Here is a 55,955-nt window from a genome sequence, read left to right on the forward strand (position 1 = left end):
CCTTCTCAGGAAGCGGTATAAGGGCCATAAGGTATCTGGTTGAGGTTGAAGGAGTCTCTGAGGCCTTTGCAAATGACATAAACCCGCTTGCAGTTGAATGCATAAAAAATAACTCAGTGATAAACTCGGTGTCCCCTGAGGTCAGCAGAGAGGACGCCAGCATCTTCCTCAGGAGTAACCATGGCCGCTTTGATGTTATAGACATCGACCCCTTCGGGACCCCTGCACCCTTCATGGACTCTGCGGCGGCTTCTGCAAGGAACAATTCACTCCTTGCTGTTACAGCCACCGACACCTCAAGCCTCTGCGGCACCTACATAAAGCCCTGTCTGAGGAAGTACTCCTCAAGGCCCCTTAAAACAGAGTACTGCCATGAGACGGGACTGAGGATACTCGCAGGCTTCACAGCCATGAACCTTGCAAGGTACAGGAAGGCGGCCTCGGTACTCCTCTCCCACAGCAGCCAGCACTACATGAGGCTATACATCCGCGTGAGGAGGGGTGCAAGAAGGGCCGATGAATCCATCAGGAATATCGGATTCATGCTTCACTGCTTCAGATGCCTTCACCATGAACACGTGAATGGATTTGCGCCCCTGAAACGTGAGTGCCCCCACTGCGGTGCCGAAATGGATGTGGCCGGCCCCCTCTGGGTCGGTGATATCCAGGACAGTAAATTCATCGGTGAGATGATAGGGGAGGTTGAGAACAAGGAACTCAACACGGCCGGAGATGTCCTTAAACTTCTGAAGGGATGTCTTGATGAAGCAGGGATGCCCCCTGGATTCTATGATATCCATGAGGTCTGCAGTAAGCTTGGAAGGAGTGCACCACCTCTGAGGGATGTTATGGATGGTCTTGAGGCGGCCGGTTTCAGGGTTTCAAGGACCCATATAAGGCCGACGGGTATAAGGACCGACGCCGGTATAGGGGAGATTGAGGAGGTCCTGGCAGGACTCATGCCGGAATAGAAGTTGGGGGAGTTGAAGCAGTACTCACCCCCGGCTCTCGATCATTCATAGTTGAGCATGTTATGGGTGTAGTAATACTGCAGTGACCTTGCATTCCTGATCTCAAAGTTCCTGTAGGGGTTGTTGAGGTAGGGAAAGATCATTCCCTTCAAGCAGTAGAGGTATGCTCCAATGGGGCCATACTCATTCCTGGCAATTTTATAGTAGAGGGGGAATCCACAGCCCTGGTTTATGAATATCTCACCCTGCCTGACCGTGCCGTGGTATACGAGGGGTATGGGCCCCTCCTGACCGTGCTCAGCCGCCCTCTCCTTTATGTATGCAAGGGCCTCGTCCAGTGTTCCGAATTCCCTTCCATCTGAACGGTAGGTCCACTTATCGTCAGGTATGCCGTATATTCCCTCCTGCCATACCTCTGTCCAGTTTATGCCCGGCGTGTACTGCTTCTTTTCAACGTAGGCGAGTTCAAGGATGTAAACGTCGCCCTCCATGTAGCAGCGGTAATTGGAGCTTCCGCCGTAATGGACCACCAGAATGCACTTCGATCCCCTTTCACGGGCATAGTCTGCCAGTAGTTTTGAGTGTATATGACCTGGGTACATATCTGGATTTGCAATTTTAACAAATGCAAGCCTTCCCAGGGGCTCAAAGTCCCCCTGTGTCCCTGTAAAGTAAAGGTAACCCCCTCCGATTACCAGTAAAGCTATGATGAGTATCCCCTTCTTCATCAGTTCACCTGCTCGAGATATTATTAACTTTGTAGCGATTTATATCTTTCTCTAAACAGATTAGGCAGTTTTATATGTGACTATTTATATAGTTTTACCTGCGGGAATCCGCGGAGGTGTGAAAGATATGGATATAGGTGAAATTGTAAATGATGCCATAAGGTACCCCTCCAGTGACTGGAAGAAGGTCATAATACTGGGTGTCCTTATAATAGCCAGTATTCTAATTCTACCCGTCTTCCTGGTCATGGGGTACGGTTTCAGGGCGCTGAAGGCCTCAATAGCTGGCTTCGATGAACTGCCTGAATTCGATGAATGGGGAGAAATGTTCGTCGATGGGCTCAAGGTATTCGTTGTTCAGATAGCATACATGATAGTTCCACTGATAATTATATTCGCAGGTGTTCTTGGTTCCTTTACTATGGTTTCACCAGACACAGGTGTTATCACAAACCCCACAGCATTCACAGGCCTCGTAGGAGGTACAACGATAATAGGCATAATACTCGCAATTATCCTTGGACTCATAGAGACAATAGCCATCGCACACATGGCCTACAATGACAGCGAACTCGGTGCAGCCTTCAGGTTCAGTGAGATACTTGACGTGATATCCCAGATCGGATGGCTGGACTACATAATCTGGTACATCGTTGTGGGTCTGATCTCAGCGGTGATGGCATTCATTGCAAGTTTCCTGAATGTGATACCGGTTCTGGGTACCCTGATCGCGGTCCTCATAATATACCCCTACATCCAGCTCTTCTGGAACAGGGCCCTTGCACTCAGATACGCCTACGAATAATAATTACCCTCCTTTTTTATTTTCCCATCTTCAGATAAACATTTATAAGGGAACATCCCCTATCTTATAAAAGTTGATGACTTCTTCTAAACTTATATTCACTTAAAAAACTTTATAATATAACTTTCATAGGCATACATTGTTTAGTGGTGATTTGTATGGATGATGATCTGGTCAAAATCGATGATATTGACAGAAAGATAATAGACCTCCTGAATGAGGACGGACGCATGTCCTACAGGAACATATCAAGGATACTCGACGTTTCAGTGGGTACCGTCCACAACCGTGTTGAAAAACTTGTTAAAAAGGGGGTTATAAAGAAATTTGTGCCCATAATCGACCACTCCAAGCTCGGATACAAGCTGACAGCCATCATAGGTGTGAAGGTCAAGGGAGGGGTCCTGAGGAACTGGGAGACAAGGACCGCCTACCATAAGAACGTCCTGGCAGTGTATGACGTTACAGGAGAATTCGACGCCATACTCATAGGTAAGTTCCGGGACACCGGTGAACTTGACAGCTTCATAAAGGGCCTCCTCAGTGAGGGGGATGTGCAGAGGACATACACACAGACCGTCCTAAACATCGTCAAGGAGGATATGACCTCCACCAAGATGATCGGAGATTAAATTATTTATCCCCTGAATCAGAAAATGATAACCATATGGTTATCATCCACTCCCCATCCTATGACCTGCACAATCATGAGGGTCACGTTGAAAATAGTGGCAGGACCAGGGCCATCCTTAGGGCCATAGAATCCTCAGATCTCTCCCCAAGGTTCGTGGAACCCGGGATGGCTGGAATCGATGATATCCTCATGGTACACAGCAGTACTCATGTGGAGTACCTTGAGGTCTTCGCAGGGAGGGGTGGCGGATGGCTTGACTATGACACCTACATGACCCCCGAGAGCTTCAGTGTCGCGAGGCTCTCAGCAGGTGGAGCCATGCTGGCTGCCGAGGAGGCCCTCAGGGATGGCTGGTCCTACTCACTTGGAAGGCCCCCGGGCCACCATGCCACCTATGACCGCTCCATGGGTTTCTGCATATTCAACAACATAGCCATAGCCATTGAGCATGCCCGCAGGAACCTCGGGGTCTCAAGGCCTCTGGTACTTGATTTCGACGTCCACCACGGGAACGGTACATCCAGCATATTCTACAGGGACAGGGATGTGATGTACATATCCATACACCAGGACCCACGGACCCTCTTCCCTGGAACCGGGTTCATTGATGAGACCGGCTCCGGTGAGGGGGAGGGCTTCAACCTCAACATCCCCATGCCCAGGGGCTCGGGTAACCGTGAGTACCTCTGGATACTCGGGATGATACTCCCGGCGGTCCTGGAAGGATTCCGACCGGATATGATCTTTGTATCGGCAGGCTTTGATGCCCACAGAAGGGATCCCCTTGCAGAGATCATGGTTGATGAGGAGTTCTTCTCATGGATCGGGTGGTTCATCCATCAGACAGGACTCCCCTGCACCGCGGTTCTGGAGGGTGGCTATGACCCTGAGGCCCTTGGGAGATCAAACATCGCATTCATGAGGGGTCTTGATGGTGAGGAATACGAACCTGAAACAGCGGCGCCCGGGGGTGTCTCTGAAATATTCAGTCAGCTGAGTGACAGGTTTTCAGCATACTTCAACTTCTGAGAGGGTATTGAAATGGATAGGATCAGATTCGAACAGGCAGAGAAGCTTATAAGAAAGTCATGCATTAACCTCAAGAGGGAACAGGGATTCAGGGATGCCAGTGATGGTGTCATCGACACCGGGAAGCTTCAGGAGGCCATGATGGAACTCATCGATGCCGAGGAGTACCTTTACACAAGCCTCCCAACCCATGAACTTGGAGGTGAGGATGCTTCAGAGTTCTGCAGGAAGCTGATAGCCGCCAGGGAGGCCATTGACCATATACTCGCAGACTTCGGTGTCCTTGAAAGGCAGGACCCATCCGAGAGGATAAGGGAGGCTGCAAGGGGTAAACTCATAATTGTGAACAATTCCTCAGTCAAAAAACTCCTTGTGAAGGCGGGGGTAGAAGCTCAGAATATCCTGGTTGCAGGAGCACCCCTCTCAGTTGATGATATGAGGGAGATAAACCCAAAAATCCCTGAAAGTGCCCTCAGGGGTATAGAGAAGAAGATAGAGCACCTCCGGAACGACATTGAGAGGAAGCTTGATGCCCTGGAGGATGTTCTGGTTGTGGGAGAACCCGATAAGAGTACAGTTCTACTCGCAGCAAGGGCGGAAGAACTCTATGGTGCCGATTCAAGGTTAATGGAGAACATAAAGGATCTGAACTCTGAGGATATTCTGGAGTTACTCTCCTGATTCCTGATTTTCCATCTGCTCTGAGGTGGTCTGAACTATCAACTGAATTTTCTGCATCCAACCACTAATGAACTGTTATGAGATATCCCTCATCACTGATTTTCCCTGCACTAACCTGAAGGACAGCCAACTGATCAAATCAGTAATACTTCACCGGACAAGTATATAAGCAAAGTTCTCATACTATAGTTAAAACCTAGGTAACCATTACTCATGGGGTGTAAAATTTGGGTTTAGTTTGTTTTCCAGATACACAGGACAAGATTCCTAGCATCCCCGTCCACCTCACAAGGGTGGGTGTTACAGGTGTTAAGAAGCTTCTGAAGATAGAGCGGGAGGGCAGAAGGCCCATAATCCTGCTTCCAACATTTGATGCCTTCGTGGATCTTCCGAGCAAACAGAGGGGGATCCACATGTCAAGGAACCCCGAGGCCATAAGTGACGTCCTCGAGGAGGTTGTTGAGAACAACGCACTTGAACTCGAATCCCTCTGCGCAGAGATAGTTAATGAACTCCTCAAGAAGCACAGGTACGCCCGGAGGGCCGAGGTAAGTATGAACAGCGACTTCATGTTCATGAAAAGGTCGCCGGTGACCCGGAGGAAGAGTCAGGAGATGACAAAGATAATGGCAGACGCCATCGGTTACCGGGACGATGATGGGATAGTCATACGGAAGATGATAGGGGCAGAGGTTGTGGGTATGACCGTGTGTCCCTGTGCACAGGAATCTGTCAGGGAAGCCTCACGCCAGAAGCTCCTTGAATTTCTTGACGATGAGACCGTCGAGAGAGTCCTTGACTGTGTATCCTTCGCCTCCCACAACCAGAGTGGGCGTGGCATGATAATGATAGAGGTCCCTGAGGACCAGACCATAAGGGCTGAGAAGCTCATAGACATCATAGAGAGCTCCATGAGTTCACCTGTCTATGAACTCCTCAAGAGACCCGACGAGAACGCGGTGGTGATGAGTGCCCATGAAAATCCCATGTTCGTTGAGGACTGTGTCCGTAACATGGTCCACAGGATAGTCAGTGAGTACCCCCACCTGCCGGATGACACCATCGTTACCGTAAGGCAGATAAACGAGGAGAGCATACACAGACACAACGCCTTCGCAGAGAAGGTTGCGACCATGGGAGAACTCAGATACGAGATAGAAGAACTTAACGGTGCCGGGAGTTGATATGATTGATGAAACTGCACAGGATAGCCGGAGAAATCATGGGTTTCTTTGAAGCATTTGAGGGTTCCAGACCCGCACTTGACTCCCGGGAAATTCTCATAGTGAGGGGGATGTCCAGGAAGAGGATGAATGCGGATGACATGTCCCGGGAACTTGATAGTTTGATTGAACACCTTGGAGCCGCGGAACTGGATTTACTCTCAGAGGAGGGCGCTGCCCTCATAGGTGTGATGGATGAACAGATAAGGTCATGTGTGGAGGTTGGAACCGAAACCGATATAGGAGGAATACACCGTCTGAAGGAATCCCTTGAGGATATGAACTTCAGTGTTGAGTACCGCCTCTGCATGGCCGACGAGACAGGCCTCTTTGTTGTTCTCTACAGGGACCGGAGCGGAGTCGGACCCTGCTTTGTTGAGGCTGTTGTCTCTGACCTATCTGAATAATCTAATTTTAACGGTGCTCCCATGCTCCACTCAAAGGACGAAGTACTCGAAGTCCTCCTCATGAAGGGGCCGGATATACTGGACCTCATGAAGAGGGCCTGTGAAACTGGAAGCGTGACCTACTCAAGGAACATATTCATACCCCTCACAAGGGCCTGCCGGAACCGCTGCGGATACTGCACCTTCAGGTCAGACACCCCCGAGCCCCCCCTACTCGAACCTGAAGACGTTATGGGTGAGGTGAGGAGAGCCCTCTCCCTCGGCTGTACCGAGGCCCTCTTCACCTTCGGTGAGGATGCCCATGAGTTCCCAGGGGTTCGGGACAAGCTTGAATCCCTTGGCTTTGGAGATATGACTGATTACACATATCACCTCTGTGAGCTGACACTTGATGCTGGACTCCTGCCACACACCAACATGGGTGTGATAGGCTACCGCGAACTGAGGATGCTGAAGGAGGTAAACGCATCCATGGGGCTCATGCTCGAATCAGCGAGTCCCAGGCTCATGGAAACAGAGGCCCACCGTGAAAGCCCTGGTAAGAACCCCAGATTGAGGATAAAAATGATAGAGGACGCTGGGAGACTCAGGATACCATTCACCACTGGCTTGCTCATAGGTATAGGTGAAACCATCGAGGAGAGGGCCGAGTCCCTCCTTGAGCTTAGGAGAATACAGGACAGGTACGGGCATATACAGGAGATAATAATCCAGAACTTCCGCTCAAAACCTGGAATCCCCATGGAGAACCAGCGGGAACCCTCCCTCCTTGAAATGGTGAAGATGGTTGCGGCTGCAAAGATAATGTTCCCTGATGTGAGCATACAGGTCCCTCCGAACCTGAACAGGGAAACCGGTGAGATATTCCTCCTGGCCGGTGCAGATGACTGGGGTGGTGTATCACCCATCAGCCGGGACTATGTGAATCCCGAGGCGCCATGGCCAGAGATAGATGAACTTAAAAGGATCACCGAATCTGCTGGATTTGCTCTTGAGGAGAGGCTCCCTGTATACAGAAAATTCATCTCCAGGGAGTTTCTGAGCCCCCGTGTGATGGAACGGATAGAAGAGCTTTATCCCCGGTTCATCGAGACTCTGTGAGTCCCGGACACCTGCTCCCATGACACTGAATCCTACAATTCCACGCCAGGGGATGGTAGAATTATTGTGCCCTCCACCGGATCTCCCAGTTCGATGAAGTCTCCCCTGCAGTAGAGGATGGCGACTGCTCCGGCTATGAGGGCGTCCCTCTGGTGTACACTCATCTCCAGATCTTCAATTCCCAGTTTTCTGCTCATCCATCCCGAGAGACCTGCCACTGAATCTGCAGTTCTCGGGTGGGTTTCAATTACCTTCACCCCCATGGATCCCAGTATCTCGGCTATCTTCATGCCCCTCATGGTGAGCTCCCTCATACCCCTCCATGTGAGGGGAAGGACGGAACCATACCGCCTCAGCTCCAGGTCGGCCCTTCTGAAGTGGCCATATCTGCTGCAGCTGCAGTCATGTTCAAGGCAGCAGCGCCCGGCCGGGAGGGATAGGGGTGCGTCGACTGCCACCACATCTGCAGACTTAACTGCATCTATTATCTCCCGGAGGGAGAAGGCACTCAATAGTTCATAGGTGTCGCCCTCCAGGATAAAAATACCGCTTTCCCTTCCATCTGCTGCCGCCGGATCCACACCCGCAACCTTAGGTACCAGAATATCACCTTCTAAATCTATGAATAGCCCCAGCGGTTACATACCATGGAGTTATTTCTATGAATGCTTCAAACCCATATTCATATACGATGAATTCCATTTACTCCACCTGTATCATGGCACCCCCAGTTCCTGCCTGCAGCTAGTGTATCCTGACATCCAGCACGACATGCCAGACCCCGGGGGAGTACTTCTTTATAACGCGCTTATCAAGCAGTGAGACCCTCCTTGGATGCGCCGCCCTCTCAATCCGCCTGAGGGGTCTTGAGAATCTTATGGCCTCCGGTGCGGTTTCATGGTAATGTATAACGCCTCCATCCCTGACACACTCCATTGCGGCGTCAAGGAAGTGGTGTGTCCTTCCAACGTAACCCATTATAACCCTATCAGCATCAAGTTCCGGGGCTACCTCACGGCAGTCCCCCAGGATGGGTTCTATTATCCCTTCAACCCTGTTGAGGGTTATGTTGGATTTGAGGAGTTCAAATGAGTCCGGGTTTAACTCCACTGAGTAAACCCTGCCTGGATCTGAATGGACAGCCACCGGTATGGAGAAGTACCCTATACCCGCGAACATGTCGACAACGGTCTCACCCTCCTCCACAAGTGACGGTATCCGGGCCCTCTCGTTTATGTTACCCCGTGACCACATGACCCTTGAGAGGTCTATCCTGAAGAGGCAGCCGTTCTCTTTGTGAACCGTTTCTGTGCCGCTGCCTGCAAGTACCCTGACCCTCGGCCTTCTGAGGGGACCATGTATACCCTCCACCCGGATTACACTCCTGACCCCCTCCATCTCAAGTAAAGCCTCTGGATCATCCGCTTCCCTGTTGAGGACTATAATATCTCCTATCCTTGCCCATTTCATGGTTTTCACTGTTTAGGGGAGTGTTTAAAAAAATAAATCCATAAGTGTTCTTTTTTCCTCCAAGTATTTAATGGCTTTTACGGAAGACAAAAAAGATAATTATCATGAAATTAAACCACTTATATATAAATCCAAGGGGTTTTTTTATGAGTAAGGTAAACCGTGATGAGATACTCGACATCCTTGAAGGATACAGCAGGGAAGATATAACAGTAGCAACCCTGGGCAGCCACACATCACTGCACATACTGAACGGTGCAAAGCAGGAGGGCTTCAAGACCGCAGTTGTCTGTGAGAAGGGTCGTGAAGTTCCATATCAGCGGTTCAGAGTTGCAGATGAATTCATAATGGTTGATAAATTCAGTGATATAGTGAATGATGATGTTCAGGACGAACTGAGGTCAATGAACAGCATAATAGTCCCTCACGGCTCCTTTGTGGCCTATGCAGGTCTTGATCACATTGAAAACGACTTCTATGTCCCCATGTTCGGTAACAGGGATATACTGAGATGGGAATCCGAACGTGACCTTGAGAGGAAGCTCATGGAGGAGGCAGGTATAAGGATACCCTTCAAGTACACTGACCCTGAGGAAATAGACAGGACAGTCATGGTCAAGTTCCCTGGTGCCAGGGGTGGTCGTGGATACTTCGTGGCTTCAAGTACAGAGGAGTTCAATGAAAAGATCGACTCCATGCTGGAGAGGGGCTGGATAACTGAGGATGATGTCAAAGATGCCCACATCGAGGAATACATAGCAGGTACCAACTTCTGCATCCACTACTTCTACTCAATCATGAACGATGAGGTCGAACTCATGGGTATGGACAGCAGATTCGAGTCAAACATCGACGGCCTCGTAAGGATACCCGCAAGGGACCAGCTTGATATAAACCTTGACCCCTCCTACGTGATAACCGGTAACCACCCGGTTGCCATGAGGGAATCCCTTCTCCCACAGGCCTTTGATATGGGAGACCGGATGGTGGAAGCAGCGAGCAAGATTGTTCCCCCTGGCATGAACGGTCCCTTCTGTCTCCAGACCATGTGCACAGATAACCTTGAGATTGTGACATTTGAGATGAGCGCACGCACAGATGGGGGTACAAACACCTTCATGCACGGTTCAACCTACAGTTACCTCCTCCATGGTGAGGGCATGAGCATGGGCCGTCGCGTTGCAAGGGAGATCAGGGTGGCCGCAGAGCAGGACCGCCTCCCAGAAATCATAACCTGATACTCCCACCTCATTCCTTTTAATGACCGGATAACCGTTCTTCAACCCCTCAGGAAGCCCCATCTATTATAAAAAAATCGCAAAGTTTAATAAGGACCTCCTGTTATATATTGGTACAGAACTTTTATGTCCATGGGGACAGCCCTTTGCAGGGTTAAATGAAAACCCTTTATATACCATAAAAACACAATGGGATCCAGGACTGGTTTTTTATTATTTTTATTAGAGGTGTATCTATGAACGATAAAAACACGCTGAAAGGCACCACAACTGTTGGCATAACATGCAAGGATGGAGTTGTTTTTGCCACAGAGAGAAGGGCCAGTATGGGCAACCTCATAGCCCATAAGGCTACAGACAAGATTTTTAAAATAGATGAACACATAGCCGCGACCATTGCAGGTTCAGTGGCGGATGCCCAGAGCCTCATGAAGTACCTCAAGGCTGAGGCTGCACTTTACCGCATGAGAAACTCAGAAAAGATAAGCATAGAGGCCGCTGCTGCACTCGCAGCTAATATACTACACTCATCACGTTTCTATCCATTCATAGTACAGACACTCCTTGGAGGCGTCGACGAGAACGGTGCAAAGATCTACTCCCTTGACCCGTCAGGGGGGATGATACCAGACAAGTTCGTCTCAACGGGTTCCGGTTCACCGGTTGCCTACGGGGTCCTTGAGGACAGATACAGTGATGAACTGTACGTGGACGAGGCAGTGGATGTGGCCATAAGGGCCATAAAATCCGCCATGGAGAGGGACACCTACTCAGGTAACGGAATCCTTGTGGCGACCGTCACAGAGGAGGAAGGTTTCAGGATGCTTAGTGAAGAGGAAATCCAGAAAAGGATTGAAAACCTCAACTGATTTTTCTCCTATTTTTAATTGCAGTAAACACCTGTTTACTGATATTCCCTGTTTTTTAGAAGTGATCTTATGGTTTCAGAGATGCTTGAAGAAATCAAAAGGACAATAATGCAGAGACTTCCCGAGAGGGTCCAGGTTGCGAAGGTGGAATTCGAGGGGCCCGAGGTGGTAATATACACCAAGAATCCGGAGATAATAACCGAGAACGGCAACCTCATAAGGGACATTGCAAAGGATATCCGGAAGAGGATAATTATAAGATCCGACAGGTCCGTCCTCATGGACCCTGAGAAGGCCATAAGGAAGATACATGAGATAGTGCCCGAGGAGGCCAAGATAACCAACATATCCTTTGATGATGTCACCTGTGAGGTGATAATTGAGGCCCGGAAACCAGGACTTGTGATAGGCAAGTACGGATCCACGTCAAGGGAAATAGTCAAGAACACTGGCTGGGCGCCCAAGATACTGAGAACACCACCAATATCCTCTGAGATAATAGAAAGAATACGCAGAACACTGAGGAAGAACAGCAAGGAAAGAAAGAAGATTCTGCAGCAACTTGGGAACCGGATACATCAGAAGCCAAAGTATGACAATGACTGGGCAAGGCTCACCGCTATGGGTGGTTTCAGGGAGGTTGGAAGGTCCTGCCTCTACCTTCAGACCCCCAACAGCAGGGTCCTCCTGGACTGTGGTGTCAACGTTGCGGGTGGAGATGATAAGAACTCCTATCCCTACCTCAATGTCCCTGAATTCACCCTTGACAGCCTTGACGCAGTCATAATCACCCATGCACACCTTGACCACTCAGGTTTCCTCCCATACCTCTACCACTACGGCTACGATGGGCCCGTCTACTGCACGGCACCAACAAGGGACCTCATGACGCTCCTGCAGCTGGACCACATCGACATTGCCCACAGGGAGGATGAACCCCTCCCATTCAATGTGAAGCACGTTAAGAAGAGCGTGAAGCACACGATAACCCTCGACTATGGTGAGGTGACAGACATAGCCCCTGATATAAGGCTGACACTCCACAACGCGGGTCACATCCTGGGGTCTGCCATGGCACACCTCCACATAGGGGACGGGCAGCACAACATGGTCTACACAGGGGACTTCAAGTATGAGCAGAGCAGACTCCTGGAGGCTGCAGCAAACAGGTTCCCCCGGATTGAAACCCTTGTGATGGAGAGCACCTACGGGGGCCATGAGGATGTCCAGCCATCAAGGAACCGTGCAGAGAAGGAACTCGTTAAGACCATCTACTCAACCCTCAGGAGGGGTGGTAAGATACTGATACCGGTCTTCGCTGTTGGAAGGGCCCAGGAACTCATGATAGTCCTTGAGGAGTACATAAGGACGGGCATAATCGACGAGGTACCTGTCTACATTGATGGTATGATCTGGGAGGCCAATGCAATCCACACTGCAAGGCCAGAGTACCTCAGCAAGGACCTGAGGGACCAGATATTCCACATGGGCCACAATCCCTTCATCTCAGACATCTTCCACAAGGTGAACGGTATGGATGAGCGGAGGGAAATAGTTGAGGGCGAACCATCCATAATCCTCTCAACTTCAGGTATGCTGACCGGTGGTAACTCACTGGAGTACTTCAAGTGGCTATGTGAGGACCCTGACAATTCCCTTGTATTTGTCGGTTACCAGGCCGAGGGGTCCCTTGGTAGAAGGATCCAGAAGGGCTGGAAGGAGATCCCCCTCAAGGATGAGGATGATAAGATGAGGGTCTACAATGTCAGGATGAACATAAAGACCATTGAGGGTTTCAGCGGTCACTCAGACAGGAGGCAGCTCATGGAATACGTCAAGAGGATATCACCGAAACCCGAGAAGATACTCCTGTGTCACGGAGACAACTACAAGACCCTTGACCTGGCATCAAGTATCTACAGGACATACCGGATAGAGACCAAGACCCCCCTGAACCTGGAAACCGTGCGTATCCAGTGAGGCTAACTATTTAGATAACCTTAAACTATTCTTTAGTGGTGATTTAATGGTAACCTATTCAGAATCTGGAGTGGATATAGACCTGGAGGAGCTCACCGTTTCCAGCTTAACTTCCAGGTTGAGTGACACCCTTAAGTACTGTGACGTTATCACCGGAGCCGGCCACTTCGCGGCCCTGGTGAGGATGGGTGATGTGGCCATCGCCATGAGCACCGATGGTGTCGGGAGCAAGATCCTTGTGGCGGAGATGATGAACCGTTACGATACCGTGGGTATAGACTGCATTGCAATGGTGGTCAATGACATCCTCTGCGTGGGTGCAAGGCCGGCTGCCCTGGTCGACTACCTTGCAGTCGAACGTCCGGACCCTGAAGTGGCCGGGGAGATAGGAAAGGGACTTGCAATGGGTGCTGAAATGGCAAGGGTTGCCATAATAGGTGGGGAGACAGCATCCCTTCCCGGCATAATCCGGAACCTTGACCTGGCAGCCACGGGGATCGGCTTTGTTGATGTGGACAGGATCATAACCGGGGAGGATGTGTCCCCCGGCGACACTGTCATAGGACTTGAGAGCAGCGGGATACACAGCAATGGCCTCAGCCTCGCGCGCAGGGTATTCTTTGATGAACTTGAACTTTCCCCGGAGGATGAGATGCCCGGATCCAGCAGCAGCGTTGGGGACGAACTCCTCAGACCCACAAGGATATACGTGGAGCCCATCATGGAACTGATTGAATCAGATGTTGATGTCCATGGACTGGCCCACATAACCGGGGGAGGTTTTGGCAACCTCAAGAGACTGAGAAAGGATGTCGGGTACCGCCTGGATTCCCTCCCAGAACCACAGCAGATATTTAGAGTTATCCACGAGGCAGGCGTTGACATAAGGGAGATGTACAGGGTCTTCAACATGGGAGTGGGTTTCTGTGCAGTTGTAGCTCCGGATGACGTGGATGAAGCCCTCAGCATACTCGGAGACAGGGCCCACCCCATCGGGGAGGTTACAGATAGGGGATCAGAGGTTGAACTCGAAGCCTGCACCGGTGAAACCATAAAACTTTAGGAGGACTTTTATGAGGATAAGCCCTGAAGAGGAAGTTAAAATCATAAAGGAAATACTCACCGCCATGAATGTTCCGGAGGAGAGCTCAGATATAGTTGCAGACGTCACACTGGACGCTGACCTGAAGGGATTCAGCTCACATGGAATCGGCAGGTTCCCCCAGTACGTTGATGGGTTGAGGCATGGAACAATAAGGGCAGATGGTGACATAACCATTGAGCGGGAAACCGAGTCAACGGCCCTCATAAATGGTAACCACATATTCGGACACGTTGTTGCCTACAGGGCCATGGAGCTTGCCATTGAGAAGGCCAGGAATACGGGTGTTGGCCTTGTCGGTGTCCATGACTCCAACCATTTCGGGGTCGCCGGCTACTACTCTGATATGGCCGTCATGAATGACATGATAGGTGTTGTTATAGCAAACACCGAGCCGGCCGTCGCACCCATCGGGGGCAGGAAACCCATCCTTGGAACAAACCCGGTGGCCATTGGCATCCCATCAAACAGGTACTACGTCTCCGTGGACATGGCAACCTCTGCATCGGCCAGGGGAAAACTCCTGGAGGCCGCCAGGAAAGGCGAGAGCATACCTGAAAATGTGGCCCTGGATGCAGAGGGTAAACCCACCACCGACCCTGAAATGGCCCTTAAGGGCTCCATCCTCCCCTTCGGTGGACACAAGGGATACGCCCTCTCATTCATGATAGAGATACTTGCAGGGCCCCTCGTTGGTGCTGCCTTCGGAACCGCTGTCACGGGAACAGCGAACCCTGAGGAGATGTGCACCAAGGGAGACCTCATGATGGCCATCGACCCATCAAAGATGGTTGACCCCGATGAGTTCAGGGCCCAGGTTGATGAATTCATTGAGGAGGTTAAATCAAGCGGTGACGTCCTCATACCCGGGGACATTGAGAGCATGAACATAAAGAGAAGGCGTGCTGAGGGTATCGAACTGGATGAAAAGCTCCTTGAGAGGATTCTTGGAATAGCCAGAGAACTTGATATAAATCTCGAAATTAAGGAGTTATGAAAGTGGATAGCAGCGAAGCTGTTTACGCGGGTATGAAGGATGCAGGGATAGACTTCGCCGTCAGCGTCCCCTGTGTGAATCTCAGGACGGTCCTTGAAATGGTGGATGCCGACCCTGCCATCATGCACGTACCGGTTACCCGGGAGGAGGAGGGCTTCGGTGTTGCAGCCGGGGCCCACATGGCTGGAAAGACAACCGCCATACTGATGCAGAACTCAGGCCTCGGTAACTCAGTGAACGTCCTGGCCTCCCTCTACAGCCTCTACCATATCCCCATAACCATGATTGTAAGTCACCGGGGCACCGAGGGAGAGTTCATGGAGGCCCAGGTGCCCATGGGAAGGGCCACCGGGGATATATTGAGGATCCTTGAAATACCCTTCAGGACCCCCAGAAGTCCTGCTGAGGCCAGGGAATCCATAGGAGAACTTACAGATATCTCCCTGAGGACCAGTAAGGCCGTGGCAGTCCTGCTGGATGTATCCTACTGGTGATATGATGCTTGAGAGAATTGAAGCCATAGAAAGGATAACGGGTGTCCTTGAGGATGAGCTCGTCATATGTAACCTTGGGTTTCCTTCAAGGGAGCTCTACAGTATCAGGGACTCGCCAAGGCACTTCTACATGCTTGGATCCATGGGGATGGCATCTTCCATCGGGCTTGGACTCGCGCTTTCACAGGAGCGGAGGGTGGTTGTCCTGGACGGTGACGGTTCCATCCTCATGAACCTTGGAGGCCTGGTCACTGCAGCTGCACAGTCCCCTGGGAACCTCATCATAGTCCTCCTCGACAACAGGTGCTACGCGACAACCGGCTCACAGTGCACCTACGCCGATGTGATAGACCTTGGGGCCGTTGCAGAGTCCATGGGCTTCAATGTGATCAGGTTCGCCGATGATCTGAACTTTGAACAGGCACTGGCGATGGATGGTCCTGTTTTTGCCCATGTCCCTGTGAAGCCCGGGAACGCCGATGTCCCTGTCATCGATCTTGATGCAGAGGAGATAATAGAACGCTTCATTAAGGAGGTCCGGGGAGCCACTGAGGATTGAAACATGTACCCTGATTTTAATTAGCTATCCCCTGTAGGTTGCATAGAAACCATCGGTGTCGGCATAGACCGTGTGGAACCCAAATTCCTCTGCAGTTTTTATTGTTTTCTTGATATAGTCCCTGCCCCATGCGGTTATGGCCTCGGCGCACTCCATTGAGTACCAGCGGAACCTTGAATACCCATATACACCGTACATGGTGTTTGCAAGTCTCTTGAGGGCCTCCTGCTGCACATTGAGTATCTTCCTCTCCATGGGATCATCTGATCCCTTCATCTCCTCCTTGATCCTCACCCTCTCTGAGAGTATTTCACCTATAACCGAGGGTACGAATCCCCTCGGACTTTTGCGGAACCTGTAACCGTATTCAGGTGCCACGTAGCATTCAGATTCCTCGTCATCTGTCAGGGTGTCCGGTGAGATGTTCTTTGAGATTATTATGCTTGGGTAGAGGCTCCTGAAGTCAAACTGGACTATGTTCTCGTGGAGACCCTTCTCTGGTTCCTTGACGTATCCGCCGACCGCCCTGCGACCCCTCCTGCTGGAGAAGTCTGACTGGGATGGCTTGTTTGGTACCAGTTCCCCGTACTGGTATGCCTTGCGGACAAGGAACCATTCCGCCTGCTGACCTGTTGCCATGCGGGAGATGTCGAATAGTGGCTGGCCCACCAGCCGGGTGAGCTCCAGGTTGAGGGGGAGTATCTTCTCTGCTATCCTGTGGGTTGCAACAACATCATCCAGGGAGTACCTGAAGAGTTCATCCCTCAGCTCATCCCGGTCCCAGTACTCCCAGAGCCTGTCACCGGGGAGGTCGATCTTCTCCTCGCCGAAGAGTTCCTGGTAGACCCTCTCCAGGGTGTACCTGTCAAGGTTCATGTACCTCCTCATGACCGGGTAGAGGTCCACGTGCACCGTTCCCTTTATGGCCGTGGCGTTTGCAAAGCCCCTCCTCATGGTCCTGATCTTTGAACCATCCCAGCCGAGGTCGAGTTCCGCGCCCAGGATAGCCGCCCTCCTTGTTATGTAGGGGAAGTCAAAGTTGTCTGAATTGTATCCCACCAGTATGTCCGGTTTCTTATCAATTACGATCTCTGCGAATCTCTCAAGGAGTTCCCTTTCATCCTCAACCACCTCAACAAAGTCAAGGTGGTCGCCGGCCGTTGATATGACAGATTCGTAGCCCATGTTACCGGCGACACCAATCATCACTATCTCGTCCTTTTCAGGGTCAGGCATGCCATGGGGGTTCCTCACCTCGATGTCAAAGCTCAGGATGTCGAGTCCATGTGCCCCTGAACCTGTGCTCTGGACCCTGCCGGTTACCTCCACCGTCCTGACATCGGTTGTCACCGATGGTGCTGAGTCCACCTCAACACCCTGGAACTCCAGCTCCTCCATGGGTACTATGGATTTATCTATTAGGTAGCGCCTGTAGAATGGGATGTCATGTTCCCTTATATCCCTGACAGATTCCAGGTCCCTTATCCTGTCCCTGATCTTTGGCACGTCCTGGGGGTGTCTGAATTCGATTCTGATGACCTCTGTGGGCCTTCCAAGGTCCCTCATCTCTTTGACTTCAAGTTTCTCCAGTTCCAGTTCCTCAAGCTCCCTGAGGCATTCATCGAGGTCTGTGGGGATTGCGTATATGTAGGGTCTGAATGAGCGGTCATGGGCTATAATGGGCTCATTTCCGCCGCTTTTATCCTTACCGAAAAGTCTGATAACCGGGACCTCATCGACGGTCACGTAGTCTATGTCGAGGAGGACCATTCTGTAATCTTCCATGTACCTATTCTGTTATGTGAGATTAATAAAGTGTTCCCGCTGCGTTTATCTCTGGTTACCGTTCTACAAGTAGCAGAATAAACACTTAAGTAGCACTATTAAGATATAGTGTTTAGGATTTCCTGGGGGTGTTGGACTTATAATAAGCCTTCTTAGTTGCTGGCATGAAATGAACAGTTTAATCCTGTGATCAGTATTAATACACGGGGAGGTAGAGGGTATGGTTAAGGGAGTTAAACATCCAGTGCTTGCTGAGTATGCAAAAAGGATCCATGATGGGGAAAAGAACGGTTTTTTGCGGGTCTTACCGGGAAGGTTTTCACCAGGTGACAAATTTGTGATCTATGAGTCCTATGGGCAATACAGAGGATGGGCGGACATAGTGTCCATTCAGAAGATGCCAAAAGGGAAGATGATCTCAGAATACGGCTTGAGGCTCATGATCACGGAGGATGAGTTCATGGATTACTTTGGGGGCAGAAAGGAGATGACCATCATAGAATTTAAAAACTTTGAAAAATTCAGCCCCTGTTAAACCGATGAGTATGAGATGTTAGAAAAAATAGGTGGAAAATACATCTGAAAATGAGTATGAAATGATAGAAGAAAACAGAGGATGATTGTTCATGAAGAGCACAGAAAAGTGTCTTAAAGAATGGAATGCTATCGTAGAGGCCCTAGGACATGGAAAACAGACCATTCTGATCAGAAAATATAAGACAAACCTCAAAGAATTCCTGCTTTACCCCACAGTCAGCTATACCAATGAAAATGATTACCTGAAAAGTTTCCAGGAAAAACACCACTCATTCGTTGAAAAATATAGCTTCCCCCATAAAGAGGGAGAAAAGACAGAGATCAAATACTTTGCCACTGTAGAAAAGATCCTGGAAAGACCGCCTCGAATAATACCCTCAGAGAATTTCTACATCTGGAGAAGGGGCCATGTAAAATCATATCTTAACGGGAAAAATGCCTACATATGGGTACTGAGGGTTTACAGACTGAAGAAACCCTACATGGCCGACCTCGCCTATGGACCGGGGGTCTACGCTAACCTGAAGGAACGGGTCTCACTGAAGGGCGCTGAACCGGTCCTCACAGATAAGGAATTCTCAGAAACATTAGAAAAACTAACTCCTGAAGAATCTCTACAATACGGTTATCAGACCCTGAGAGACGAGCTAGCCATGGAGTTGCTTGAAAATATTAGGTCCTGTTCCACAGGATTTTTCAAAAAAATGATAGTGGACCTCCTATTGAAGATGGGTTATGGCGGTTCACGAAAGGATGCAGATGAAGCCATAGAGAAGGGTGGAGACGGAGGCATAGAGGGTATTATAAAAGAGGATAAATTAGGTCTGGACACCATCTATATCCAGGCAAAGAGAGGGAGCATATCCAGACCTGAAATACAGAAATTTGCAAGTGCACTGGAGGGGCAAGCTAAAAAGGGAGTCTTTATCACAACATCCAGCTTTTCACGTGCTGCACAGGAATACGCATCCAGCATCGATAACAGAATAGTCCTGATTGATGGAGATGAACTGGCCCAGCTGATGATCGACCACGACGTCGGTGTATCAAAGGTGACATCCTACGATATCAAAAAAATAGACACAGACTACTTCTCAGAGGAATAAAAATCTGGAGAATATCAGAAACCAAATGAATATCCCTGTAACTGCAGAACATCCCCCTCTCCAATGTAATTTTTTTAATCAAATAAAAACCACTCTTTCAACCAACTCAGAGAAACCAAAAAAACCTCGCATCTGTAAGAAAGAAGTGAATAAAAGCCATAAAGGACCCGTTAAGAAGCTGCAACTTACAACAGTATCTCATACAGTTTTCACTGATCAGAATACGATTTCCGTGTATGTGATCATAGAATTTCAAAAAAAAAGGTCTGTGGCTGGATGAATATACAGCCCTTACTGCACTTCCTCTCCACCCGACTCCATACGGTAGGCCTCAAGGGCTGCATATGCAAGACCAAGGACCAGTGGCCCCACAATGAAGCCTGCAACACCCCAGACCACAGGTCCTCCTAGAAATCCCACCAGGAATATCATGGGGTGGATATCCGCGTACTTACCGGATAGCTTGGGTCTCAGGTATATGTCAATGGTGCTAAGGAAGAGACCGAATATCAGGACAAGTACTCCCCTCAGGATGTTTCCTGTGACAAAGTCATAGATGGAGAGGGGTGTGTAGGCAGCCCATGGCCCTATCACAGGTATCAGCTGAAAGAGGCCCGTCATTATACCCAGGAGTATGGCGTAGGGGTATCCGAGAAGATGAAAGCCAACTGCAGCCATTAAACCTATTGCAAGGGCTGTCAGGAAGTGCCCATAGAATATGCTGAGGAGAACCCTCTCGGTCTCAGAGGCCATTCGCTCCATGAAGGGCCTTGTCTCCTCCGGTATCAGGGTCCTTATGTACCCCACAAGTCTCTTACCATCCCTTGCAAAGTAGAATGTTGATGAAAGGAATACGAAGAGCTGAAGGGATATCATTGGTACAGACTGGAGGATGGCCACGACATAGTTGAGTGAACCGCTTAGGATGTCCCTCAGAACCGTTCTGAGGTTTGCAAGTGTGTTCTCCGCCGAGGGCTGTAGATTTCCGGCTCCGGGTACGTGGATGCTCCCTGCGAGTGAAAGGAGAGATGGGGCTGAATTTATTATGGAATCAACTGTGAACACCAGGATACCCACCAGTGGCATTATAACCACAATCATTGCAAGGATGATGGATACCGAGAGGTAGGGTATCCTCCGGTTTATCCTCAGTGCCACGGGCCTTACAATGTAGGCGAATACGGCTCCAAGGAATAGCATGGTCCAGAGGGGGTATACCACAATTGCCGATAGAAGTAAAAGGGCCATCACAGGGAATGACGCCGATGCCAGTGCACCCCTCAGTCTCTCTATCATGTTACCACCAGATTCACCAGGGCACTCTCCTGCCAGCCGGGTCCCGCCTGTAACGGCCAAACTCCCTTACCCGAGATAGTTCCTGACTCCAGAATACAGGTCCCTCTGCACATACCCTGAAGCCGGTATCATCAAGGCAGCACTGGCCACAGATACCCACAGCGCACTTCATGTATCTCTCAAGGGATAGCTGGGCCGGGACATCCCTCTCATCAAGTATCCTCATAACCTGAAACATCATGGGTTCCGGGCCGCAGACAGCAGCCATGTCATGGTTCTCCTCAAGTGTGAGGAGACGTTCATGGGCAAATCCCTTAAACCCGCAGGAACCATCATCCGTGCACGTACTGATATTCACGCCGGCAGCCTCAAGCCTGTCCAGGAAGAGGAGCTCATCTGCTGTCCTTGCAGCCACAAGTGCATCCACACGCATACCCCTTGCGGTGGCCTCATCTGCCAGGGCTGCCAGGGGCGCCATCCCTATCCCGCCCCCCACCAGGAGAATGTCCCTTCCCATGAGTTCAAATCCCCTGCCATAGGGTCCCCTGATACCGAGAAGGTCGCCCTCACTGAGTCCATGGACCCTGTCTGTGAATTCACCCACCCTTCTTATGGATATCCCTATCTCAGATCTCACAGGGTCGATGAGGGAGACAGACATGGGTTTCTCGTCCCTGAAATCCCAGACCATGACGAACTGTCCCGGTCTAACCTCCCGTCTGAAGTCCCAGCTGAATATGAAGGTCTTCACGCTTTCAGATTCCTCAACTATCCTCTTAATCTCAAGAACCTCTGGAACATTCATGGAATCCATCTCCCTAATCATGTGCCAGCCCCACCATCTCATCCACCGATGAGAATCCTTCGGCCATCATGAAGGCCTCAAGGCCCCTGCATATCTTCATGAAAACCTCGGGGCCATCATACATTATGGCTGTTCCAACCTGAACAGCCCTTGCACCTGCAAAGAGGAACTCGACTGCATCCTGGAAGTCCCTGACACCTCCCACACCCATTATGGGGATATCCACGCTGCGGTAAACGTCATAGACGCATCTGACCGCGACGGGTTTTATTGCCGGGCCTGACATGCCTCCGAAGGCATTGGAGAGTATGGGCCTTGCGGTCTTTATATCGATCTTCATCCCGGGGCCAAGGGAGTTTATGAGGGTAAGGGCGTCTGAACCAGCCTCCTCAGCGCTCCCTGCTATCTCAACGATGTCTGTGACGTTTGGTGTGAGCTTCGTGGATATCGGGACGTCCACTGCATCCTTAACAGCAGAAACAACCCTGAAGGTCAGTTCAGGGTCCTGTCCGATTGAGGCTCCGCATCCTGCCATGGCGTGGGGGCAGGAGACGTTCAGTTCAATCATGTCAGCGTATTCCTCCACTGAAGCCGCTGCTGAGGCAAATTCCTCGGGTGAGGCTCCATAGACTGATGCTATCAGAGGTACCTCCTCATCCACCAGCTTCAGCTCCTCCCTGAATGCCTCAACACCTGGGTTTGAGAGTCCAATTGCGTTTATGACCCCGCCTGTGACCTCCACGGTTGTGGGATTTCTGTATCCCGGGTTGGGCCTGAGTGAGAAGGACTTGGTCACAACAGCCCCTGCACCCCCACGGTAAATCCTGTTAAGGGACGATGCCATGCTACCCATGACCCCTGCAGCCAGTATGGTCGGGTTCCGGAGTTCAATATTACATATGCTGGTCTCAAGCATGAAAAACACCTTCTGCTAAATATATTTATATCCGTCACCTATAGATGTACCCCTATGAAGTGTTATCTTACAGGTTGCATTGCAGGTCCTCTTGCCTTCAGTGAAGATCTGGAGCTCATAGATTATGAACCTTTCCCGGTTGATGAAATCCCCGGAAGGCTTGCTGAGTCACAGATGGGTGGTGTTTCACCGGAGGAGAGGATTATGCTCGAGAGGCTCACCCCTGAATACGATGAGGTTGTGGTTGAGGCCTCCCCCTCTCCGGAGTATGCCGGGTTCAGGAACCTCAGATTTGAGGTTCCAAGCAGGGCAGGCATCCACCTTAGGGAGAACCTTGAGGACATCCTGGCAGAAATCCTTGATATGCCCGCCGGAGACTTCATACATGACGCCCTCATGTCGGTTGCACGTGAAAGGCTGAGGGAGTCCCTCCGGGAGACAGACAGGTTCATAATACAGTCCATAAATGCCCTTGATGAACTTGATGAGGAGACCGGGAAGCTCATAGAAAGGCTGAGAGAATGGTACTCCCTCCACTTCCCTGAACTCGACGGTATTAAGAGTCATGAACAGTACGTTGAGCTCATTGCAGAGTACGGTGACCGGGACCAGATACTGAAAAATTTCAGGATGGACGTTGATGAGAGTCTTGGCTCAGATATCACCTCCGAGGACCTCCACATCCTCAGGGGCCTTGCAGAGAGTATAAGGGGTCTTCAGAGGCTGAGGGAGGAGACAGAGAGGTACATTGACATCAAGATGGAGAAGCTTGCCCCCAACCTCAGGGCCCTTGCAGGGTCAAATGTTGGTGCGAGGCTCATTGCCCATGCCGGAGGATTGAGGGAACTTGCCATGCTACCATCCTCCACAATACAGGTCCTTGGAGCTGAGAAGGCCCTCTTCAGACACCTGAAATCCGGTGCAAAGCCACCGAAGCATGGGGTTATATTCCAGCACCCCTCGATAAGGTCATCCCCCTGGTGGATCAGGGGAAAGGTTGCAAGGCTGCTGGCGGGTAAGATAGCCATCGCAGTTAGAAAGGACGTTTTCAGCAGAGAATTTGATCCGGGAATAGTTGAATCATTCAATGAGAGGTTTGAAGCCATTAAAAGTAATAACCCGAAGCCCCCGGCAAGGAAGAAGGGTTTTAGAAAGAAGAGGAAATGATAGCGGGCAGGTGTATGCTGTGAAGGAAGTTAAGGGTATGGATGGTGTCTTTATCATGAACAACTCCCTCCTCACCATTAACCCCAACCCCGGTGTGAAGGTCTATGGTGAGAGGATCATTGATTGGGGCGGCCGGGAGTACCGGGTCTGGGATCCCCGGCGGTCCAAGCTTGCTGCGGCCATACTTAACGGTCTGCGGGGTTTCAGTCTGAATTCAGACTCCAGGGTTCTCTATCTGGGTGCATCGGCCGGGACAACTGCCTCACACATATCTGATATCGTCACGGATGGGAGGGTCTACTGCATCGAATTCTCTCCCAGGATGATGCGGGAACTCCTGGGTGTGTGTGAATCCAGAAAAAACATGGCCCCCCTCCTTGAGGACGCCTCAAGACCCCTCAGTTACCTGAGGATGGTTGAGGCCGCTGATCTCGTGTACTGTGATGTTGCACAGCCTGACCAGACCAGGTTATTCATTGAGAATATGGATTGCTTCCTGAAGAGGGATGGTTATGGACTCATAATGATAAAGGCCCGGAGCATAGATGTTACAAGAAGTCCCAGAAAGATCTTCCGGGAGGAAGTGGGGAAGCTTGAGTCTTCTGGTTTCAGAATAATTGATCAGGTGGGTCTCAATCCCTACGAAAAGGACCATATGGCGGTTCTGGTTAAAAGGGATGTTTAGAAGGGCATATGATTTTTTGATATATTTTTAGTAAAAAAAGGTATATATTGGATTAATTACATAATTTCAATCCCAACTGCAGGCCATAATTTCACCTCCGGGTTATTGTTCACAATAACCTGGAGTTGAATTTTAATTTTTTGCGTTAATATCATGATGTAAAGGTGAGTTTTAATAATCTTTAAAGCTGAAAGGGAATAGAACAGCCAGAACTGCAGTTAAACTGTTTCTAACCCGTAAAAATATTTTTCTAATTCTATAATAACTGGTCCAGGCTGTCTCCAACCTTCCTTATCACTTCATCAATTATGATGGACGCAAGTTCCTCCTTTTCCATAAGGGGAAGCTCGGTTACCATGTCTGAGACAATGATGGCCCGGTTCCTGTCTGAGCCAAAACCCTCAACGGACACGTCGTTGGCAACCACCATATCAACACCTGATTCCCTTATCTGTTTCCTTGCAGATTCCACCAGTGCCTCATTGTCCACATCATACTCTGCCTTGAATCCAACGATGAACGCTTCAGGATTAATCTCCCTTGCGATCCCTATTACCTTGGGGTTGGGTCTGAGTTCAACTGAAAACTCCTCTGAGGATGATATCTTTCTCTCAGTGTAGACCGGCTTGAAGTCAGCCACTGCAGCCGCAGATATGAATACATCATGATCAGCAACGAGTTCCCTGACCCTTTCGGCCATTTCCTCTGCTGTCTCTGCCCGGAAGGATCTTAACTGTGGGGGTATCTCCACAGATACGGTGCCGGCCACAACCGTGACATCAGCGCCCTCTATGTAGGCCCTCCTGGCTATGGCGAGACCCATCTTCCCTGAACTCCTGTTTGTAATCCCTCTGACGGGGTCTATGGGTTCATAGGTCCCCCCAAGACTCACAAGGACCCTTTTACCCTGCAGTCTCTGGCTGGAGGTCTGTCTCATTGCCTCGAGTACTATGGTGTCAATGTCTGGGAACTTGGCCTTTCCCTCATCCATGCGGGGCTCAATAAAGATAACTCCCTCTTCCTTCAGCCTCATGATATTCTCGGCTGCGGCGGCATACATGGCCTCATGCATTGATGGCACCATGACAATTGGGGTGCCCATGCCTGATGCTGTGAGGAGGAGGGATGATATGGGGTTATCAGCCAGCCTGTATGCCAGTTTACCTATGATGTTGGCTGTTGCCGGCGCCACAAGGATCAGGTCAGCGCCTGCGTATTTAACGTGCTCAATTTCCCCTGTAAGTTCCAGTACAGGTTTGCTTCCGGTTGCAAATTCCATTGCATAGGGGTGTATTATCCTGCAGGCGTCCTCGCTCATGAAGCACTTAACCTCGGCTCCCTGCCTCCCAAGCTCCCTTGCAAGCTTCACCGCCTCGATGGCTGCAACACTCCCTGTGACGCACAGTATGATCTCCATGGAATCCCCATCATGTATCATCTATAACTACAACCGTCTTCTCACCGGTCAGCATTTCTATTATATTATTGAGGGTTTCCAGTTTGCCAGGCACTCTCCTGGCATCCTCCCTCATGACCCTTATCTTGAAGCGTTCTTCCCCATCCTTCCCGAATACAATGTTGATCCCTGATATCCTTGCAGGTGCTAGAACATCCTCTGCAACTGATTTGAGGTCTGATTTCTCTCCAACGACCCGGACCTTCTTTCCTATGGCCCTTGATATTGCCTTCACAATTTTACCACCCTTGCCTATGAGTTTACCGACCTCACCAGCTTCTGTGATTATTATAACTATCCCGTCAAGGTCTATGGCCCTTTTAAATCCCAGTTTACCTTCTCCAATCCTGTATAGAACCTTCGCAATCTCCAGTTCAGTTTGAGTTACCTCCCCTGTTTTAAGTTTATTTTCACAGCCCTGACATAAAATTCCGCTTTTAAGACAGACATCGCATATTGGCAATACCATTGCTTCTTCCTCCTTTTCTTTAGTGGTTACCGTGATTATCGTGAACAAGGTCACACTGTATAATCCAGGTTTAAAAAGCCATTAGCAGCCTTTAAACCTCTGGAGATAAAATAAAAAGAGCCCGTCTATTTATCACTGCAGCGACCCTATGGTTAATTAATTACTTTGATAAATATAAATTTATAGTTTTGGATGGCAAAAAAATAAGAAGGGATTTGGGGGCTGGTGTGAAAATCAGAGGAACCTCAGGGTCCTGACAATGAGGTCGAAGTTCCGGCTCTCGGCATCGAATTTATCTGCCGGAGCTGTGCAAAGTATCACATAGACCCTTCCATTGTTCTCTATCCATATTGCCCTCTGCTTTTTCTGGATTCCGCTGTCTGTGATGATGTAAAGGTTTTCGATTGCCTGGTAACTGCCTATGGTCGTGTTGGTCTCCGAGACTCTCCTGTAACTTGAATTTGTGAAAAGGGCTTCATAATTCGCCCTGTACATGTCGTAAAGGTTCCCCTTGAGGTCCTTTGACTGGATAACCACAGAGACCTGGGCAAGACCTGAGGAATCAACGGATGATGGGTCTCCAACCGCTGCAACTGTGTCATTGGCCAGTGAATTCGCTGTTACCCAGTCTGATGGATACTCAAATGAAACGTTATTCCCTGTAAACGTTTTTGTCTGGTTTTCAGAGCCTGCATCCTCTGATGTGCAGCCGGATACAGACACAACCAGGACCATAAAAGGATTAACATGTACCTCTTCATATCATTAACCTCGCTAGGGTGATGATGGCGGATTCTGAGTGCCGCCAGTGCCTCCTGTCCCCTGGTTATCCTGTGGCGTTGATGGTGTGGATGGCGTTGATGGCGTCTGTGGTGTGGATGGTGTCTGTGGTGTTGTGTTTCCCTGACTGAATGTTTTATTGGATGTTAAAGTTACATTCTTCGCTGTGTCGTTGGAGGATGGGAAGGCGCTCTCATTCACCGTGACTGTCCCCGTGGCCGGAGTTTCTGGCTGAATATTCATGAAGTAAAGACCAAAGCCCGTGCCGAAGAGGAATGCCACCACAAGGACTATGGCCCCTATCAGGGACAGGTTCGGCCTCTTCCTCCTTCTGGTCTCATCTGTCCTGACATATTTTTCAATGAGCTCCTCTTTCTCTTTCCTGTCCTTCTTTATTCTTGACTCCTCCACCCAGTGGTCAAGGGGCTTTTCAGGAGTCTCCTGTCCCTGAAGCCTTCTTATGTTCTCCACTGCCTCCAGGGTTTCAAGTTCACGTGTGTACTGTTCCCTGAGTGATCTGTACTCCTTCTCTGAAATGTTTCCCTCTTCACGTTCCCTTTCAAGTTTCTTGAGCTGTCTCAGGAGCATTTTCTTATCCTGGCTAATCATCACCATCTCCTGAATTAAATCCGTGATAATAAACGGATCTATATTGTACTCACCAGTATATAAATTTACAGAGTGCCGCGCCACACCCTTAAAATGACCCGCCCATTGCTCTTACTCACGTTTTAATCTCCTTTGAGGATCAGAATTAATCAATAATCAGTCATTTCAGGGTATGAACCCAGAATCTTGAAGAATGGGGTCCTATCAGATATACTCCTGAGTATGTCCATTACATGCGGGTCCTTCCGGTGCCCCTGGAAATCCACAAAGAATATGTACTTGCCAAGACCCCTCTTTGATGGGCGGGACTCTATCTTGGTGAGGTTGACTCCCGCATCTGCGAAGAAGCCCAGGATCTCATGGAGTCCCCCTGGTTTATCCTCTGATAGTGAGAAGACTATGGAGGTCTTATCCCTTCCTGTTGGTTCATGGTCACCCTCTGAAAGGACTATGAACCTTGTGAAGTTGGGGTCAAAGTCCTGGATGTTCTCTGCAATCACCTCGAGGCCATATATATCCGCAGCCCTTCTCGTTCCTATGGCCGCGCACTCCCTCCTCCCCATTATGGTCCTTGCAGCTGCAGCCGTGCTTGGTGTTGAGTGTGTTGAGACCCCAAGTTTCTCCAGAAATCCTCTGCACTGTGCAAGGGACTGGGGATGGGAGTAGACCTCCCGGATCTCATTCAGGGAGACACCCCTGTTAACGAGGAGGTTGTGCCTTACACGGAGTATTATCTCCCCCTCTATGCAGAGATCATATTCCCAGGCAAGGAGGTCAAGGGTGACCCCCACCGGGCCCTCTATTGAGTTTTCGATAGGTACAACACCCCTTGAGGCCACTCCGGTTGCCACTGCGCCCAGCACCTCGAGTATTGAGTCGAAGGGGATGAGTTCCTCACCGACCCTCCGGGCTGCCTCCTCTGTGAATGTCCCCTCAGGGCCCAGATAGGCTATGGGAAGAGATCTCAGTAGAGACCCCCCTTAAGGTAGTTGTTTATCCTGTCTGTTGTTGACTGATAGAATCGCCTTATGGTTGCCCTGCCGTCACGGTAATCTGCAAGGGTGGCTGAGACCCCCAGACGGACAAGGTGACGTATGAATTCCTCTGCCGCCTCCCGGTCCTCAACGTCGATGACCGTGTCCTCATAGGCTGCCTCACCAGCTGATATGCTCTTTATCCTCTCAAGCATGGGGTATATTATTGCCTCCCCGAGGCGGCGTGCCCTTTCACGGGTTTCATCATCCGATTCATCGAGTTCATAGGCCTGGAAGCCCTCCCTTATGACTCTGCTGAAGAAGAAGGGTCTTCCGAAGTCGAAGGGGTAGCTGAAGGCGTATGCGAGTTCACGTGCATGGGCCTGTGATGAGGTGTACTTGAGGGGAGGCACCTCCATGCTGGGGTCCTTCATAACCACACCCTCCCTTCCAGCCATTCCCAGGGCCCTTATTATATCCGCGACCTCACTGGCGGCCTCCTCAATGGGGTAGACCCCAAAGAGGCGCACATTAGGAAGTCCATAGGAATCCAGGAGCGCCCTCCTCTCTTCAACAGGGAGGGGTCTGTTCGTGTTCTTCTCCCTCAGATCGAATACCCTGAATCCGAGGGGTCCGACCTCAGGGTAGTCCTGTGAAACATAGGGGTTGTCCCTTCCAATCATCTCTCCACATATAACAAGGTCCGGGTGTTCCCTGAAGAATTCAGAAAGGTCAAGGAGCTCCTGGGCCTTTCGGGTGGTGAATGGGCAGACATGGCCCCCCCTTGTGAGTGCAACGGTTTCTCCCGATGATAGGCATGCTATACGGACATTGTAGCCGTTCATCTTTTCCTCTACAGCAACCCTGTCCCTGAAGTGTTCCTGGATGGTGGGTGAGAGTAGCAGTGTCCTCCTTATCTTTGGAAATCCCCTTATGACCTCAGTTTCATCTCCAAGGTAGATCACCGTCCCTGCCTCCAGGTCCCCCAGGGGCTTCTTGAAGAGGAGGGCCTGCATACCCGCAGATTCAAGTAGCCTCAGGCTCCCCCGGGCAAATGCAACCTTTAACCTGGAGGATGGTACTCCTGTCCTTTCCTGGATCAGATCGAAGGGGATGTCACTGTTCATTGAATTCACTTGAGACGTCTTAAAAAAAAGGAGGTTTAGAAGACACCCTCTATCTCAACTATGAGGTCAAGGATGTCTGTCTTCGTTACTATACCCTCAACTTCCTGTTTGATTACAGGGAATCCCCCGTAGCCTGTCTCCAGCATGAGTGATGCCACTTCAGTTACCGGAGTCTCCTCCTCAATGGTCCTCACGTTCTGTTTCATTATATCCTCCACGAGGAGGTTTCTTATCCTTGAGGGTTTGTGCCTGTCCGGGACGAGCTTTCTGAAGTTTATGACGGCCCTTGTCATGTCCCTGGCTGTGAGTATTCCTGCAAGTTCGTCCTCCTCCATGACCAGCAGGCGGCCTATGCCTGCGTCGATCATTATCCTCCTTGCATGGACGACCCTCTCTGCCGGGGACACCGTTATCATCTCTGTGCTCATGACATCGGCTGCAGTGTACTTCTCATAGGCCCTTCCCCTGCAGATGTCAAGGAGGTCTGATTTTGTGACTATACCCATGATTTCACCGTCATGGAGAACCGGAAGGCTTCCGATGTTGTTTTCGAGCATTACGCTTGCTGCGTTTCCGGCGTCCATGTCTGGCTCTGCGGTTATGAGTTCCGGTGTCATGACCGTTGAGACATGGAAGTGGGAGGGTGCCATGTTGCCGTACCTTGAGGATCCGAGTTTGAGTGCTATGTCCTTCTCGGTAACTATACCAACAAGTTCCCTCTCATGGTCGCTGTTGGTGTTTATAACGAGGAGCCTTGAGACGTTCCTTTTATCCATGAGTCTCAGGGCGTCACATATGTTCTGATCCTTATCGATGCAGACAGGATCCTCTGACATGATGTTTTTGATTATCATACTCTCCACCTACTGGATTCCGCTTATTATATCTGTTTTTGTTATTATCCCCACCAGTTCATCGTCCTCAACCACTGGAAGGCCGCTTATACCGTTTTCAAGCATCATGGCTGCTGCGCTGGATGCATCCACAGATGGTTCCACCTTTATCACGTCCTCAGTCATTATGTCCCCTGCTGTTAGCATCGCGATGGTACGGACCCTTTTCTTCTCCTCTGAGGTTCTGCTTATGAAGTAGACCCTCTCGACGGGTATGCCCCTCTCAGGGTCCTCGAAGGTTGCGAATGAGAGGTTCTCTGAGGTTATTATCCCCTCAACTGCGCCGTTATCTGTTACGACCACCCTTGAGATGTTGTTCTCCTCCATGACGCCTATCACATGGGACAGTGTGTGGTTGGGTGTCACCGTTTTAACGTCCTCTGTCATGAGGTCCCTCACCTTCCATCTGCCGGCGCATCTGTCCTTGAAGAACCTGAGAAGGTCCTTCTTGGTTACTATGCCTGCAAGTTCCTCTCCATCCATTACAAGGAGGGACCCCACATTCTTCCTGAGCATGAGCTCCGCTGCATCCCTGGGGGTGTCATTAACATTCACGGTTACGGGGTTCTCTGTCATCACCCTCCTTATGGAGATCTTATCTATTGGTCTCCTCCTCCAGTCGGGGCCGTTAACCCGGAGTTTTCTGGTTATATCGGTCTCAGTCACTATGCCGACCGGTTTACCATCTGCATCAACAACCACGACCCTGCTTATCCCGTGTCTCAGCATGAGGTTCCTTGCATAGGCAACCTGCTGTGTCTCATCCATGACGATGACTTCATCTGTCATTATGCTCCCTATATCCACTGTAACCACCTACCCTGCTATTGCCCTCAGTAAGTCGCTTTCAGTTATTATTCCTGTCAGTTCCCCGTAGTCCACCACGGGAAGTCCTCCTATTCCATGTTCCTCCATGAGCTCACATACCCTTCCTAGGGGTGTTGTGGATGTTACCATGCAGACCTGTGTCTCCATGATCTCGTTTACAGGTGTTGAGAGGACCTCCTCGGCACTGTTGGTTTTCATTGCACTGAAGGCCTGGTTCCTTCCAAGGAACTCGAGTATGTCAGTGGATGTCACTATCCCGACAAGTTTTTCCTCCTCAGGGTGTGGAGTTTTTCTCTCCTCGCCAAGAACAGGTATCCTCCTTAGCCTGTTCCTCACCATTATCTTTGAGGCGCCCTCTATGGGTGTTCCTGGTGTTGTGCTTATCACATCTGCTGTCATGTGCTCCTCTGTCACCTCATCATTGAATACTCCTGCCATGAGAAGCACGAAGTCCCTCTCAGATACTATGCCGGCTATCTTCTCGTCATCATCAACTACCGGTAGTGCGCCGACGCTGTTCTCAAGCATCATGCTCACTGCATCTGCAATTGAGTCCCTGGTGGTTATGCTGATGACGTCCCGGGTCATGATACTTTTAACGGGTTCGTTGACAGCTGCAAGGAAGTTATCATCATATTTTTTATCGATGATCTTGGATTTATCTCCCCCTCCTAAAAAGTCCAGGATATCCATGGCCGTGACTATCCCCTGGAGCTTACCTGTCCCGGGGTTTGTTATTGGAAGCCTCCTGAATTTGTTCTTAACCATTATCTCCGCTGCTTCTTTGATGGTGGCTGTCTGTGGTATGGAAATAACTTCCTTCCTGGCGATGGCCATCACATCGCCTTCATGGTCGAAGTTTCTGCTCTCGAATTCGACGGGACCACGGTCCCTAGACTTTACCAGGTTTATGGTGTCTTTTTTTCTCATTTACACACCTCTCTGGGAGATATACTTACATGAAGTAAGTATCGTTATTACTTAAAATAATTTTATTAATAAAAACTGGGTTCTGGATGATGGGTCCTTCTCTTATCATGGGCCACCATTTCACTTGATGTAGGCTTTGAGGACGTCCTCCCTGGAGACTATGCCCAGAAGATCGGCTTCCTTCACCATGCTGGGGTCACTCTTTATGAACACCGGCTTCTCAACCACGGGGATCCTGCCGATGTCCCTCTCCAGCATCAGAAAAGCAGCTTTTTCAGAAGGCGTATCTGGTGTTATGGCTATGGGTGGTGTCTTCATTATCTTCTCAACCGCCACTGATCTCACATCCCCGGACTCCCTGTGAATCCTGGCATGGCCGTACCTTATGAGGTCCTTCCTTGTTATGATACCTATCAGTTTGCCGTTCTTCATCACCGGAAGCCCTGAAAATCCTGATTCATCCATCTTATCCCATACAGCTGATACAGGGTCGCTGTGCTGGCAGGTGACAGGTTCAGGTGTCATTATCTCCATCACAGGACTCTTAACTGGTTCATATCCCTTTTCAAGGAACCCTGAAATGAAGTCTATGGTACTGACTATCCCGACAAGTTTCATGCTCTCTGTTGACTCAACCACCGGGGCCTGTATTTCACCCGCCCTCACCAGGTCGGCTGCAGCCTTCATTGCCTCCATTTCAGGGGTCAGGATAAGCTTGGGCCTTTCCATTATTCCCCTTGCCTCAAGGTTGGACTTTGTCGCTGTGATGTTAAGCACATCACCCCGGGTTATAATACCTCTCAGTTTTTCCCCGGCGACTACAGGGACGCACCTGAAATCCTCATCCCTTAAAATAGATCTTACTCTTGTGGCGGCGGTTTCAAGTGAGACTGAGACAGGATTTAATGTCATTACGTCTCTTACAAACAAATCATTCACCCTCTAAGTCCTCTTTACACTCCTCACATATGTATTTACCGTCGTACTCCTCAAGGTACTCCTCAAAGTTGCCGCAAATCTCACAGACACCTGGAACTGACCTCTCATTTTCAGGTAGCTGTACCCTGTTCTCCTCAATCCTTGCATTCTCAACAAGGATCTCTGTGAGTTCCGGGGCCACCATCATGACGTCGGAGGATGTCAGGATCCCGACGAGCGCGCCGTCCCTGACCACCGGAAGCCTCCTTATGCTGTTCTTGGCCATCAGCCTCGCTGCTTCGCTGAGCTCCCTGTCAGGTTCTATGCTTATAAGGTTGCGGGTCATTACCTCCCCCACTGTAACCTCACTGGCCCGCAGGTCTCTGGAAACAACCTTCCTTATGATGTCGCTCTCGGTGATGAGTCCCTCTGGTTCGGAGTTGCTCTTGACGATGATGCTTCCAACCTTCTTTTCGGTCATTATTGATGCTGCTTCTGCAACGCTGATGCCAGGGTCTGCTGTTATAACATTCGATGTCATGGCATCATGGACTGTAACCTTTGTTTCCATTTCCATCTGAAAACCTCCTACCTAAGGCCAAGGGCCCTATGCATCTGTGGTATCACGTAAACATCCATATACTTTCCGGCTTCCTGAGACATTTCCAGCAGGCGAGGAGTGTTTTGAGCCCACTGCTCAGGGGGACTGCATGGCTGTATAACCAATGGAAGTCTTTCCGGCTCATCAACGCATTCAAGGAGCCTCTCTGCGAGAGCCCCGATGTAGCCAGCCCCCGTTGTGGGCATCACAACCACCTTACAATATGTATTTACACCTCTTGATATTAATATGTTTATGACTTGAATCTCCCGATCAATGAGGTCACCGGGGCTGGATATATCGGATTCTGTAGTACCTGATCTTAAATTATCTGAAAAATGTTCAGCTATTTTTATATCAACTGAGGCGTAGTCAAAGAGGTGAGCTATCCTCTCTGCATTGCTGGGCAGGGACCCGTTGGTCTCGAGAAGGGTCCTGTGAGGGCTCTCCTCAAGGAGTTCTGTGATAAAATCAGGGTAGAGGAGAGGTTCACCTCCTGTGATACTGATTGAATGAAAATCAGGCGTTATCAACCCTTCAATAATCTCTGTAAGTTCAGGGGCTGTGAAGAGCCTCCCGGCTGAGGGGTCCCTGCTCTCTGGTGTGTCACAGTAGCTGCAGTTGAGGTTGCAGCCGGCGAACCTCACAAAGATCTGCCTCCTTCCCACAAGGAGGCCCTCGCCCTGGATGCTGCTGAAGACCTCCACGATGGGTGCCCTCATCAAGATCACCGGGATATCGTGTATATGGCCCCCTGCCCTATACCCTCATTCACACAGACCTCGACGGAGGATATATCATACTTACTGCTCAGTTCCTTGAAGAGGGTTGCGGCAAAGTACCTTGAAAGCTCCTCTGCAGAGCTGGATTCAAGGTCCATGAGGCAGCAGTCCTCCTCGGGTATGCTGTACTTCTTACCCGCTATTTCAAATTTAACTGTTCTGGTGGTAGATGTGAAGTTTATGAGGGGGTTCCTGAGGGGTATCAGGAGTTTATGGTCAAATTCGCTGCATATTCGTCTGACTATATCCTTAACATCCTTGAAGTCAGCTACAAAACCATGCTTACCGCTCCTCTTACCCTCAACCTTAACATCAACTATGTAGGAGTGACCGTGTATGCAGCCGCATGACTCATGTTCGGGTATCATGTGGGCGGCTGAAAACCTCAGGTTTGCGTGTATTCCATTTATAACTATCTTCATCATTACCACTTCAACTGTTGAATGGGGACCCGGGTAGCCTATCCTGAAACACCTTAAAAGATCCGGGTCCTGGCCATATCCTCAGACACACCAGTATCCAGACACCAGCAGCATCCCCCCGACACCTTAAAAGATCCGGGTCTTGGCTATATCCTCCTCGATGGAATCTATCTCATGTATATACGCCATTGCAACGTTCTCAGCTATTACCTTAATGTCATCAGCTGACAGCTCAGGCTTTTCATCCAGAAGCCCTATGGTGTCGACATCCTCTGGTGTTCCCCTCTCATGGATGTTGACGCCCAGATGTATCTTCATGCTTGAGACAGAGGCCGTTGCTATTGAAACTGTGAGCTTAGATGAACCTATGTAGAGGTCATCACCCTCGCGCCTTGTCCGCACACCAGTTCTCATGAGTTCCTCCATGAGCAGCATTACCAGAATCCTCTGCCTGTGGTATGCGAGCCTCAGGCTGGATGGCTGTTCATCAAAGTGCTCAACGATGAAATGGAGGACCTCTTCAGATCTTATCTCCAGTTCAACGTCCTCATAGTCCACTATATTCTTAACGTCCATGGGGCCTATCCATGTTATTATGCTTGAGCCCTTTATTCCCAGTTCACTGAGGGCCCATGCAGGTTCTATCTGACTCCCATCATAGAGGAGGGGATCTTCAAGGTGCTCATATAACATTACATCACCAGCATTATATCTGGAGCTGCCCCTATTTAATCTATTTAATAAGTAGGATGCCGGGACTGCCATCCTCCTCCATAGATGACAGTATCAATGAATCCAGTGGATGAATTCATGCACGGAGGCCCCGGCTGGAGATCCGGAGTGAAACTCCTGGGTGCTCACTCAAGGACCAGGAGTTCCCGGTAGCCTGTCCTCCTGTCCATAACCCTCCGCAGCACCCCCTGGTATGGGATCACGGCTATCTCTGCAGTTGTCCTCACCGGGGAGTCCCCCCTGAGGTGGCCCCCGGTAACCCTGCCCTCTGAATCTGCAACCGCAATGTGGATGTGCACTCCATCGGGGGAGATGGTCCCCTGGAGTGAGAGGATCTCAAGGGGCCCCTCAACCGTGAGTTCTGATTCATCGGCCGTCCTTATCCTGACGCGGTGGAGGCTTCCTATGCCCGTCACCACCACGCCTTCCGAAAAGGCTGCCCTCATCTCCTCCATGAGGTCCATGCCCGGTTCAAGTCTTATGAGAATCATATGAAAAGATTTATAGTCACATCAGGCATTTAATTTATCTATGAGAGCCAGAATCCGTGACTTCATACACACCACTGATGACCTTTTCTTTGCTGTGACCTCATACCTTCATCCTGATGGGAGAATCATATCATTTTTACGTTACATACCGGATAGACATGGTGAAAGATCACTGGACTCTGCAAGATACTCAAAGGTCAGCTCGGACGTGGCATACCGTTTCCTTGAGGATGCGCACCCTGAGTACCTTCACCACTATGATGAGCTCGGGGTTCTCATGATGGGCGTGCCCCACGATAGGGTCGAGGAGATACTGAGGCCTGAAAATCGTCTGGAGGAGATAATGGAGTCCCCATCAGATCCCCTCCTCAAAAAGGCTGTTAAAATAGCAGATACGCTCCACGATGCAGCCGGGATCCCCTACAGGTCCATGGGAGTCTCTGGATCCATACTGCCCGGGCTGTATGACCCCGAGAACTCCGACATTGACTTTGTTGTCTATGGACTGAAAAACCACCGGAGGGCCATGGAGGCCTTCGGTGAACTTAAGGATGACCCCTCCTGGCCACTCATGGGCCTCGATGAAGAGCTCCTCAGGAGGGTCTACAGCAAGCGGATCGTTGACGACACCCTATCCTTCAGGGAGTTCTGCTGGTATGAGATGCGCAAGAACAACCGTGGAAGGGTAGATGGAACCCTCTTCGATATCCTTGCAGCCAGGGACTGGAGTGAAATAGATGGTCACTGGGGTGATACAACCTATGAGCCCCATGGGACCATAACCATTGAGTGCACAGTCACTGATGCCCTTGAGGCCTTTGACAACCCCTCAAGGTACCTTGTGGATGATGTCAATGTGATTGAGGGCCCTGCTGTTGAGATAGGGGAGGTCGTATCCTTCACCCACACCTATGCTGGTCAGGCCAGGGAGGGGGAGCGCATAGTTGCAAGGGGTAAACTTGAGAGGTTCACCGGAAAATCAGAGGGTTACAGGGTGGTTGTTGGAACAACCAGGGAAGCCATGAATGAATTCATAAAGCTGAAGGATCTCAGACTGGAGTAAACAGAAAATATGTGGAGGTTTTTGTGTGAACATTGGACTCATAGGATTTGGAACAATAGGGGCAGGTGTGGTGGAAATATTCAACACCAACCCTGATATCATAATGAAAAAGACAGGGATGGAGCTCAGGCTCAGGAGGGTGGTTGACCTTGACATTGAAACCGACCGTGGCGTTGAAATAGATCCGGGGATCCTGTCAACCGACGCAGATGACATTCTCGAGGATCCTGAAATAGACATCGTCATAGAACTCATAGGTGGCTATGAACCGGCGCGTAGCTTCATCCTGAAGGCCATAGAAAATGGTAAACATGTTGTAACAGCCAACAAGGCACTCCTTGCAAGGCACTGGGATGAGATAATGGATGCTGCCAGGGAGCATGGCGTGAGGGTTGCATTTGAGGCCAGTGTTGGTGGTGGTATACCCGTCCTCAGGGCCCTCAACGAGTCCCTCGCAGCCAACAGAATAGAATCCATATATGGAATAATAAACGGTACCGCCAATTACATACTGACCAGGATGGCCTCAGAGGGCATGGAATTTGATGATGTTCTGCGGGAGGCCCAGAGGCTCGGATATGCTGAAAGGGATCCCACCTTCGACATAGAGGGCCATGACACCGCACAGAAGCTAATAATACTCACACTGCTTGGTTTTGGTGTCCATGTACCGGAGGATGAACTCCATGTTGAGGGTATAAGCAGTATAAGGAGGGATGACATTGAATATGCCACTGCAGAGCTTGGATGCAGTGTGAAGCTCCTTGCAACAGCCAGGCTCAATGATGGTGAACTGGAGCTGGGTGTTACACCAACCCTTGTACCACACCATCACCTCCTCTCCTCTGTGAACGGTGTCTTCAACGGGATATACATCACAGGGGACTTCACAGGGCCAGTCATGTTCTATGGGAAGGGTGCAGGCAGGAGGGCCACTGCAAGTGCAGTTGTCGCAGACTGCATGGATATTGCAGTTAACCCTGAGGGATCAATGCCCACAGGTCCGGGCATCAGGGTTGTTGAGTCAGTGCGGGACTTCTCCAGGACATCCTCAAGGTACTACATAAGGCTTGATGCCGTAGACAGGGCAGGGGTGCTCCATGAAATAGCCGGAGCCTTCAGCAGGCACGGTATAAGTATAGAATCAGTGACCCAGAAGGGCGCCCATGAGGGTGAAACTGTGCCGATCTACATCGTAACCCATGAGGCAAGTGAGGGGGCCATCCAGGGGGCCCTCTCTGAGATATCAGAGATCAGGTGGGTGAGGGGTGAACCCCTGCGCCTCCGGATACTCTGAACCAATAAATTTTTTAAATGTTAGTAATAATTTAATATTAATTAATATTATAAAGTGTGGTGATCAGATGTCGGTTGCTGTGTCCATGATATCCGAATTCATGTTCTGCCCCCTCAAACTGTACCTCCGGGAGGTTCTCGGGGTGAGGGAACCCATGAGACCCGAGGCAGTACACCTCAGGAAGGCCTACCTTGACTTCAGGGCAGCGGCAGAGAGCATCACCCGGAAACTGGAAGATGATGTTGGGGTGGATGAACTGGAATCAATGCTGATGGAGGACCTTGAGAGAATTCTGGGGGACCTTAATGAGGGTGAAAGGGATCTGATAGCTGAACCCATGGTATTTGAGGTGAGGACCATGGCACTGCGTATAGGGAGGGCCATGAACATCCTGGGGGGCCAGTGCGACAGGGTGGCCTCCCTCCTCTTCCCACCCCTCATCAGGGACTACCCCATATATGATCCGTCCATCGAACTGCATGGCCGTGTCAGCATGGAGATAAGTGGTGGTTCATATCACCCCCTCAAGTTCAGGACATCCCTGCCACCTGCAAGTGGGGTATGGCCCTCTGACAGCCTTGAAATAACGGCCCAGGCAATTCTGGTTGAGAGGGAATTTGAAACAGAGGTCATGGTATCCTTCATAGACTATATCCTGCCTGCAGAGCGGCGGCCGGTGGTGATAGATTACCGCAGGAGGGAGTACCTCTTCGATGTGCTTGATGAGATAAGGAGGATAACCGAGGATGGTGAGGTTCCCTCCGTGGATCTGAACCCCTCAAGGTGTGCCGGTTGCAGCCTTGCAGAGGTCTGCTCCAGGGAGGGTCCGTGCTGACCCAGGTTACCTGGAGGATGAAGGTCACCCGGGATCAGAATACATGATTTTCATCAGAGGATGTGGGGCCTGCAAAGATTATCATACTCTGAACCAGATCCGGTGATTTTTTTGAGATAATTTCCCAGAGTTTAAATAATTGTTTCAACATAATACTTATGGTGATGCTATGAAGGAGGAACTTCTTAAAAAGTGTGAAAATCTGGACAGTCCGGATATAATGAGCAGCTGCCGTGTTCTCCTGGAACTTGCTGAGAAGAAAAAGGATGAGATACCTGAGGAGGACCAGACCTACCTTGAGATGGCAGAGAACCTGAAACCATCAGACGTCTCAAAGGTCCTGGAGCTTGCCCTCAAAATAAGGGAAAGCGGCGACATAAAGGATGCCGAACTCAAAAACGCTGCAAGCAAGCTCATAAGGGCAATTGAGATGAGCTGAACATTTTTTCTAAAATTTTTTACCCCTTACCTTTTCTATACTGAAAACAGCGGTATCAGCCACCGCCATGACACTCATAACCCCTGCCTGTATGGGGTCTGTTACAACGAGGTCAGCCACATCGGTGACGCTTCCGGGCATGTTGAGGCTTATAACCGTGATATCATGTTCCCTTTTAACCATCTCAACTGCCCTTGTGATTTCACCACCCATGAGGGACCCTGCAAGTACCAGGGCCGCCACCCTCGGGAGTCTCCCCACGGCCCTCACTGCCTCCGCAAGTTCCTCCTCCCCGACCAGGGGGATGGTGTCGATGCTTATACGTTCTCCCCTGATGTTGTGCCTGTCGGCCTCACTGATGGCCCCCATTGCAACCTGGGAGACCTGGGCTCCCCCACCGATTATGATTATCCTCTTACCATAGATCTCCTCCAGTGACCTGTGTATCTTCACATCCAGTACCGTGCTGGAGGACTTCAGCTCATTGATGAGGGACTCCCTGTCATCTATATCCTCGAGTTCCATATATATTGCGCCATGACCATCCCTTTCAACGTAGAGGTGGGCGTAGGTGATGTTTATATTCCTTGAGGCTATCATGCCTGTTATCTCACTTAGAACACCTGGCCTCTCCACGGTCTTTATACTCAGAGCCACTGAAGTCATGAAAAATCACTGAAAAAAATTAATCTGAAGCCTCAAGGAGGGCCTTCTCCCTCCTCCACAGGCTCAGGTAGTTATCATCATCCCCCACAGGCACTATTTTAAGTCCGAGTTTCCGGTGCTCCTCTATCCATTCCTCATCAAATACAGGGACCTCTATCTTTATGTGCTCATCGGTGGGGTTTACGACTATGAGGTTGCGGTAGGGGAACTCGAGTTCAACTATGTACCCTCCGAGGCTTATCATGTGCCTTGGTCTTATCACCATCTTCATACTATCACCTTCAGACAAATGCTGTGACCAGTGCCAGGACCCCGAGCACCGAAGCCGCTGCTGTTACAGGGTAGAACTGCTTGAATGTGAATACCGGTGCAAAGGCGCTGAATATGGCCATCAGGATAGGGAAAACCGCCGCAACTGCAATGTTAACAAGTATTCCCCAGCTGAGTATGTTCGGTGGCACTCCCAGGAAGAGGACTGAGAAGAGACACCCCAGGGTGAACATTAGGAAACCCCTGGTTATGTAGACAAAGGCCCGGTAGCGTGCGGCGTACTCCATGTATGGTCCCTCTATCACGTCAGCCTTTGTCTTGAGTATTGCGAAGGGGTACTCGTTGAGGAGTATCATGTATCCTATGAAGAAGACAACGGCCCCCACAACACCGGCAAGGGTAAAGAGGACAGGTCCATGGACCGCCTGATATGCCACTATGTCCTTCAGGAAGATGCTCCCTGACATCACAGCCGGCACAAAGAGTGCAATGTAAATTGGGAAGGAACCAAAGGCTATCAAACGGAATGCCCTCATGGAGCTCAGATCTTCAAGGAAATACCTCTGAAGATCCGGGTGCTTCGCCCCCCTTGCAAGGTCAGGGAAGGGCATCCCCATGGACATGACAGACCTTGAGAGGGAACCCATGAATACATATATGACCTCCTCTATCTTCAGGAACCCGACGATGGCAACAAGGCTTGCCAGGGCCCCCAGAGTGTACATTGGTGGTATTAGGAAGAGCAGTATGAGGAGGGCTGATATGAAGCCTACTATCGGGAGTGAATTGTAGAGCCTTGGCAGGGGTGAGGATGGCCTGACTGTCTTTTTATAGAAGAACTTGAGGGCTGCCATGAGCCCCGGGCTTGAGACAGGTGGTCCTATCCTCTGCTGTATCCTTGCATGCACGAATTTTCTTTCAATACCCGGGAGCCAGAGGCTCACAAGCAATCCCAGTATTACCGTTCCCAAAACCGTTACAGCTGAGTATGATGGATCCATTAAATCACCTGCGAGGATTATCAGACAGATCTACAATTTCTATGGCCCTGTCTGTGCATGTGAAGCAGGGGTCGCACTGCACTATGCCCAGCTGGGCGTCAGTGATGTGGTGGCCTATGCATGCATACTGCATTGCCCCTATGTTTGACATGGAGGGTGTCCTTATCACCGAACCCCTGACCCTCCCATCCTCTATTGCATAGGAGTGGTAGAGTCTTCCGCGTGGTGCCTCCACATAGCTCTTGATGATGCCTGTGTCCTGCATCTCCCAGCTCCTGTCAACAACCTTACCCCCTGGTAAATCCCTTAGGGCCTGTCTTATGATCTTCACTGATTCAAATATCTCAAGGACACGCATGAGGAGGTTTGCCCTGACATCACCTTCATCCTGTGTTATAACCTCAAATTCGAAGGGGTCGTAGCATGGCATCTCACGTCTGATGTCAAGGTCCACGCCGGTTGCCCTCAGGGTCGGTCCTGTGACGTGTAACCTCAGAGCATCCTTTCTGCTTATGGGGCAGACCCCTGTTATACGGGACATTATCATGGGATCGGAGGTGAACCTCTCGGCGAAGGCCTCCACCTTTTCCTCGATGAGGTCAATGCCCTCCCTTATCCTCTGTACCTTCATCTCATCAAGGTCAGCCCGGGGCCTTATTCCCCCTATTATGGGGACGCCGTACTGTACCCTGTTACCCCCTATGAGCCTTAGAAGTTCCATGACAGTCTCCCTTATGTAGAAGAGCCTCATGGAGAAGGTCTCATGGCCCAGAACCTCATTTCCATGTGCAAGGTAAAGTAGGTGGCTGTGGAGCCTTTCGAGTTCACCGATGATTATCCTTATGTAGGATGCCCTCTCAGGTATCTCAACCCCGAGGCCCTTCTCAGCAACCAGGACAGAGTTCCAGAGGTGGACGCCTGAACAGATACCGCAGACCTTCTCGGTGAGGCTGTTGGCCTTCTCAACCGGGAGGCCCTCCATTATCCTCTCGATTCCCCTGTGGTTCACGCCAACCGTTATCTCGGCGTCCCGTACTATCTCATCCTCCACGAAGAGCCTTACACGGTAGGGTTCTATGGCTGCTGAATGCACGGGCCCCATTGCTATTTCCGTCTCTATTATCTCCTCTTTTCCATCCATTGTAAGCACCTGAATCTGTTCAATCCGCCTCCAGCAGTTTTGGAAGTGCCGCCACTGCACCTGCAAGTACGTCCTCTGGCCTTACTGCGCAGCCCGGGACCTTGGCATCAACTGGTATGACCTTGTCCACTGGGCCGCAGATCTCCTCAGAGGGTATGTCCCCGTGTATGTTCTTGTAGACACCGCCCATGAGTGCGCATGCACCTGCAGCTATAACTGCCTTTGGTTCGGGTATTGCATTGTATATGGCCTTCAGTGGTTCCTCGTTCTGCTTTGTAACCGGACCCGTTACTATGAGGACATCGGCCTCCCTTGGGTTCCATGTGAGGAATATTTTGTACTGTTCAGCATCATATTTCGGTGAGAAAACTGCGTTTACGATCTCTATATCGCAGCCATTGCATCCCCCTGTGTATACGAGCATTGCATGTACTGCCCTTGCCCTTGAAAATGATTTAAGTCCCATTTTGCATCACCTGATCCTCCTTGCAGCCTCTGCAAGGGTATCGGTCTTCATAACACTCTTATCAGCCAGGAACTGTGATATGAATCTGAGTTTATCTTCTGATATCTTAACTGGTTTCTTTAGCACCCTCCCTGCGTCGAAATCAACCTCTCCCACATCGTTGGGGTGTATGGTTCCGGGTTCACCGAAGAGTGCGTAGAGGGGGCAGAAGTCGTGACAGTAGTAACAGTGAACGCATTTTTCACTGTTCAGTACCGGTAACTGTTTCTTCACGAGACCCTCAATTATCTCAACGGGTTCATCCAGGTCCCTCATCTCAATGGCCCCTGTGGGGCAGGCGTTGGAGCACCCTGCGCATCCTATGCATGAGACCTCGGCGACCTTGGGTTCGGGTTCCACCCTCCCCTCAAGGATCCTCCTTCGCAGTTCCATATCTGTCACACGGTCCGCTGCAAGGAATATCCTCTTCAGGTTGGTGTAGGATCCCTCCAGCATTATCCTTAGAAGATTCTTCACGTGATCCACCATCCATTAATCTGATGCAAATTCCCTCTCAAATATGACAGCCCTGGCAGGGCATATGTTGGAGCATGCACCACAGTGTATGCATTTATCATCATCAACTATCATCAATCCGCTTTCATCCCTTGATATGGCATCCTCTGGGCAAACATCCAGACAGAGGCCGCATCCTATGCAGAGTCTCGGGTCTATGAGGGTGAATCCGCCCTTTATACTTCTCTTCTTCATGGTTGTTCTGGGTATCGCATCGACAGGGCAGTGTATGCCACACTTCTCACACAGTATGCATCTGTCGGTGTCCACCTCTATGGACCCTCTGCGGAGGGTTATGGCATCCACAGGACATAACTCGGAGCATATACCACATGATATGCAGTCTTCTGAGACTGATCCATCCCATCTGACCGTCTGGAAGCTCCTTGCCTCACTAACATCACAGACATTAACGCACCGGCCACATGAAACACAGTAACCCCTGAGCTCCCCATCAACCATCCGCAGTGTGCCCACAGGGCATGCCTCGATGCATGGTGTCTCATCACAGTCCCTGCAGAGTGTCGGGTCATATCTTAGTTTGCCATCAACCATCCTTAGGGCGCCCCTTTCACAGGACTCCGCGCAGAGGCCGCAGTTGAGGCAGGACACTATGCTGCCCTCACCCCTGTCCTCTGCTCTCCTTATTTTCACCTTGAAGTCGTCAATGTATATTGCATTGCTGGGGCATTCCCTCATGCATTTGAGGCAGAGGGTGCATTTTTCAGGGTCGATTTCGAGGTCCTCTATTGCACCGACCGGACAGACATCCTCACAGACACGGCACTCCGTACATACGCCCTCCCCGGTATCAACGATAATGGCGCCGGTGGGGCAGTAGTACTGGCACCTCCTGCAGAGGGTGCATCTATCTGTGTCGGTGACCACGTTGACCCTGGTGGCCTCATGACTCCTGGGAGTCCTCTTCACCGGTGGCTTCACTGCAAGGTTCAGTGATTCGAGGAATCGAAGCTGTCTGTCCTCTATGAGGTCAAAGGCGTCCACCCTTGCACCGAGGGGACATGCATCCACGCAGAGACCGCACCTTGCGCATATGCCCTTAACAACACCATCCTCTATCTTTATACTGTTAACAGGGCAGGTCATCTCACATACACCGCAGGCATTGCACTTGGCCCTGTCAACAACGTATCCACCGTACCTGTTCCTGCGTATTGCCTTGTTGGGGCAGGCCTCCATGCAGGCGCCGCAGGTTATGCAGCTGAAGGCCCTGCCATCGATCATCCTTATGGCTTCTGTAGGGCATGCCTTAACACATTCCCCGAGTCCCTCACATTTTCCTGTTGATATGAACATGATCATAACCCCATGAGATTATCCGCGTCCAAATAATATCCTGCCTGCCATTATACCCGCTGCTGCAGCCACAAATCCCGTGGCGATGGGTAGGTCCGTGTAGTAAGGGAATGGACCAAGGTTCCAGGCCACGAGGATGAGGGCCAGGATCAACACTATGTAGGATGACGGCGGGAAAGTGTCATCCCTTACCCTGCTTCCGAGTATGAATCCCAGTATGAATCCAAAGATTATTGGTCCTGCAAACATTTCTCAACTCCCCTCTATTCGGTGACCTCTTCACCCCTGAACTCCATGAAGGTTATAACAATTGCACTGAGACCCACCATGACCTTCAGGCCCACCACGATGTTCAGGTAGGGTATTATACCTGCATCTGTGGGGTCGGGATAGTTGAAGAACCCGCTGACGGCATGAGATACTCCGTACAGGTCAACTCCCAGGTTGTAGAGGAAGAAGCCTGAGAATAAGAGACCGCAGAGCCCAAGACCAACATATCCGAGGGCTACTATGCTCTCCATTGCAGACATGAATTCATGGGAAAACTGGAAGGGGCTCCTTTCAATTCCATAGACAACTGCACAGAATATGAACCCTGCTGCAACCATGGCACCGCCCTGGAATCCTCCGCCGGGTGTTATGTGCCCTCCCAGTACTGTGAGGATTCCCAGACACATTATGAATATGGCTGCAGGGAATGCGAATATCTTAAGTATGGTACTCATCTCTCCTTCCCTCCCTTATCTGAACTCCCAATCTGAACCTTACCCCTTCCAAAGACCAGAAGGGTTACCAGTACCGCCGTGACGAGTATAAGGGCCTCCCCCAGGGTATCGTAGGCCCTCCAGTCAAACACCACAACGGTGACCATGTTGGGGGCTATCTTTGTCCCAATGTAGTTGTATATGATGCTTATGCCAGGGTTTATCATCCCGCTAAGGTCTATTATGGCGTCGAAGAGTGTGACTCCAAAGAGTCCGAGTGCCACTGTAGCCATTAGACCCCTCAGTGATTCAGACACCGGCACCACCCCAGTAGAATATGGATACCAGTATTCCCAGTGTCAGGAGTACGTAGAACATCATTGTGCTGAAACCATCCCCCTGTTCGGTCCTGAGCCTCGCCGACACTGGAAACGATGTCAGCAGAACCGCTGCAAGTAAGAGAACCGCGATGACCATGAGGATGAAGTTCAGCTTCCTGAGCATCACCGCGGCTATGAGGACCGCTGAGATGAATGTTATCTCGGCTGTGAGGGCGGCTGAGACTGAGATGTTGCTCTCACCGTCCCCCCTCTCTCCTGTAACCTTCCTTATCCTGTTGATTATCTCATCATAGAAGTTCATTCCATCCCCTCTCATATTATAAGACCCTGTATGAGTGCCGTGAACTGTGAGGTTGCAAGCCATGGTGCGATTCCAAGGACGGTGCAGATTATGATGAGCACCACCATTGAGAAGACCGTTGACCTGGGCACGGACCTGGATTCCAGCTCCATCCCCCTGGGCTCCGGTTTGAGGTAAACCGAATAGAAGGCTCTCATGAATGTCATGAAGGTTACTATGCTGAGGAGTATCATGAGGATACCGAGCTCAGGGACCCCTGCCTGAATCGCTGCCTGGATCAGGCGCAGTTTGCTCTGGAATACATTGAATGGTGGCACCCCTGCCATTATGAACCCTGAAAGCATCACAAGACCTGCAAGTCCTGGCTTATATGCCAGGAGACCTCCCATGGCCTCCGGGTCTGTTTTACCCGTCATGTAGAATATGGTTCCAAAGCCCAAGAATATGCATGCCGTTATCAGGGCCTCGTTCACTGCCTGGAATAGTCCGGCTGATATGCTGGCGGCTGTTCCAAGGCCAAGGCCTATCCCTATGTATCCCAGCTCCCCCACTGCAAGGAAACCTATCATCCTCCTCAGATCGGTCTGCATGAGTGCCATGCTTATACCCAGGACCATCCCCGCCAGGGAGAAGAACACCATCACCCACCTCACGAGGGGGACATGGTAGAACATTCTGAGTATCACAATGGCCAGGGCCGTGAATGTGAACACAGAGAAGGCCTGGAGGAGTGCTGATCCATGTGGGAGGGCCTTGCTGTAGATGGCAGATTTTATTGTGTGGAAGGGTGGCAATCCTGTCCCGTAGAGCCACCCGAAGATTAGCAGTGCTGATGCCAGGAGGAACAGTGGACTTCCCGGGTTAACGAGACCGCTCCTCATTGAGTACACAATATCAGATATGTTCACGTTACCTGTCAGAGCCAGAAGGATGCCCACACCCAGCAGCAGCATGGGGACCGCAACCCCACCTATCATCATGTACTTGAGGGCGGTTTCATAGTTACGCTCCACCCCCGAGCAGAGGACCACACCCACCTGTGCCAGGGCCGCTATCTCAAAGAAGACATAAAGGTTGAATATGTCGTCCGTGAGGACTATTGCTGTGACAGCGGCGGTCCCCATGAACATGAGGAATGCGTAGACACCTGATGGCCTTCTTACCTCATTGAGGGAGGTTAGAACCGCCAGGAATGTCACCAGTGAGAGTATCAGGAGAAATATCCTCTGGGCACTTCCAAACACATAGGTTATCGCCGGGTGGAATGAGTACAGATAGGACGATTTTATGGAAGCCGGCAGCCCCGCTGCAATCGTTGAATTCTCAGATAGAGGCGCGTATCCTCCAAAATAATGGACGCCGTATCCTGCAAGTAGCGGTATTATGGGAAGAAGGATCGCCACTGCAACTGCCAGTGCCTTTACAGTCCTGTCCCTTCCATGCAGGAGGTTCAGGAGAAGTGCGCATAGAATCGGTAAAACCACCATGACCGGTATGAGTGGATTCATAATTCCTCACCTGTTAGATTCCTCATTTTATCACTCTTCAAGCACCTTGGATGCGCTGATGGTGCCGTGTTTATGGTACAGTACTATTATTATTCCGAGCATGACAGCCAGGGTGCTGGCCCCTATGACTATGCTGGTGAGCACCAGTGCAAAGGGGAGGGGGTAGGCTGCGTTCTGGGCAAACCATGACCCCGACATTCCCGGCAGATATATGTAGACTATCCCCCCTGGTTTATATCCGAGGGTCACAAGGAAGAGGTTAACACCGTCGGCTATGAAGGAGAGGGCTATAACCTTCTTTATGAGGTTGTCTATGAAGATCACCGCAACGGCGCCTATGACCATGAGGCTTCCTGCCGTCAGGAGTGATGCCAGCTGTAGGGATATCATCATTCTTCCTCCATTCTCATTGTCTTGTAGGCTGCAAGGGCAAAGAATACCGGTATTATCGCTGACCCGACTATTGCCTGTGTCAGGGCAACGTCAGGTGCAAGGAGTAACTGGTAGAGGGCGGCTATTGCTGCCCCCGGGACCCCTGTGAGTATGGCTGCCTTGAGGAGGTCCCTCTGGACAAGGGCCAGTACCGCTCCGAGTATGGCTATGATCATTATCACGTACTCAATCATCTAATCTCCCTCCCCGTAGTGGTGGGCGTTGGCTATTGCATGGGACACGAAGGGTGCCAGTATGAAGTAGGTGGCTGCCAGTAGTGGCTCGCCGAGTGCAAGAAGGGCGAGTATGCATGCCACGTCAGCTATTCCCAGGATATGGATCCTGGCATACAGGACACGCTCGACGTTATCCCTGAACCTGAGTATCCCCAGGGCTGCTAGTATCACGAGTATGGATGATATGAAGAGAACCGCTGATTTCATGATTATCAGATACATTCTATCAACCCCTCAGAACCCTTGCAAATGCTATTGTGCCGACAGGTCCAAGGAGGACCAGGGCGTAGGCTATGTCACGGCAGAATCCGATGCCATACATCCTGTTTATGAGTATGAGTATGGTTGCGATGGCGATGTTCAGACCTGATATCCCCACAAGACCCATCCGTATATTTCTGCGTGTTGCTATCCTCACAGCTGCAATGCTGAACACTGCAAGGGATGCGAGAAGAGTGTATTCTGCGATTATCAGTATATCCATCATGACCCTCCCCTACTCAAGCATCCCCTTTATGTAGGGCTCAAAGGGTATTATGTCCTCCCTTTCCCGCGGATAGATGGCTGCAACCTTCAGGATTCTGTTTTCAGAATCCAGGTCGATGGAAAGGGTTCCCGGTGTGAGTGTTATGCTGTTTGCAAGTATTGTCTGGGACACTGGCCTTGTGAGCTCCGTCTCTATCTCAACTATTACAGGCTTTACATTTCCATTCAGGGTTCTTGCTGCCACATCAACTGTTGCCTTGAGTATCTCATATATAAGGACCAGGAAGTAGACGATGCCGTACAGAATCCTCATGATAAACATTTTATAGCTCCCTTCTCTTTAGTACCAATAATTAACATGATTATTTATGATAATATAAAGTTTTCTATATAAATCGTAATAAAATAGGGGATCCGATGATTAAACACTTGAAGGGGAAGAGGCTGCCGTAATAACCCCATGAGTCCTTTACAAAAGGCCTGAAAGAGAGTAAATCACCAGTATTGCCCATAGAACAAGGACCAGGAGCCCGAAACCCCTGCGGAATGTCCTGCCGGATATGGGCCTCATGAAGCGAACCCCTGAAGGTGTGAAGGAGTCAAGGGCATCATGACTTATGAACCCAAGGAGCAGTGGCCCCATTATTGTGTACAGGTTCATGACAGGAAAGTCTGTGAGAAAAACCCCCAGCAGTGTCAGCAGCACAAAGGGCAGGACCAGCACCCTGTTTAGGATTATGAATCCAAGGACCGTGAGGATAACCACAAGGGATGCCTTCCCATCAAGACCCAGCGATCTCAGAAGGAAGAACGATGCCAGTACAAAGACCGTCAGACATGCTGAGAGTATAAAAGCGCCGATAAGAGAATGTGTGAAGCCCCTGTGCCTCGAAAGGTAGAATATCATGGCCAGGTCCATCAGGGCTATTCCAGCAAGGTATGGGAGCCCCAGGATGTAGAACACGAGAAATATCACAAGTCCAAGGAGGAATATGGTTGAAACACTGCCAGAGTTAACCTCATGGTCCATATCAGGTATCATGGCCCCTATAAGTGCCAGTGCGACCGGTAAAACAGCCTGAAACACGGGAATGGCCATTATAATTGAAAGTAGAGCATGCTTCCGATAAGAGGACAATTATAAACCTCCGCAGGCATCAATTAACCTCAAGTCAGAATACAGCATCAAAACCCTGGAATCCCAGAAATTTAACCTCAAAGTCATTGGCGCCGGCCTTACTGGTGAGCAACATCGCTGCAGCGACTCAGAGAAATTTAACCTCAAAGACATTCAGGCACCTCCACCAGGATCCCCATGTACTCCAGGAATAGCCTCATCTGGAGGAGGGACCTCTCATGACTGCCCTTCCTCACTGTTCCATTCTCAGATACAACCTCACATGTGACAGATGGTATACCTGCAAGGTTGCATTCATCCTCCAGGGCGCCAATGTAACTGGAGGATGCCCTCCCATAGCAAAGGAACCTGGATGAGGTCCTTGAAGTTATGTAACGGGCTATCTCAACACTCTCTGGTTCAGGTTCCTCTGAGCAGAAAACCCCCTCAACACCGGGTCTGCTCCCGGGTGCAGTTGAATGAAAGTCAGCCACGGCATCAACCCCGAGCCCAATCGCCCTCCTGAATATGGCATTTGTAACCGAGCCAGGGGTGCCGGCTGAACGGTTAAGGTCACGGCCCCTGCACCAGCGAATGTTCCTCATGGTGGCCCATGGGGCAGCGATGGGTATAAGATGGACCGTTCCAGAGGGATCAGATGCTGCAAGGGACTCGATGAGGTACATGGCTGCTAACTGTGGGGGTATCTCGTTTCCATGGACCCCGGCCACAACCATGACAGATGGCCTTCCAGAGCCCAGACTGAACATCACAGTCCCCTTCCGGCAGTATTCTGCAATGGCCAGAGGATACCCATCACGTATATATGGCTTTAATGCAGGGTTCCTGGTAATATCCCCTCCAGAACCATCATGTATCAGTGAAACCTCAATCGAATCCTCACTTACAAACATCGGGGTCACCTGAATTGCTGGCCCACTTCCGGAAAAATCCGTATACCTGCGGCAGGTGGGACATACACTTATAACTTATCCCATATTAATATCTATAGTGCTGTAATAAAAACATGAGCGTATCAGAATGATTCCATTTATAAGTTGAAGGTGATTGCTGTGGATAAAGTGGTTCTTGCTTTCAGTGGAGGCCTTGACACATCAGTATGTATCAAACTCCTCGAGGAAAAGTATAACATGGAGGTAATAACGGCCTGTGTGGATGTTGGTCAGCCGCGGGATGAAATTGAAAGACCGGCCATGGTTGCCAAGGAACTCGGAAACTACAGACACTACACAGTAGATGCAAGGCGGGAGTTCGCAGAGGACTACATATTTCCAGCCATAAAGGCCAATGCGGTTTACGAGGGTTACCCCCTCAGCACCGCCCTTGCAAGGCCCTTGATAGCTAAAAAGATAGTTGAAGTGGCCGAGAAGGAGGGTGCATCTGCCATAGCCCATGGATGCACCGGTAAGGGTAACGACCAGTTCCGTTTCGAGGCCGTTATAAGGTCAACGACGGACCTGGATGTCATCGCCCCCATAAGGGACCTCAACCTCACAAGGACAGAGGAGATGGAGTACGCCAGGTCCTGTGGGATACCGCTCCCCTCAGACAAGCTCTACAGTATCGATGAGAACCTCTGGGGACGTGCAATAGAGGGGGACATCCTTGAAGACCCCATGGTTGAGCCCCCTGAGGATGCCTTTGAATGGACAAAGCCCATCCACGAGACCCCTGAGGATCCTGAGGTCATTGAAATCGGTTTCCACGGCGGGGTCCCGGTTGCATTGAATGGTGAGGAACTGGAGCCAGTTGAACTCATAGGCCTTGCAAATGAGGTGGCAGGAAAACACGGTATCGGTAGGGTTGACATAATGGAGGACCGTATAATAGGTATGAAAAGCCGCGAAATCTATGAGACACCTGCAGCCTTCCTGCTCCTGGAGGCCCACAGGGGCCTGGAGCAGCTCACACTCACAAGGAGTGAGCTCAGGTTTGCTGACATAATAAGCAGCACCTATGCTGAACTGGTGTACAGTGGGCTGTGGCATGACCCCCTCCGTGAGGACCTTGACATGGCAGTAAACCACATGCAGAGGCGTGTCACCGGTACAGTCAGGGTTAAACTCCACAGGGGCAGCATGCGCGTCATTGGAAGGGAGTCACCCTACAGCCTGTACAGTGAGGAGATAGTTTCATTTGAGGATAAAACCCTCGATCAGAGGGAGATGGCCGGGATGGTCAAAAACTATGCCCTCCAGGCTGCGATATACAGCAGGGTGTGCAGGAAGGAGAACTGATGGAAGGTCTCTCATTCCTCATACTCATTGTAATCGCCACTTTCATAGTTGCGGGGGGCCTGGCATCCCTGCGTATACTCATGGGTTTTGGTAAGAAGATCCTCACGGTTGCAGGGAACATGGTGGCCGGCCTCATCCTTCTGCTTGCCGTGAACATACTGCCCTTCATAAACATCCCCATAAATCCCCTCACGGTCCTTGTGGCGGGCTTCGGGGGGATAACCGGGGTAGGTATACTCCTTATAGGCAGTATAATTGGACTGGTATAGCCAGGCATCAGATCATGACTTAAACCACCAATTTTTTAATTTGAGGTCATGGAGCATCACAGCACAGATGGGCGCCTCAAAAACCATAAAAACCTGGATCCATCACAGAGGGGATCATATCAACCATATCAGATGCTGTGAAGCCATTACCATGCCTTTCCATTGCCAGCTCCCCTGCCATCCCGTTGATGAATGCTGCTAGTGAAGCGGAATCAAAGGATGATAGGCCCAGGGCGCGCAAACCAGCTGTTAAACCTGCAAGGGCGTCCCCTGTACCTCCAACAGTCATTCCAGGACACCCTGTTTTGTTCAGACGTAACCTGTCCCCCTGGAATATCATGTCAATCCTTCCCTTCAGCAGGACAGTCCCCCTTATCCTCGAGGAGATTGACTGGAATGCAGATACACTTTCCCTGAAATCATTAAATATCATGGATTTCAGCTTAAAGAAGCTGCTGAACTCGGCCATGTGGGGTGTCACAGTCAGTTCCCTGTATTCACTGACATCAGAGTAATCCATGAGCCTCAGTGCATCTGCATCGAGTACAATGGGTTTTTCCATTTCATGGAGGTCCTCAATGGCCCTCATGAATGTCCTGGCCGTTGACGTCTCCCTGCCTGCACCACAGCCCATCAGGACTGAATCGGCTTTTTCTGCAAGTTCAAGGATTTCATCCAGGGACTCCATTCCAATGTATCCCCCCTCAAGTTCCCTGACTATCAGGTCAGGTGAGAGTGATCTGATGGCCCTGGCAGCGCTCCCTGGAGCTGCCACCATTACAATGTCTGCCCCTGCCCGGAGTGCGGCCTTTGCTGCTATTGCCGGTGCCCCTGAGTACTGTCTGCTCCCTCCGATTATGAGAACCCTTCCATTTTCGCCCTTATGGCTTCCAGGCCTCCTTGAGGGTATCCTCAGGAGATCACCCGGGCCCATGAATATCTCTGCAGCTGGGGGTATTCCTATGTCCCTCACCACGATCTCCCCTGTAACTGCAGGGTCCGCAAGCTTAAGGCCGTCCTTCATCCGGTGGAAGGTCACTGTCAGGTCCGCGGAGACTGCTATATCCTCAACTGCACCGGTTTCAGGGTTCAAACCACTCGGTATATCCACGGATACCCTGAAGGCTTCTGAACGGTTTATTATTTCAATGGCTGACCTTGAAGGTTCTCTGATAGATCCACGCACACCCGTCCCCAGTATGGCGTCAACCACCACATCAGCATCCGTTGGTTTTATTTCCGATGAATCTCTTACAAAATCCACACTGAATCCTCCAGGGTGGGGCTGCATTGCCCCAAGGACCCCCCAGTTTACCAGGGCCTCCTCTGAGCCTATCCTTTCAGGGTGGCCTAGGAGGTGGACCTCAACTTCAAAGCCCATATTAAGGAGGTGCCTTGCTGCCACGAATCCGTCCCCCCCGTTTCCTCCGGGACCACAGAATATGGCAACCCTCCCAGAATCCACTGCATTCCCTATCTCCTCTGCCACAGCTCTCCCTGCGTTCTCCATGAGGGATAACCTTGGAACACCCAGGTATTCCGCGTTAATGTCGGCTGCAGCCATATCAACCGGTTTCATTATGAAATCCTCCTTAGCAAGGATCAAACCTGGATATCCTTCACCGCACCTCATCATTTCGGCTTCTTTATTGAACCATGTCTATCAATACCAGAGAGAACCGTCTCTTCGGTTCAAAATGGCCTGTAATCTATTGAAGCCTGTTTATCAATACTGCAGTCATTCATTACATGCAGATTTCCATTGATACTGTGCGGATGGAATACTCCTAATTTATATTGTTGTCTGAAGATTAATAATATATATCAATATCAGAGCGAGGTTTCCCATGCCACCTCAAAGGAATCCAATGGAGACCATTCAGTATGTTCCCATCTCAATAATATACTACGCCCTCGCAGCACTGACAGCCCTCATAGTATATGGCATAGTGGGTTCAATCTACATAATGGGCCTTGACTTCTACAACGCAGTCTACTTCACCATTATAACCATTGCAACCGTGGTTACGGGGATATAATCCCTGTTAACATACCCCAGAAGATATTCTCCGTGACGCTGGCCCTTGGTGGTGTGGGGCTGATTGCATACGTTTTCAGCTTAACAGTTTCGGTGGTTACAATGACCCTGCAGGATACCATATCAGGCGCCCGGATACGCAGGTTGATGCAGTCAATGAACAACCACTTCATTCTCTGTGGTTTTGGCCGTGTCGGATCTGCTGTTTTTAAGGAGCTCCAGAAAAGGAACCAGAAGAGCATAATAATTGAAAAGGACCGTGAAATAGTTGAAAAGGAACTATGGGATGATCCCAATGTCCTTGCGATACCCGAAAGCGCCGCAGATGAGGAGACTCTCAGGGCGGCCGGTATAAAACGGGCCAGGGGGGTTATAATAACAACAGGCGACGACGTCGACAACCTCTTCATAACACTGACCTGCAGGGAGCTTAACCCTGACATATGGATCGTGACAAGAGCAAGCAAGAGGGAAAACATCAAAAGGCTGTACCGTGCAGGGGCCAACCGGGTTATCTCACCCGAAATCAGTGGGGGAGAGGATATTTACTTCGCAGCCATGGAACCAACAATGGTGAAGATAACCGTTAAGCACGATGTTGACGACATTGGAAGGGAG

The 55,955-nt window shown here is 50.4% G+C and carries 69 protein-coding genes (2 of these 69 running past the window's edge); 27 read left to right on the top strand and 42 right to left on the bottom strand.

Features of this window, described 5'->3' with window-relative positions:
- Nucleotides 1-971, top strand: partial view of a tRNA (guanine(10)-N(2))-dimethyltransferase gene (locus MTH_RS05660; protein ID WP_010876814.1) — the 3' portion only. Its footprint begins 172 nt before the window's first position; 971 of the gene's 1,143 nt are visible here — the last part of the coding sequence; its start codon lies beyond the left edge, outside the window; the stop codon is at nt 969-971.
- 41 nt (nt 972-1,012) lie between these two features.
- On the opposite strand, the gene MTH_RS05665 is transcribed toward MTH_RS05660, so the two are convergent.
- Complete coding sequence (locus MTH_RS05665; RefSeq protein WP_010876815.1) at nt 1,013-1,699, bottom strand: hypothetical protein; 687 nt, start codon at nt 1,697-1,699, stop codon at nt 1,013-1,015.
- A 127-nt stretch (nt 1,700-1,826) separates the two neighbouring features.
- Between MTH_RS05665 and MTH_RS05670 the strand changes: the two genes are divergently transcribed.
- The 7 genes from MTH_RS05670 to cofG all read left to right on the top strand — a co-directional run bounded on the left by MTH_RS05670 (nt 1,827) and on the right by cofG (nt 7,579).
- Nucleotides 1,827-2,504, top strand: a complete 678-nt coding sequence (locus MTH_RS05670) for a DUF4013 domain-containing protein (RefSeq protein WP_048060986.1) — start codon at nt 1,827-1,829, stop codon at nt 2,502-2,504.
- Between the two features lie 158 nt (nt 2,505-2,662).
- Complete coding sequence (locus tag MTH_RS05675; protein WP_048060987.1) at nt 2,663-3,136, top strand: Lrp/AsnC family transcriptional regulator; 474 nt, start codon at nt 2,663-2,665, stop codon at nt 3,134-3,136.
- Nucleotides 3,137-3,171: 35 nt separating this feature from the next.
- Nucleotides 3,172-4,167 (top strand): histone deacetylase family protein, encoded by a 996-nt coding sequence (locus MTH_RS05680; RefSeq protein ID WP_010876818.1) that lies wholly within the window; start codon nt 3,172-3,174, stop codon nt 4,165-4,167.
- 12 nt (nt 4,168-4,179) lie between these two features.
- Entirely contained in the window at nt 4,180-4,848 is a 669-nt protein-coding gene (locus MTH_RS05685; protein WP_010876819.1) for a DUF2100 domain-containing protein, read from the top strand.
- Nucleotides 4,849-5,075: 227 nt separating this feature from the next.
- Nucleotides 5,076-6,032 carry a GTP cyclohydrolase MptA gene (gene mptA / locus MTH_RS05690; protein ID WP_010876820.1) on the top strand — a complete coding sequence of 319 codons (957 nt, stop codon included), beginning with the start codon at nt 5,076-5,078 and terminating at the stop codon, nt 6,030-6,032.
- A gap of 8 nt (nt 6,033-6,040) precedes the next feature.
- Nucleotides 6,041-6,478 (top strand): DUF2120 family protein, encoded by a 438-nt coding sequence (locus MTH_RS05695; RefSeq protein WP_048061284.1) that lies wholly within the window; start codon nt 6,041-6,043, stop codon nt 6,476-6,478.
- A 21-nt stretch (nt 6,479-6,499) separates the two neighbouring features.
- The gene (gene cofG, locus MTH_RS05700; RefSeq protein ID WP_010876822.1) at nt 6,500-7,579 is read left to right on the top strand and encodes a 7,8-didemethyl-8-hydroxy-5-deazariboflavin synthase CofG; all 1,080 of its coding nucleotides are present in this window, start codon (nt 6,500-6,502) and stop codon (nt 7,577-7,579) included.
- 32 nt (nt 7,580-7,611) lie between these two features.
- On the opposite strand, the gene MTH_RS05705 is transcribed toward cofG, so the two are convergent.
- Nucleotides 7,612-8,160, bottom strand: coding sequence for a DUF429 domain-containing protein (locus tag MTH_RS05705; protein ID WP_010876823.1), 549 nt, complete (start codon nt 8,158-8,160; stop codon nt 7,612-7,614).
- Nucleotides 8,161-8,323: 163 nt separating this feature from the next.
- Nucleotides 8,324-9,049 carry a class I SAM-dependent methyltransferase gene (locus MTH_RS05710; protein ID WP_048060988.1) on the bottom strand — a complete coding sequence of 242 codons (726 nt, stop codon included), beginning with the start codon at nt 9,047-9,049 and terminating at the stop codon, nt 8,324-8,326.
- 146 nt (nt 9,050-9,195) lie between these two features.
- Here MTH_RS05710 and MTH_RS05715 point away from each other — a divergent pair, with 146 nt between their 5' ends.
- The 7 genes from MTH_RS05715 to comE all read left to right on the top strand — a co-directional run bounded on the left by MTH_RS05715 (nt 9,196) and on the right by comE (nt 16,288).
- On the top strand, nt 9,196-10,287 hold the full coding sequence (locus tag MTH_RS05715) for a formate--phosphoribosylaminoimidazolecarboxamide ligase (protein WP_048060989.1): 1,092 nt from the start codon (nt 9,196-9,198) through the stop codon (nt 10,285-10,287).
- A gap of 236 nt (nt 10,288-10,523) precedes the next feature.
- Complete coding sequence (psmB, locus tag MTH_RS05720; RefSeq protein WP_010876826.1) at nt 10,524-11,156, top strand: archaeal proteasome endopeptidase complex subunit beta; 633 nt, start codon at nt 10,524-10,526, stop codon at nt 11,154-11,156.
- Nucleotides 11,157-11,225: 69 nt separating this feature from the next.
- The gene (locus MTH_RS05725) at nt 11,226-13,136 is read left to right on the top strand and encodes a beta-CASP ribonuclease aCPSF1 (protein ID WP_010876827.1); all 1,911 of its coding nucleotides are present in this window, start codon (nt 11,226-11,228) and stop codon (nt 13,134-13,136) included.
- A gap of 46 nt (nt 13,137-13,182) precedes the next feature.
- On the top strand, nt 13,183-14,199 hold the full coding sequence (purM, locus tag MTH_RS05730; protein WP_010876828.1) for a phosphoribosylformylglycinamidine cyclo-ligase: 1,017 nt from the start codon (nt 13,183-13,185) through the stop codon (nt 14,197-14,199).
- A 10-nt stretch (nt 14,200-14,209) separates the two neighbouring features.
- Nucleotides 14,210-15,235 carry an L-sulfolactate dehydrogenase gene (gene comC / locus MTH_RS05735; protein WP_010876829.1) on the top strand — a complete coding sequence of 342 codons (1,026 nt, stop codon included), beginning with the start codon at nt 14,210-14,212 and terminating at the stop codon, nt 15,233-15,235.
- Nucleotides 15,232-15,729: a sulfopyruvate decarboxylase subunit alpha gene (comD, locus tag MTH_RS05740; RefSeq protein ID WP_010876830.1), complete on the top strand. Its 498-nt coding sequence runs from the start codon at nt 15,232-15,234 to the stop codon at nt 15,727-15,729. The genes comC and comD overlap by 4 nt, the downstream gene beginning before the upstream one ends.
- Nucleotide 15,730: 1 nt before the next feature.
- Nucleotides 15,731-16,288 (top strand): sulfopyruvate decarboxylase subunit beta, encoded by a 558-nt coding sequence (gene comE / locus MTH_RS05745; RefSeq protein ID WP_010876831.1) that lies wholly within the window; start codon nt 15,731-15,733, stop codon nt 16,286-16,288.
- A gap of 24 nt (nt 16,289-16,312) precedes the next feature.
- Here the strand turns inward: comE and polB1 are convergent, their stop codons facing one another.
- Nucleotides 16,313-18,073, bottom strand: a complete 1,761-nt coding sequence (gene polB1, locus MTH_RS05750) for a DNA polymerase PolB subunit 1 (protein ID WP_010876832.1) — start codon at nt 18,071-18,073, stop codon at nt 16,313-16,315.
- Between the two features lie 220 nt (nt 18,074-18,293).
- On the opposite strand from polB1, the gene MTH_RS05755 reads away from it, so the two are divergent.
- Entirely contained in the window at nt 18,294-18,608 is a 315-nt protein-coding gene (locus MTH_RS05755) for a hypothetical protein (protein ID WP_010876833.1), read from the top strand.
- A 91-nt stretch (nt 18,609-18,699) separates the two neighbouring features.
- Nucleotides 18,700-19,716: a restriction endonuclease gene (locus tag MTH_RS10055; protein WP_048060990.1), complete on the top strand. Its 1,017-nt coding sequence runs from the start codon at nt 18,700-18,702 to the stop codon at nt 19,714-19,716.
- Between the two features lie 291 nt (nt 19,717-20,007).
- Here MTH_RS10055 and MTH_RS05770 read toward each other — a convergent pair whose 3' ends face one another.
- The 3 genes from MTH_RS05770 to MTH_RS05780 are packed head-to-tail and all read right to left on the bottom strand — an operon-like array spanning nt 20,008 to nt 22,733.
- Nucleotides 20,008-21,012 carry an AI-2E family transporter gene (locus MTH_RS05770; RefSeq protein ID WP_010876835.1) on the bottom strand — a complete coding sequence of 335 codons (1,005 nt, stop codon included), beginning with the start codon at nt 21,010-21,012 and terminating at the stop codon, nt 20,008-20,010.
- 13 nt (nt 21,013-21,025) lie between these two features.
- Nucleotides 21,026-21,826, bottom strand: a complete 801-nt coding sequence (locus tag MTH_RS05775; RefSeq protein WP_010876836.1) for a dihydroorotate dehydrogenase electron transfer subunit — start codon at nt 21,824-21,826, stop codon at nt 21,026-21,028.
- A gap of 4 nt (nt 21,827-21,830) precedes the next feature.
- Nucleotides 21,831-22,733, bottom strand: coding sequence for a dihydroorotate dehydrogenase (locus tag MTH_RS05780; protein WP_048060992.1), 903 nt, complete (start codon nt 22,731-22,733; stop codon nt 21,831-21,833).
- A 54-nt stretch (nt 22,734-22,787) separates the two neighbouring features.
- On the opposite strand from MTH_RS05780, the gene MTH_RS05785 reads away from it, so the two are divergent.
- Nucleotides 22,788-23,900 (top strand): NOP5/NOP56 family protein, encoded by a 1,113-nt coding sequence (locus MTH_RS05785; RefSeq protein WP_010876838.1) that lies wholly within the window; start codon nt 22,788-22,790, stop codon nt 23,898-23,900.
- Nucleotides 23,901-23,910: 10 nt separating this feature from the next.
- Nucleotides 23,911-24,585: a fibrillarin-like rRNA/tRNA 2'-O-methyltransferase gene (locus MTH_RS05790; RefSeq protein ID WP_010876839.1), complete on the top strand. Its 675-nt coding sequence runs from the start codon at nt 23,911-23,913 to the stop codon at nt 24,583-24,585.
- 256 nt (nt 24,586-24,841) lie between these two features.
- Here MTH_RS05790 and coaBC read toward each other — a convergent pair whose 3' ends face one another.
- The 15 genes from coaBC to MTH_RS05865 form a co-directional block, all read right to left on the bottom strand.
- Complete coding sequence (gene coaBC, locus MTH_RS05795; protein WP_010876840.1) at nt 24,842-26,002, bottom strand: bifunctional phosphopantothenoylcysteine decarboxylase/phosphopantothenate--cysteine ligase CoaBC; 1,161 nt, start codon at nt 26,000-26,002, stop codon at nt 24,842-24,844.
- Between the two features lie 10 nt (nt 26,003-26,012).
- On the bottom strand, nt 26,013-26,510 hold the full coding sequence (locus MTH_RS05800) for a transcription elongation factor NusA (RefSeq protein ID WP_048060993.1): 498 nt from the start codon (nt 26,508-26,510) through the stop codon (nt 26,013-26,015).
- A 234-nt stretch (nt 26,511-26,744) separates the two neighbouring features.
- On the bottom strand, nt 26,745-27,245 hold the full coding sequence (locus MTH_RS05805) for a PsbP-related protein (RefSeq protein ID WP_010876842.1): 501 nt from the start codon (nt 27,243-27,245) through the stop codon (nt 26,745-26,747).
- A gap of 39 nt (nt 27,246-27,284) precedes the next feature.
- Nucleotides 27,285-27,899 (bottom strand): hypothetical protein, encoded by a 615-nt coding sequence (locus MTH_RS05810; RefSeq protein WP_143485775.1) that lies wholly within the window; start codon nt 27,897-27,899, stop codon nt 27,285-27,287.
- A gap of 149 nt (nt 27,900-28,048) precedes the next feature.
- Entirely contained in the window at nt 28,049-28,852 is an 804-nt protein-coding gene (gene pheA / locus MTH_RS05815) for a prephenate dehydratase (protein WP_394295915.1), read from the bottom strand.
- An 11-nt stretch (nt 28,853-28,863) separates the two neighbouring features.
- Nucleotides 28,864-30,000 (bottom strand): ATP-dependent RNA/DNA ligase MthRnl, encoded by a 1,137-nt coding sequence (mthRnl, locus tag MTH_RS05820; RefSeq protein WP_048060995.1) that lies wholly within the window; start codon nt 29,998-30,000, stop codon nt 28,864-28,866.
- A gap of 35 nt (nt 30,001-30,035) precedes the next feature.
- The gene (locus MTH_RS05825; RefSeq protein ID WP_048060996.1) at nt 30,036-30,854 is read right to left on the bottom strand and encodes a CBS domain-containing protein; all 819 of its coding nucleotides are present in this window, start codon (nt 30,852-30,854) and stop codon (nt 30,036-30,038) included.
- Nucleotides 30,855-30,863: 9 nt separating this feature from the next.
- Entirely contained in the window at nt 30,864-31,700 is an 837-nt protein-coding gene (locus MTH_RS05830; RefSeq protein ID WP_048060997.1) for a CBS domain-containing protein, read from the bottom strand.
- 9 nt (nt 31,701-31,709) lie between these two features.
- Complete coding sequence (locus MTH_RS05835) at nt 31,710-32,651, bottom strand: CBS domain-containing protein (RefSeq protein ID WP_010876848.1); 942 nt, start codon at nt 32,649-32,651, stop codon at nt 31,710-31,712.
- Nucleotides 32,652-32,771: 120 nt separating this feature from the next.
- A complete protein-coding gene (locus tag MTH_RS05840; RefSeq protein ID WP_010876849.1) occupies nt 32,772-33,590 on the bottom strand; it encodes a CBS domain-containing protein in 819 nt (272 codons plus the stop codon).
- The gene (locus MTH_RS05845; RefSeq protein ID WP_010876850.1) at nt 33,583-34,146 is read right to left on the bottom strand and encodes a CBS domain-containing protein; all 564 of its coding nucleotides are present in this window, start codon (nt 34,144-34,146) and stop codon (nt 33,583-33,585) included. Before MTH_RS05845 ends, MTH_RS05840 begins: the two co-directional genes overlap by 8 nt.
- Nucleotides 34,147-34,157: 11 nt before the next feature.
- Nucleotides 34,158-34,892 carry a 7-carboxy-7-deazaguanine synthase QueE gene (locus MTH_RS05850; protein ID WP_048060998.1) on the bottom strand — a complete coding sequence of 245 codons (735 nt, stop codon included), beginning with the start codon at nt 34,890-34,892 and terminating at the stop codon, nt 34,158-34,160.
- Between the two features lie 5 nt (nt 34,893-34,897).
- Nucleotides 34,898-35,374: a 6-pyruvoyl tetrahydropterin synthase/6-carboxytetrahydropterin synthase family protein gene (locus MTH_RS05855; protein WP_048060999.1), complete on the bottom strand. Its 477-nt coding sequence runs from the start codon at nt 35,372-35,374 to the stop codon at nt 34,898-34,900.
- Between the two features lie 126 nt (nt 35,375-35,500).
- Nucleotides 35,501-36,067 carry a DUF366 family protein gene (locus MTH_RS05860; RefSeq protein ID WP_048061000.1) on the bottom strand — a complete coding sequence of 189 codons (567 nt, stop codon included), beginning with the start codon at nt 36,065-36,067 and terminating at the stop codon, nt 35,501-35,503.
- Between the two features lie 164 nt (nt 36,068-36,231).
- A complete protein-coding gene (locus MTH_RS05865; protein WP_010876854.1) occupies nt 36,232-36,597 on the bottom strand; it encodes a PPC domain-containing DNA-binding protein in 366 nt (121 codons plus the stop codon).
- 40 nt (nt 36,598-36,637) lie between these two features.
- Between MTH_RS05865 and MTH_RS05870 the strand changes: the two genes are divergently transcribed.
- From MTH_RS05870 to MTH_RS05885, 4 genes are all read left to right on the top strand, one after another.
- The gene (locus MTH_RS05870) at nt 36,638-37,660 is read left to right on the top strand and encodes a DNA polymerase subunit beta (protein ID WP_010876855.1); all 1,023 of its coding nucleotides are present in this window, start codon (nt 36,638-36,640) and stop codon (nt 37,658-37,660) included.
- Nucleotides 37,661-37,685: 25 nt separating this feature from the next.
- Nucleotides 37,686-38,957 (top strand): homoserine dehydrogenase, encoded by a 1,272-nt coding sequence (locus MTH_RS05875; protein ID WP_010876856.1) that lies wholly within the window; start codon nt 37,686-37,688, stop codon nt 38,955-38,957.
- A gap of 67 nt (nt 38,958-39,024) precedes the next feature.
- Nucleotides 39,025-39,792 carry a CRISPR-associated protein Cas4 gene (locus MTH_RS05880; protein WP_143485777.1) on the top strand — a complete coding sequence of 256 codons (768 nt, stop codon included), beginning with the start codon at nt 39,025-39,027 and terminating at the stop codon, nt 39,790-39,792.
- A 169-nt stretch (nt 39,793-39,961) separates the two neighbouring features.
- Entirely contained in the window at nt 39,962-40,231 is a 270-nt protein-coding gene (locus tag MTH_RS05885) for a hypothetical protein (RefSeq protein WP_048061001.1), read from the top strand.
- A gap of 9 nt (nt 40,232-40,240) precedes the next feature.
- Here the strand turns inward: MTH_RS05885 and MTH_RS05890 are convergent, their stop codons facing one another.
- The 19 genes from MTH_RS05890 to MTH_RS05980 form a co-directional block, all read right to left on the bottom strand.
- On the bottom strand, nt 40,241-40,897 hold the full coding sequence (locus MTH_RS05890) for a DUF5612 domain-containing protein (RefSeq protein WP_010876859.1): 657 nt from the start codon (nt 40,895-40,897) through the stop codon (nt 40,241-40,243).
- A gap of 19 nt (nt 40,898-40,916) precedes the next feature.
- Entirely contained in the window at nt 40,917-41,168 is a 252-nt protein-coding gene (locus tag MTH_RS05895) for an energy-converting hydrogenase B subunit P (protein ID WP_048061002.1), read from the bottom strand.
- Between the two features lie 10 nt (nt 41,169-41,178).
- Nucleotides 41,179-42,168, bottom strand: a complete 990-nt coding sequence (locus tag MTH_RS05900) for a respiratory chain complex I subunit 1 family protein (protein ID WP_010876861.1) — start codon at nt 42,166-42,168, stop codon at nt 41,179-41,181.
- A 4-nt stretch (nt 42,169-42,172) separates the two neighbouring features.
- A complete protein-coding gene (locus MTH_RS05905; RefSeq protein ID WP_048061003.1) occupies nt 42,173-43,309 on the bottom strand; it encodes a nickel-dependent hydrogenase large subunit in 1,137 nt (378 codons plus the stop codon).
- Between the two features lie 19 nt (nt 43,310-43,328).
- Entirely contained in the window at nt 43,329-43,775 is a 447-nt protein-coding gene (locus MTH_RS05910) for an NADH-quinone oxidoreductase subunit B family protein (RefSeq protein WP_010876863.1), read from the bottom strand.
- A gap of 6 nt (nt 43,776-43,781) precedes the next feature.
- On the bottom strand, nt 43,782-44,291 hold the full coding sequence (locus tag MTH_RS05915) for a 4Fe-4S binding protein (protein ID WP_048061004.1): 510 nt from the start codon (nt 44,289-44,291) through the stop codon (nt 43,782-43,784).
- A 15-nt stretch (nt 44,292-44,306) separates the two neighbouring features.
- Nucleotides 44,307-45,647 (bottom strand): 4Fe-4S binding protein, encoded by a 1,341-nt coding sequence (locus tag MTH_RS05920; RefSeq protein ID WP_048061005.1) that lies wholly within the window; start codon nt 45,645-45,647, stop codon nt 44,307-44,309.
- An 18-nt stretch (nt 45,648-45,665) separates the two neighbouring features.
- On the bottom strand, nt 45,666-45,896 hold the full coding sequence (locus tag MTH_RS05925) for a hypothetical protein (protein ID WP_010876866.1): 231 nt from the start codon (nt 45,894-45,896) through the stop codon (nt 45,666-45,668).
- 14 nt (nt 45,897-45,910) lie between these two features.
- The gene (locus MTH_RS05930; protein ID WP_010876867.1) at nt 45,911-46,372 is read right to left on the bottom strand and encodes an MnhB domain-containing protein; all 462 of its coding nucleotides are present in this window, start codon (nt 46,370-46,372) and stop codon (nt 45,911-45,913) included.
- Nucleotides 46,369-46,668, bottom strand: coding sequence for a hypothetical protein (locus MTH_RS05935; RefSeq protein WP_048061006.1), 300 nt, complete (start codon nt 46,666-46,668; stop codon nt 46,369-46,371). The genes MTH_RS05930 and MTH_RS05935 overlap by 4 nt, the downstream gene beginning before the upstream one ends.
- The gene (locus MTH_RS05940; protein WP_010876869.1) at nt 46,661-46,993 is read right to left on the bottom strand and encodes a hypothetical protein; all 333 of its coding nucleotides are present in this window, start codon (nt 46,991-46,993) and stop codon (nt 46,661-46,663) included. The genes MTH_RS05935 and MTH_RS05940 overlap by 8 nt, the downstream gene beginning before the upstream one ends.
- Before the next feature lie 11 nt (nt 46,994-47,004).
- Nucleotides 47,005-48,501, bottom strand: a complete 1,497-nt coding sequence (ehbF, locus tag MTH_RS05945) for an energy conserving hydrogenase EhbF (protein WP_010876870.1) — start codon at nt 48,499-48,501, stop codon at nt 47,005-47,007.
- A 30-nt stretch (nt 48,502-48,531) separates the two neighbouring features.
- Nucleotides 48,532-48,891: a cation:proton antiporter subunit C gene (locus tag MTH_RS05950; RefSeq protein WP_193330371.1), complete on the bottom strand. Its 360-nt coding sequence runs from the start codon at nt 48,889-48,891 to the stop codon at nt 48,532-48,534.
- The gene (locus MTH_RS09850; RefSeq protein ID WP_010876872.1) at nt 48,891-49,127 is read right to left on the bottom strand and encodes a DUF4040 domain-containing protein; all 237 of its coding nucleotides are present in this window, start codon (nt 49,125-49,127) and stop codon (nt 48,891-48,893) included. The genes MTH_RS05950 and MTH_RS09850 overlap by 1 nt, the downstream gene beginning before the upstream one ends.
- Entirely contained in the window at nt 49,128-49,391 is a 264-nt protein-coding gene (locus tag MTH_RS09855; RefSeq protein WP_010876873.1) for a DUF2109 family protein, read from the bottom strand.
- Nucleotides 49,392-49,395: 4 nt separating this feature from the next.
- A complete protein-coding gene (locus MTH_RS05965) occupies nt 49,396-49,656 on the bottom strand; it encodes a monovalent cation/H+ antiporter complex subunit F (protein ID WP_010876874.1) in 261 nt (86 codons plus the stop codon).
- A gap of 9 nt (nt 49,657-49,665) precedes the next feature.
- Nucleotides 49,666-49,977: a monovalent cation/H+ antiporter subunit E gene (locus tag MTH_RS05970; protein WP_010876875.1), complete on the bottom strand. Its 312-nt coding sequence runs from the start codon at nt 49,975-49,977 to the stop codon at nt 49,666-49,668.
- Nucleotides 49,978-50,124: 147 nt separating this feature from the next.
- Nucleotides 50,125-50,793 carry a metal-dependent hydrolase gene (locus MTH_RS05975; RefSeq protein WP_010876876.1) on the bottom strand — a complete coding sequence of 223 codons (669 nt, stop codon included), beginning with the start codon at nt 50,791-50,793 and terminating at the stop codon, nt 50,125-50,127.
- Nucleotides 50,794-50,936: 143 nt separating this feature from the next.
- Nucleotides 50,937-51,686, bottom strand: coding sequence for a succinylglutamate desuccinylase/aspartoacylase family protein (locus MTH_RS05980; protein WP_048061008.1), 750 nt, complete (start codon nt 51,684-51,686; stop codon nt 50,937-50,939).
- Between the two features lie 159 nt (nt 51,687-51,845).
- Between MTH_RS05980 and MTH_RS05985 the strand changes: the two genes are divergently transcribed.
- Nucleotides 51,846-53,030: an argininosuccinate synthase gene (locus MTH_RS05985; protein WP_048061009.1), complete on the top strand. Its 1,185-nt coding sequence runs from the start codon at nt 51,846-51,848 to the stop codon at nt 53,028-53,030.
- Nucleotides 53,030-53,299, top strand: a complete 270-nt coding sequence (locus tag MTH_RS05990) for a pro-sigmaK processing inhibitor BofA family protein (protein ID WP_010876879.1) — start codon at nt 53,030-53,032, stop codon at nt 53,297-53,299. The genes MTH_RS05985 and MTH_RS05990 overlap by 1 nt, the downstream gene beginning before the upstream one ends.
- A gap of 76 nt (nt 53,300-53,375) precedes the next feature.
- On the opposite strand, the gene MTH_RS05995 is transcribed toward MTH_RS05990, so the two are convergent.
- Nucleotides 53,376-54,878 (bottom strand): bifunctional ADP-dependent NAD(P)H-hydrate dehydratase/NAD(P)H-hydrate epimerase, encoded by a 1,503-nt coding sequence (locus MTH_RS05995; RefSeq protein WP_048061287.1) that lies wholly within the window; start codon nt 54,876-54,878, stop codon nt 53,376-53,378.
- A 289-nt stretch (nt 54,879-55,167) separates the two neighbouring features.
- Between MTH_RS05995 and MTH_RS10060 the strand changes: the two genes are divergently transcribed.
- Nucleotides 55,168-55,338 (top strand): hypothetical protein, encoded by a 171-nt coding sequence (locus tag MTH_RS10060; RefSeq protein WP_238374183.1) that lies wholly within the window; start codon nt 55,168-55,170, stop codon nt 55,336-55,338.
- 101 nt (nt 55,339-55,439) lie between these two features.
- Nucleotides 55,440-55,955 carry the start of a 3H domain-containing protein gene (locus tag MTH_RS06000; protein WP_238374184.1) on the top strand. The gene runs 1,119 nt beyond the window's last position, so only the first 516 of its 1,635 coding nucleotides appear in the window; its start codon is at nt 55,440-55,442; its stop codon lies beyond the right edge, outside the window.

The sequence above is a fragment of the Methanothermobacter thermautotrophicus str. Delta H genome, from assembly GCF_000008645.1.
GTDB lineage: Archaea > Methanobacteriota > Methanobacteria > Methanobacteriales > Methanothermobacteraceae > Methanothermobacter > Methanothermobacter thermautotrophicus.

Coding starts and splice junctions, on each gene's coding strand:
- MTH_RS05665 (WP_010876815.1), bottom strand. CDS start 1,699: ATGAAGAAGGGGATACTCATCATAGCTTTACTGGTAATCGGAGGGGGT.
- MTH_RS05670 (WP_048060986.1), top strand. CDS start 1,827: ATGGATATAGGTGAAATTGTAAATGATGCCATAAGGTACCCCTCCAGT.
- MTH_RS05675 (WP_048060987.1), top strand. CDS start 2,663: ATGGATGATGATCTGGTCAAAATCGATGATATTGACAGAAAGATAATA.
- MTH_RS05680 (WP_010876818.1), top strand. CDS start 3,172: ATGGTTATCATCCACTCCCCATCCTATGACCTGCACAATCATGAGGGT.
- MTH_RS05685 (WP_010876819.1), top strand. CDS start 4,180: ATGGATAGGATCAGATTCGAACAGGCAGAGAAGCTTATAAGAAAGTCA.
- MTH_RS05695 (WP_048061284.1), top strand. CDS start 6,041: ATGAAACTGCACAGGATAGCCGGAGAAATCATGGGTTTCTTTGAAGCA.
- cofG (WP_010876822.1), top strand. CDS start 6,500: ATGCTCCACTCAAAGGACGAAGTACTCGAAGTCCTCCTCATGAAGGGG.
- MTH_RS05710 (WP_048060988.1), bottom strand. CDS start 9,049: ATGAAATGGGCAAGGATAGGAGATATTATAGTCCTCAACAGGGAAGCG.
- MTH_RS05715 (WP_048060989.1), top strand. CDS start 9,196: ATGAGTAAGGTAAACCGTGATGAGATACTCGACATCCTTGAAGGATAC.
- psmB (WP_010876826.1), top strand. CDS start 10,524: ATGAACGATAAAAACACGCTGAAAGGCACCACAACTGTTGGCATAACA.
- MTH_RS05725 (WP_010876827.1), top strand. CDS start 11,226: ATGGTTTCAGAGATGCTTGAAGAAATCAAAAGGACAATAATGCAGAGA.
- purM (WP_010876828.1), top strand. CDS start 13,183: ATGGTAACCTATTCAGAATCTGGAGTGGATATAGACCTGGAGGAGCTC.
- comC (WP_010876829.1), top strand. CDS start 14,210: ATGAGGATAAGCCCTGAAGAGGAAGTTAAAATCATAAAGGAAATACTC.
- comD (WP_010876830.1), top strand. CDS start 15,232: ATGAAAGTGGATAGCAGCGAAGCTGTTTACGCGGGTATGAAGGATGCA.
- comE (WP_010876831.1), top strand. CDS start 15,731: ATGATGCTTGAGAGAATTGAAGCCATAGAAAGGATAACGGGTGTCCTT.
- polB1 (WP_010876832.1), bottom strand. CDS start 18,073: ATGGAAGATTACAGAATGGTCCTCCTCGACATAGACTACGTGACCGTC.
- MTH_RS05755 (WP_010876833.1), top strand. CDS start 18,294: ATGGTTAAGGGAGTTAAACATCCAGTGCTTGCTGAGTATGCAAAAAGG.
- MTH_RS10055 (WP_048060990.1), top strand. CDS start 18,700: ATGAAGAGCACAGAAAAGTGTCTTAAAGAATGGAATGCTATCGTAGAG.
- MTH_RS05770 (WP_010876835.1), bottom strand. CDS start 21,012: ATGATAGAGAGACTGAGGGGTGCACTGGCATCGGCGTCATTCCCTGTG.
- MTH_RS05775 (WP_010876836.1), bottom strand. CDS start 21,826: ATGGATTCCATGAATGTTCCAGAGGTTCTTGAGATTAAGAGGATAGTT.
- MTH_RS05780 (WP_048060992.1), bottom strand. CDS start 22,733: ATGCTTGAGACCAGCATATGTAATATTGAACTCCGGAACCCGACCATA.
- MTH_RS05785 (WP_010876838.1), top strand. CDS start 22,788: ATGAAGTGTTATCTTACAGGTTGCATTGCAGGTCCTCTTGCCTTCAGT.
- coaBC (WP_010876840.1), bottom strand. CDS start 26,002: ATGGAGATCATACTGTGCGTCACAGGGAGTGTTGCAGCCATCGAGGCG.
- MTH_RS05800 (WP_048060993.1), bottom strand. CDS start 26,510: ATGGTATTGCCAATATGCGATGTCTGTCTTAAAAGCGGAATTTTATGT.
- MTH_RS05805 (WP_010876842.1), bottom strand. CDS start 27,245: ATGGTCCTGGTTGTGTCTGTATCCGGCTGCACATCAGAGGATGCAGGC.
- MTH_RS05810 (WP_143485775.1), bottom strand. CDS start 27,899: ATGATTAGCCAGGATAAGAAAATGCTCCTGAGACAGCTCAAGAAACTT.
- mthRnl (WP_048060995.1), bottom strand. CDS start 30,000: ATGAACAGTGACATCCCCTTCGATCTGATCCAGGAAAGGACAGGAGTA.
- MTH_RS05825 (WP_048060996.1), bottom strand. CDS start 30,854: ATGATAATCAAAAACATCATGTCAGAGGATCCTGTCTGCATCGATAAG.
- MTH_RS05835 (WP_010876848.1), bottom strand. CDS start 32,651: ATGAGAAAAAAAGACACCATAAACCTGGTAAAGTCTAGGGACCGTGGT.
- MTH_RS05845 (WP_010876850.1), bottom strand. CDS start 34,146: ATGGAAATGGAAACAAAGGTTACAGTCCATGATGCCATGACATCGAAT.
- MTH_RS05850 (WP_048060998.1), bottom strand. CDS start 34,892: ATGAGGGCACCCATCGTGGAGGTCTTCAGCAGCATCCAGGGCGAGGGC.
- MTH_RS05855 (WP_048060999.1), bottom strand. CDS start 35,374: ATGAAGATAGTTATAAATGGAATACACGCAAACCTGAGGTTTTCAGCC.
- MTH_RS05860 (WP_048061000.1), bottom strand. CDS start 36,067: ATGTTATATGAGCACCTTGAAGATCCCCTCCTCTATGATGGGAGTCAG.
- MTH_RS05865 (WP_010876854.1), bottom strand. CDS start 36,597: ATGATTCTCATAAGACTTGAACCGGGCATGGACCTCATGGAGGAGATG.
- MTH_RS05870 (WP_010876855.1), top strand. CDS start 36,638: ATGAGAGCCAGAATCCGTGACTTCATACACACCACTGATGACCTTTTC.
- MTH_RS05880 (WP_143485777.1), top strand. CDS start 39,025: ATGTCGGTTGCTGTGTCCATGATATCCGAATTCATGTTCTGCCCCCTC.
- MTH_RS05885 (WP_048061001.1), top strand. CDS start 39,962: ATGAAGGAGGAACTTCTTAAAAAGTGTGAAAATCTGGACAGTCCGGAT.
- MTH_RS05890 (WP_010876859.1), bottom strand. CDS start 40,897: ATGACTTCAGTGGCTCTGAGTATAAAGACCGTGGAGAGGCCAGGTGTT.
- MTH_RS05895 (WP_048061002.1), bottom strand. CDS start 41,168: ATGAAGATGGTGATAAGACCAAGGCACATGATAAGCCTCGGAGGGTAC.
- MTH_RS05900 (WP_010876861.1), bottom strand. CDS start 42,168: ATGGATCCATCATACTCAGCTGTAACGGTTTTGGGAACGGTAATACTG.
- MTH_RS05905 (WP_048061003.1), bottom strand. CDS start 43,309: ATGGATGGAAAAGAGGAGATAATAGAGACGGAAATAGCAATGGGGCCC.
- MTH_RS05910 (WP_010876863.1), bottom strand. CDS start 43,775: ATGGGACTTAAATCATTTTCAAGGGCAAGGGCAGTACATGCAATGCTC.
- MTH_RS05920 (WP_048061005.1), bottom strand. CDS start 45,647: ATGTTCATATCAACAGGAAAATGTGAGGGACTCGGGGAATGTGTTAAG.
- MTH_RS05925 (WP_010876866.1), bottom strand. CDS start 45,896: ATGTTTGCAGGACCAATAATCTTTGGATTCATACTGGGATTCATACTC.
- MTH_RS05930 (WP_010876867.1), bottom strand. CDS start 46,372: ATGAGTACCATACTTAAGATATTCGCATTCCCTGCAGCCATATTCATA.
- MTH_RS05940 (WP_010876869.1), bottom strand. CDS start 46,993: ATGAACTTCTATGATGAGATAATCAACAGGATAAGGAAGGTTACAGGA.
- ehbF (WP_010876870.1), bottom strand. CDS start 48,501: ATGAATCCACTCATACCGGTCATGGTGGTTTTACCGATTCTATGCGCA.
- MTH_RS05950 (WP_193330371.1), bottom strand. CDS start 48,891: ATGATATCCCTACAGCTGGCATCACTCCTGACGGCAGGAAGCCTCATG.
- MTH_RS09850 (WP_010876872.1), bottom strand. CDS start 49,127: ATGATTGAGTACGTGATAATGATCATAGCCATACTCGGAGCGGTACTG.
- MTH_RS09855 (WP_010876873.1), bottom strand. CDS start 49,391: ATGTATCTGATAATCATGAAATCAGCGGTTCTCTTCATATCATCCATA.
- MTH_RS05965 (WP_010876874.1), bottom strand. CDS start 49,656: ATGATGGATATACTGATAATCGCAGAATACACTCTTCTCGCATCCCTT.
- MTH_RS05970 (WP_010876875.1), bottom strand. CDS start 49,977: ATGTTTATCATGAGGATTCTGTACGGCATCGTCTACTTCCTGGTCCTT.
- MTH_RS05980 (WP_048061008.1), bottom strand. CDS start 51,686: ATGTTTGTAAGTGAGGATTCGATTGAGGTTTCACTGATACATGATGGT.
- MTH_RS05990 (WP_010876879.1), top strand. CDS start 53,030: ATGGAAGGTCTCTCATTCCTCATACTCATTGTAATCGCCACTTTCATA.
- MTH_RS05995 (WP_048061287.1), bottom strand. CDS start 54,878: ATGAAACCGGTTGATATGGCTGCAGCCGACATTAACGCGGAATACCTG.
- MTH_RS10060 (WP_238374183.1), top strand. CDS start 55,168: ATGGAGACCATTCAGTATGTTCCCATCTCAATAATATACTACGCCCTC.